We start from the raw sequence: 57,671 nt of genomic DNA, 5'->3' as shown, positions 1-57,671 counted from the left end.
GATCAGGGACGCCCACGACAAGCTGATCGAGAGCCCGCTGAAGAAGGGGCAGCAGTACCAGGGCAAGATCGACGGGTCCGGTCCGGTCGTCGACTTCACCGTCGGCCGCCAGGGCTGGTTCAACCACACCAGCCTCAACAGCTGAGCCACCGCAGCCCGTTGCCGTCCCGGCTCGGACCGGTCCGCGAATCGCCGCGGACCGGTCCGGCCGGGCGGTGCCTCACGCCTGCCGCGTCGGCAGCACGATCGCCTGGCGCAGGTTCACATGGCGGGCACGGCTCGTCGTGTAGGCGATCAGGTCCGCGATGTCGTCCGCCGCCAGACCGGTCAGCGCGTCGAACATCCCGCCCAGCTGGCCGGCCAGTTCCGCGTTGTCGATGTGGTCGCCCAGCTCGGTGTCCGTGAGCCCCGGCTCGATATTGGTGACACGGACATCGCGCGGGCCCAGCTCCGTGCGCAGCGACTGCGACAGGTAGGTCAGCGCGGCCTTCGTCGCGCCGTACACCGCGTAGTGGGGGAACGCGATGTGCGCGCCGATCGAGGAGATGTTCACCAGGTCCGCCGTCCGGCCCGCCTCCGCCACCGCGATCAGGTCCGGGGTGAACGCGCGGATGACCCGCAGCGCCCCGGCCACATTGGTGTCGAGCATGCGCTGCCACTCGTCGGCGCGGCCGTCGGTGACCGGGTTCGGCAGCATCACGCCCGCCGCGTTGACCACCAGGTCGACCTGACCGTATGCGCTGTGCACCTGCTCGGCGGCCGCGTCCACGGAGGCGGCGTCGGTGACATCGGCGGCGACCGCGAGGGCCTGACCGCCGGCCTTCTCGATGGTGGCGGCCAGCTCCGCCAGCCGCTCGGCCCGGCGGGCGAGCAGCGCCACCCGCACACCGTGCGCGGCGAGCAGCCGGGCGGTGGCCGCGCCCATACCGCTGGCGGCTCCGGTGACGACAGCGGTGCGGCCGGCGAGGGTCTCGTACGACATGGGGAACTCCTGAGCTGGTGGTGAGCGCCGCCGGGCGTCTCCCGGGGCGACCACCACACTGCGCCCGGCCACCGCACTTACCCAGGGCTGCCGTTTTCCTGGGTCCACCAGTACCAGGATGGGAGCGTCGACACCTCCTAGGATCAGCGCATGGACATATCCCTGACGGGGGAACTCGGCGATTTCCTGCGTTCCCGGCGCGCCCGCATCCGGCCCGAGGAGGTCGGGCTGCCGGGGCACGGCCGACGGCGGGTTCCGGGCCTGCGCCGCGAGGAGGTCGCCCAGCTCGCGGGCGTCAGCGTCGACTACTACATCCGCCTCGAACAGGGCCGCGGCCCCTCCGTCTCGGACGCCGTACTCGACGCCATCGGGCGCGTCCTGCGCCTCGACGACACCGAGCAGCAGTATCTGCGCACGGTGGCCAGGCCTGCCGCCCGCCGCACGGCCGCCGCCGTGCCCGCGCCCCAGAGGGTCCGCCCCGGACTGCGTCTCCTCCTGGACACCATGGAGAAGGCACCCGCGTTCGTGCTCGGCCGCCGGATGGACGTGCTCGCGTGGAACGCGCTGGGCGACGCCGTCGCCGGCTTCTCACAGATGCCGGCCGGGGAGCGCAATATGCCGCGTCAGGTGTTCCTCAACCCGCAGGCACGGGAGCTCTATCCGGACTGGCCCGCGGTGGCCGCCGAGACGGTCGCCTATCTGCGCCTGGACGCGGGGAACCATCCACGGGACAGACAACTGGCGACGCTGGTGGGCGAACTCTCGCTGGGCAGCGAGGACTTCCGCCGACTGTGGGCGGACCACCAGGTCAAGGAGAAGACGTACGGGGCGAAGCGGATGCGGCACCCCGTGGTGGGTGAACTCACCATGCCCTACGAGACGTTGACGGTGACGGGGGAGCCGGATCAGATGCTGGTGGTCTACACGCCGGAACCGGGATCACAGACGGCGGACCGCCTGGCCCTGCTGGCCAGCTGGGCGGCGAGCCCGGCGGTCTGAGGGGGCCGGTCTCGGGCGCTGGTGTGCCGACGGCGGTCCGGCCGCCGCCGACGGGGCGACGCGCCTCACCATGAACAACTCGCCGCGCCGTAGCAGGAGTTCCCGGCTGCGCTGTGACATTTGCCCGACCCTGCGTGCCTTTCCGTCACGTCTGTCACCTGCGCATACTCCAAGGCCCCGCGCCGTCAACCGTCGAGGGGCGAGGGCCGACCGGATGGGGGCTGAGGAGAAGGATGACGTCGGACACGGTCTCTGCGGCAGCAGCGGGCACCTGGCTGCTCGGTGATCTCAAGGTCAACCGGCTCGGCCTCGGTGCCATGCGCCTGACCGGCAGCGCCGCCTTCCACCAAGGCACCCCCAGCGACCGGGGCCGGGCGATCGGGGTGCTGCGCCGCGCGGTCGAACTCGGCATCAACCACATCGACACCGCGGACTTCTACTTCTCCCGGCTGCGCTCCGCCAACGAATTGATCAACTCGGCGCTGGCGCCCTACCCGGACGACCTCGTCATCGCCACCAAGGTCGGCCCGGCCAGGGACGCCTCCGGCGAGTGGACCACCCCCGCGCGGCCCGACCAGCTGCGCGGCCAGGTCGAGGCGAACCTGCGCCAGCTCGGCCGCGACCACCTCGACGTGGTCAACCTGCGCCTCATGGGCCAGGACTCCGTCAGCGAGCACTTGGGCGCCCTCGCCGAACTGCGCGATGCCGGACTCGTCCGCCACCTCGGCCTCTCCAACGCCCGCCCGGAACACCTCGCCGAAGCGCTGACGATCGCACCGGTGGTGTGCGTCCAGAACCGGTACGGCCTCGACGCGGCCGACGGTGCACCGATGCTGCACGCCTGCGCGGCCCGGGGCATCGCGTTCGTGCCCTTCTTCTCCATCGCCGGGGAGGGGCGCGAGGCGGGAGCCGTCCGTGCCGAGCACGACGAGGTGCGCGCCGTCGCCCGTGCCCACGGGGTGTCCCCGGCGCAGGTACGGCTGGCATGGATCCTGCGACAAGGCGCACATGTGCTGGCGATCCCGGGGACGGGCAACCCGGATCACCTCGTCGACAACGTGGCGGCCGGCGCACTGCGGCTGACGGAGGACGATCTCACCCTCCTCGGGGCGGTCGGCCGCACCGCACGCTGACTCAGGTCACCGGCCCCCGCCCCGGCACCACCATGACCTCGGTGCCGCCCGCCCGTACCGCTCGCACCTGCTCCGCCGCCAGCCCGTCGTCGACGATCAGCAGATCGAAGTCGGTCAGCGGGGCGAGGGCGTAGAGGCCGCCCTTGGTGAACTTGGTGTGGTCGGCGACCAGTACCCGGCGTCCTGCGCTCTCCATCATGGCCCGCTTGACCTGCACGGTCTCCGGTGAGGTGTGGTAGCAGCGGCCGTTGGTGACCGCCGTGGTGGACAGGAACAGCACATCGGCGCGGAAGGCCCGGACCGCGTCCGCGGTGTGCGGGCCCATGAAGGCGTCATATGCCGGGAAGTACGCACCGCCCGGCGTGATCAGGGCGATGCCGGGCTCCTTGGCGAGGGTGGTGAGGGCCGGCAGCGAGTTGGTGATCACCGTCAGCGGGGTGTGCCCGGTGAGCTGGTGCGCCAGCAGCAGACATGTCGTGCTGTCGTCGAGCAGCACCGTCTGCCCGGGGACCAGCAGTGTGGCGGCGGCCCTTGCGAGCTGCTGCTTGGTCTGCGCCATCGTGGCCATCCGCTCCGCGACACTGCCGTGGAACTGCGCCGACGGCAGCCCCGTCGCGCCGCCGCGCACCTTGCGCAGCCACCCCTGCGTCTGAAGGGCGTCCAGATCGCGGTGGGCGGTCATCAGGCTGATGCCGAACTCGTCGGCGAGGTCCGCGGTGCGCACGAACCCGCGGGCGATGACGGTGTCCCGCATACGGCGCCGCCGGTCCTCCTGCGCCTCGACCCGGTCCATCGCTCCGCTCCCTCCGGTCCCGGTTGTGCGTGCGGCGAGCCGGTGCGGCCCACACCGTTCACGGGCTCCGCCACGTGAAGACGCCGCGTTATGTTCGCACGGATTTCACATGGCGCGCGCGGCCGCGAGGGCCGCCACATGCGACTCCGGTACGACACAACATGGCAGGTCGCGGCCCCGATGCGAAGATTCCGGCGGCCATTGACGCCCGTTTCCGCCCGGCGGTTCCATCACTGCGTCCACCCTCCTGCCCCGCCGCCGCAGAAAGGGAGAATCAATGAAGAATTCTCCTCCGCGTTCGCTGATCACACGCCTGGGCATCCCGCCGACCCTCGCCTGGGGATACCTCGGACTCCTCCTCTTCATGATCGGAGACGGGGTCGAGTCCGGCTATCTCTCGCCCTACCTCCTCGACCAGGGCCTCTCCGAATCCCGGGTCGCGCTGCTGTTCACCGTCTACGGAGTCGCCGCCGGGATCGCCGCCTGGCTCTCCGGAGTGCTGTCCGACCTCTGGGGGCCGCGCCGCGTCATGTGGGCGGGCCTCGGCATCTGGGCCGTCTTCCAGCTGCTCTTCCTCCTCGCCGCCATCCCGCTGACCAGCTATCCGCTGATGATGCTGGCGTACGGGCTGCGCGGTCTGGGATATCCGCTGTTCGCCTACGGCTTCCTCGTCTGGATCGCCTCGGTGGCCCCGCGCGCCCGGCTCGGTACGGCCATGGGCTGGTTCTGGTTCGCCTTCACCGGCGGTCTGCCCACCCTCGGCTCGCTGGTCGCCGGCGGGCTCATCCCGCACATCGGCTCCTACGCCACCCTGTGGGCCGCGCTGGTGCTGGTGGCCGCGGGCGGGCTGCTCGCCCTGCTGCTGGTCCGTGACGACCGGGGGGTACGCCGGGCCCCCGGCGCGGGGGAGGGGCCGATGGCCACCCTGGTCGGCAGCATCACGATCCTGTGGCGCAACCCCCGGGTCGGGGTCGGCTCGGTGGTCCGGGTGATCAACACGGCCTCGCAGTTCGGCTTCTTCGTCATCCTGCCGATCCACTTCACCAGAACGGTCGGCTTCGGCCTCACCCAGTGGCTGCATCTGCTCAGCGCGATGTTCGCGACCAATATCTTCGCCAACCTGCTGTTCGGCGTGGTCGGCGACCGGCTCGGCTGGCGCCGCACCATCGCCTGGTTCGGCGGCGCCGGCTGCACGCTCAGCACGCTGCTGCTCTTCTACGTCCCCGACGCGGTGGGCGCGAACTTCCCGCTCGCTCTCCTGGTCGCCGCGTTCTACGGGGCTACGCTGGCAGGTTATGTACCGCTTTCGGCGTTGGTGCCCACCCTGGAGCCGAAGCACCGGGGCCAGGCCCTGGCCGCCCTCAACCTGGGCGCGGGGGCCAGTACCTTCGTCGGCCCCGCCGTCGTCGCCGTCTTCGTCGGACCGCTCGGCGTCGAAGGGGTTGTCTGGATCTTCGCGGGGATGTATGCGGTGAGCTGCCTGCTCGCCCACTTCCTGAAGCTGCCGGCCGCGCCCGGTACGGCGGACGGCGCCGAGGCCGGCGCCCGCCGCGGCGACGCCCCGGACGGCACCGCGTCCACCGCCGCCCCGTCACCGGCGTGAGAGGACCCCACTGATGTCCGTACTGACCATCGACGTCGGCACCACGGTGATCAAGTCCGTCGTCTTCGACGACCAGGGCACCGAGATCGCCGTCGCCCGCCGGGGCACCGAGGTCCTGCGCCCGCACCCCGGCTGGGCGGAACAGGACATGGACGCCGTCTGGAACGCCGTCGTCCACACCGTCCGCACGGTCCTCGACGGGCTGACCGACCCGGTCTGGCTGGTGTCCTTCACCGCCCAGGGCGACGGCGCCTGGCTCGTCGACGACCGCGGCCGCCCCACCGGGCCCGCCATCCTGTGGTCCGACGGCCGGGCCGGGGACCTGCTCACCCGCTGGCAGGGGGACGGCGTCCTGGAAGCGGCCTTCCGCCGCAACGGCTCGCTGACCTGCGCCGGGATGCCCAACGCCCTCTTCGCCTGGCTCGCCGCCCACGATCCGGACCGGCTGGCCCGCTCCGCCACCTCGCTCACCGCCGCCGGCTGGCTCTTCCTGCGCTTCACCGGTGTCCGGGCGAGCGATGAGTCCGACGCCTCCGCCCCGTTCCTCGACCACGCCACCGGCTCCTATGACCCCGCCATCATCGAGCTGTTCGGCCTGGGCGCCTGCGAACGGCTGCTGCCCACCGTCCTCGGGGAGTCGCAGCGGATCGCCGAAATCACCACCGGGGCCGCGGCGGAGCTGGGCCTCCCGGCGGGCCTGCCGGTCGTGATGTCCCCGTACGACATCGCCGCCACCGCCCGCGGCGTCGGCGTCGTCAACCCCGGCCAGGCGTGCAGCATCCTGGGCACCACGCTGTGCACCGAGATCGTCCGCACCGGGGTCGACACCGGCGGCGAACCGTCCGGCATCCATATCGCCTACCGGGGCCGGGAACGGGTGCTGCGCGCCTTCCCCACGCTCAACGGCGCCGAGGTGCTGGGCTGGGCGGCCCGGCTGCTGCATCTGCCCGGACCGCCGGAGCTGGCGCAGCTGGCCTTCGAATCGGAGCCGGGCGCCCGCGGGCTGATGTTCCTGCCCTATCTCTCCCCGGCCGGCGAGCGCGCCCCGTTCCTCGACACCGGCGCCCGCGGCTCCTTCTGGGGCCTGTCCCTGGAGCACACGCCCGCCGATCTGGCGCGCGCCGTCTTCGACGGGCTCTCGCTGGTGCTGCGGGACTCGCTGGCCGCCGCCCGTACGGACGTCAGCGAGCTGCGGCTGTGCGGCGGCGGCGCCAACAGTGACGCCTGGTGCGCCCTGATCGCCGATGCCACCGGGGTGCCCACCGCCCGCTCCGGCGACACCGAACTCGGCGCCAAGGGGGCCTTCCTCACCGGTCTGGTCCGCACCGGCGCCGAGACCAGCATGCACAGCGCCGCCGCCAAGTACGTCCGGATGCAGCGCAGTTGGGAGCCCGAGCCGGAGCGCGCGGAGTTCTACGCCGCGCTCTACGAAGACTTCCTCGGCTGGCGGACGCGCGCCCGGGAGGCGGGATGGCGCGGCGGCGCCGTCTGGCGGGGGAGCGCCGGCCGCCCCGCCGAGGCCCCCGGCCGGCCGACCGAAGCCACCGGCAGCCCCGCGACCACCCCTGGAGGACCCCGTGTCTGACCCGCGCCACCACGGCGCCGCCCCCACCCTCGACGGCATCTGGCTCGGCCTCGACCTCGGCACCCAGAGCGCGCGCTGTGTCGCCGTCGACGGCACCGGCCGGGTCCTGGCCACCGCCGCCCGCCCGCTGACCGGCCGGCGCGACGGCAACCGCCATGAGCAGGACCCCGAGGAATGGTGGCGCGCCCTCGGCGCCGCCTGCCGGGAGGCCCTGGCCGGCCTCGACACCCGCCGTATCCGCGGTCTGGCGGTCGACGGGACCTCCGGCACGATCCTGCTCGCCGACCACCGGGGCACCCCGCGCACCCCCGGCCTGATGTACGACGACGGGCGCGCCGCCGCACCGGCCGCCGCGGTCAACACCGCCGGGGAGAAGGTCTGGCAGGAGCTGGGCTACCGCAGCATGCAGCCGTCCTGGGCGCTGCCCAAGCTCATCGCGCTGCTGGAGGACGACCCCGGGCTCCGCACCGGCTCCCGGCTGCTGCACCAAGTCGACCTGATCACCTGGCGGCTGGCCGGCCGGCAGCTCGCGAGCGACGCCAGCCACGCCCTCAAGACCGGCTACCACCTCGTCGAGGAGCGCTGGCCGCACGAGGTGATGGCCGAACTGGGCGTTCCCGAGGGGATGTTGCCCGAGGTCGTCCGCCCCGGCAGCCTGCTCGGCACGGTCTGCGCCGCGGCCGCCGACGCCACCGGTATCCCCGAAGGGACCACCATCGTCGCGGGGATGACCGACGGCTGCGCCGCCCAGATCGGCGCCGGAGCGCTCGCGCCGGGCGCCTGGAACTCGGTGCTCGGCACCACCCTCGTCCTCAAGGGCAGCAGCCCGCACCTGGTCCGCGACCCGGCGGGCGTCGTCTACTGCCACCGCGGGCCCGGCGGGACCTGGCTGCCGGGCGGCGCCTCCAGCAGCGGCGCGGGCGTCCTTTCCCAGCGCTTCCCCGGCGCGGACCTGGACGCCCTCACCGCACAGGCCGCCGCCCTGGACCCGGACGCGGTCGCCTACCCCCTAGTCGCCGGCGGCGGCGAACGCTTCCCCTTCCGCGCCCCCGGAGCCGCACCCTTCCTCCTCGGCCACGCCCCCACCCGGGCCGCCGAGTTCCACGCCTGCCTCCTCGGCGTCGCCTGCCTGGAACGGCTCTGCTTCGACTACCTCGACCACCTCGGCGCGCCCGTCGACGGGCCGCTCACCCTCACCGGCGGCGGCGCCCGCAACGCCTACTGGTGCCAACTGCGCGCCGATGTCCTCGGCCGCCCCGTCCGGCTGCCCCAACAGGCCGAGGGCGCCGTCGGCATGGCCGTACTCGCCGCCACCTCCTCCGGCACGGGCCTCCAGGAAGCGGCCGCCGCCATGGTCCGCACCGCCCGGGAGATCGCCCCGAGGCCGGACCGCACCGCCCGCTACCTCCCCGTCCATCTCCGCTTCATCGACGAACTCACCCGCCGTGGCTGGCTCGACCGGACCGTGGCCGACCACGCCCGCAGGAGGGCAGCACCGTGACCGACTTCATCCTCGTACGCCACGGCGAAACCGTCTGGCACGCGGAGAACCGCTACGCCGGCCGCACCGACGTGCCGCTGACCGACCTCGGCCGCGAGCAGGCCGCCGCCCTCGCCACCTGGGCCGCCACCGCCGGACTGACCGCCATCTGGAGCTCACCGCTCTCCCGCGCCCGGCTCACCGCGGCCCCGGCCGCCGCGGCCTGCGGTCTGACCGCCCATGTCGACGAGCGGCTCTACGAGCTCGACTTCGGCCAGGGCGAGGGCCTGACCAGGGACGAGATGCGCCGGCGCTTCCCGGAGCGGCTGGCCGCCTTCCTCGCCGACCCGGTCGCACACCATCTGCCCGACGGCGAAGATCCGCGCCAAGCCGCCGAGCGGGCCGCCGACTGCCTCGCCGAGCTCGCCCGCGCACAGCCGCACGGCCGGATCCTGCTCGTCGCGCACTCCACGCTCGTCCGGGTCCTGCTCTGCCATCTGCTGGGCATCCCGCTCGCCGACTACCGCCGGGTCTTTCCCCGGCTGGACAACGGCGCCCGCACCGAGCTGCGCATCGAGAACGGACAGACCGCCCTGCTCAGCTTCAACGCCCCGGCCCCGGCCCGGACCGCCGCCCTCCGCTGAACCGCCCGCCCCGCACCCGTCCCCAGGAGCAGCCCCTCATGAGCACCACCGTCCTCGCCGCCGGCAACCACTTCATCCGCCCGGAGCTGTTCACCCGGGCCGTGCGGGCGGCCGCCGGGGACACCCCGCTGGACGTACGCGAGATCCAATTCGACTGGCCGCACACCCCGTTCGGGCCGGTGGCCGAGGTCATCGAGGCCTCCGGCAGCGAGGACGAGATGATCGAGGCTCTCCGGGGCGCCGAGATCTGTGTCACCGAGCACGGCCCGCTCACCGAGCGGATCCTCGCCCACTGCCCCGATCTGAAACTCTTCTGCACCAGCCGTGGCGGCCCGGTCAACGCCAATGTCGAAGCCGCCACCCGGCACGGCGTCGCGGTCTGTTACGCCCCCGGCCGGAACGCCACCGCCACCGCGGAACACACCCTCACCCTGCTGCTGGCCGCCGCCCGCGGTGTCGGCGACACCCACACCGACCTCCGCCGCGGCGTCTGGCGCGGCGACTACTACGACTACGACAACTGCGGCATCGAGATCGACGGCGCCACCGTCGGGCTGATCGGCTTCGGCGCCATCGGCAGCCGGGTCGCCAAGGTCCTCGCCGCCATGGGCGCCCACGTCCTCGTCCACGACCCTTACGTCCGCACCGAGGCGCTCGCCGGCCTCGCCGAACAGGTCTCCCTCGACGAGCTGCTGACCCGCTCCCGCATCGTCTCGCTGCACGCCCGGGTCACCGAGGAGACCACCGGCATGATCGGACGCCGGGAGATCGCCGCGATGCCCCGCGGCTCGGTCCTGGTCAACTGCGCCCGCGGCGCGCTCCTGGACTACGACGCGGTCTGCGACGCGCTGGACTCCGGGCAGCTGTCCGGCGCCGGCTTCGACGTCTTCCCCGAGGAGCCGCTGCCCGCCACCGCACGGCTGCTGACCGCCCCCGGTGTCGTCCTCACCCCGCATATCGCGGGCGGCAGCCAGGAGGTCGCGCACAAGGCGGCCCGGATCGTCGCCGCGGACGTCGGCCGCTATCTGCGCGGTGAGCCGCTGGTGCACTGCGCCAACCCCAGGGTGCTGCGGGCGGGTTGAGGCACCGGGGGTCGGGTTTCGGTCGCCGCCGCGGCGGCGGAGCGGCCCGATGGGGCCGGTAAGCGGGCGGCGCAGGGCAGCGAAGCGCAGGTCAGTGCGGGGGCGGCGGGTGCACGGGGTGGTCCGGGGGCCGCCGTCGTGACCTTGGCGCATTCAACCACTGCCTGTTGCAGTTGCGTTGACAGTGCACGGGGGTGGCCTCACGATGCAACGCGGCATCAGCGGCGGCTACCGCTGGTTACCGCAGGTGGCAGTGGTCAGCGTGTTCGCCCCCGGCAGAAGGAGCGCCCGTGGTCCCCCGGCCCCCGTTCCCCGGCACCCCCCTTTCCGGATCTACCGGCCCGGACGCTCCGCCCGCCGGCCCAGGGTCCGGCGGACCTTCCGGCTCCGGGCCCGCCGCTGCCGTCCGGACCGCCGGGGCCGCACACCCCGGGTCCGCCCCCGCCGGGTCCGCCCGCCCCGGGTCCGCCGGCCGCGATCTCGTCGTGGCGCTCTCGCCGTTCGAGGAACCGGGCGAGCGGATCGTCCTCGCGGCCGCCCGCGCGGGCGCGCTGGGCCTGCTGGACCTCGGCCGGGACCCCGGCCCGGCGCGCGCCGCGCTCGCCCGGCTCGGGGAGCTGTCCTACGGCGTGCGGATACCGGTGGGGTGCCCGCTGACGCCCGCCGATCTGCCCGAGGCGGTCGACACCGTGCTGCTCGCCGACCCACGGGCCTGGGCCGCCCCCGAGCCGGAAGCCGCCCCCGCGCACGGTCCGGCCCCCGGGAGACCGGCGGACTGGGCCGACGGTGGGCGGCGCCGCGTCTGGGCCGAGGTCACCACCCCCGAGGAGGCCGCCGCGGCGGGTGCCTCGGGGGTCACCGCGCTCGTCGCCCGCGGCCATGAATCGGGTGGCCGGGTGGGCGAACTCACCACCTGTGTCCTGCTCCAGCGCCTGCTGGCCGACCCGTCCGTGACCGTCCCCGTCCTCGCCGCCGGGGGCATCGGCCCGCACACCGCCGCCGCGGCCGTGGCCGGCGGGGCGGCCGGAGTGCTGCTCGACTCCCAGCTCGCGCTCACCACCGAGGGCGAGGAGCGGCTGCCCCGGGCGGTCGCCGCCGCGATCCGCGCCATGGACGGCAGCGAGACCACCCTCGTCGCGGGCCACCGGGTCCTCAGCCGCCCGGACCTCCGCCCGCGGGCGGCCGGCGACGAAGCCGGGGGTGCGGAGGGCGGGGGAGCGGAGGACGGGACCACCGGCCACGACCCTGACCCCGACCCCGCCCGGATCGCCGCCCGCCTCGGCGCCCGGGATCTGCGGACCCAGCTGCTCCCCATCGGCCAGGACGGTGCGTTCGCCGCCCGGCTCGCCGCCCGTCACCGCACCACCGGCGGCATCGTGCAGGCCGTACGGGCCGCCCTCACCGGCCATCTCGACGCCGCGGCGCGCCTCCGCCCGCTCGCCCCCCGCCCCGGCGCCCGCCATCTCCCCGTGGCCCAGGGGCCGATGACGCGGGTCAGCGACGAGGCCGCGTTCGCCGCGGCCGTGGCCGCCGAGGGCGGGCTGCCCTTTCTCGCGCTCGCCGTCATGGACGGCGCACAGGTGCGCCGGCTGCTGGCCGAGACCGCCGAGCGGCTGGGCGAACGGCCCTGGGGCGTCGGCCTGCTCGGCTTCGCCCCACCCGAACTGCGGCGCGAACAGCTCGCCGCGGTGGCCGAGTTCGGCCCCGAGTACGCCCTGATCGCCGGCGGCCGGCCCGCCCAGGCCGCGCCCCTCGAAGCGGCCGGGACCCGGACCTATCTCCATGTCCCGGCGCCCGGACTGCTGGAGCGCTACCTCGCCGAAGGCGCCCGGCGGTTCGTCTTCGAAGGGCAGGAGTGCGGTGGACACATCGGCCCCCGGGCCAGCTTCCCGCTGTGGGAGGAGCAGATCGAGCGGCTGACCGCGCACGCCCGTACGCGCGGCGGGACGGCCGAAGGGCTGGACGTGCTCTTCGCGGGCGGTATCCACGACGCCCGCTCGGCCGCCATGGCCGCGGCCGCCGCCGCCCCGCTCGCCGAACTGGGCGCCCGCATCGGCGTCCTGATGGGCACCGCCTATCTCTTCACGGAGGAGGCCGTGGCCACCGGCGCCGTCCTCCCCGGCTTCCAGGACACCGCCCTGGCCTGCGACCGGACCGTATTGCTGCGGACCGCGCCGGGGCATGCCACGCGCTGCGCGGACACCGCCTACACCGAGGACTTCTCGGCGGCTGACCGACGCCTGGCCGCTCACGGCACCGACCCCCGGGCCCGCTGGGAGGAACTGGAGCGGCGCAACCTCGGACGACTGCGGATCGCGAGCAAGGGCCTGCGGCACACCGACGGCGGGCCGCCCGCGCCCGTGGGAGAGCGCGACCAGCGCCGGGAGGGCCTGTACATGCTGGGCCAGGCCGCCACCGCCCGCCACGCCACCACCACCGTCGCCGCGCTGCACACCGCCGTGACCGACGGGGCGACCGCTCAACTCTTCGCGCGGGCACAGGAGTTCCGGCCACCGGTCGCGCAGCCGGAGCGGGACGCGGCGCCGCTGGACATCGCCATCGTCGGCATGGCCTGCTGCTATCCCGGCGCGCCCGACGCGGCCCGTTACTGGTCCAATGTCGTCACCGGAGTCGACTCCGTCACCGAGGTGCCTGCCGACCGCTGGGACGCCGCCACCTACCACGACCCGGACCCCGCGCGGGCGGGCGAGCGCACCCCGTCGCGCTGGGGCGGTTTCCTGCCCGCGCTCCCCTTCGACGCCCTCGCCCACGGCATCCCCCCGGCCTCCCTCACCGGCATCGAACCGGTGCAGCTGCTCGCCCTCGACGCCGCCGCCAAGGCCCTGGCGGACGCCGGATACGCCGGCCGCGACTTCGACCGGGCCCGTACCAGCGTCGTCTTCGGCGCCGAGGCGGGCACCGAACTGGCCGGCGCCTACGGACTGCGCGCCCTGCACCCGGCCTACCTCGGCGAGCTGCCGCCCGCCCTCGACGCCGAACTGCCCCGGCTGACCGAGGACTCCTTCCCCGGCGTACTCGCCAACGTGATCGCCGGACGCATCGCCGGCCGCCTCGACCTGGGCGGCGCCAACTGCACCGTGGACGCCGCCTGCGCCTCCTCGCTCGCCGCGCTCGACCTGGCCTGCCGCCAACTGCGCGACCACGACAGCGATATGGCGCTGTGCGGCGGCGCCGATCTGCACAACGGCATCAACGACTACCTGATGTTCGCCTCCGTGCAGGCGCTGTCCCCCACCGGCCGCTGCCGGCCCTTCGACGCGGCGGCCGACGGGATCGCGCTCGGTGAGGGCGTCGGCTGTCTGGTCCTCAAGCGCCTCGCGGACGCCGAACGGGACGGCGACCGGATCTACGCCGTCGTCAAAGCGGTCGGCACCTCCAGTGACGGGCGGTCCCTCGGGCTGACCGCACCACGGCCCGAGGGCCAGCGGCGGGCCCTGGAACGCGCCTACCACCGCGCCGGGATCAGCCCCGCGCAGGTCGGCCTCCTCGAAGCCCACGGCACCGGGACCGTCGTCGGTGACTCCACCGAACTCGCCGTCCTCACCGAGCTGTTCGAGGCCGCGGGCGCGGCACCCGGCAGCTGTACGCTCGGCTCGGTCAAATCGCAGATCGGGCACACCAAATGCGCCGCCGGCCTGGCCGGACTGATCAAGGCCGCCCGTGCCGTGCACACGGGAGTGCGGCCGCCGACCCTGCATCTGACCCGGCCGGCCGAGGCGGACACCGGCCCGTTCCGCTTCGACACCGGACGCGCCCGGCCCTGGCCGGTCCCCGTGGCACGCCGTATCGCGGGAGTGAGCGCCTTCGGCTTCGGCGGCACCAACTACCACGCCGTGCTCGCCGGTTACGACGGCGCCCCCGAACCCACCCACGCCCTCACGGACTGGCCCGCCGAGCTCTTCTGCTTCCGCGGCGCCGACCGGTCCGCCGCCGTACGCGCCATGGACCGGCTCACCGCCCGCCTGACGGCGAACGACCAGGCCGGACGCCCGTGGCCGCTACGTGACCTGGCCGCCGAAACCGCTGCGGCGGACGGGCCGGTCCAGGTCTGCGTGGTCGCCGAGGACCTCGACGATCTCGCCGCCAAGCTGGCCCCCGCCCGCCAGTTCACCGCCACCGACGGCGTCCACCCCCGCACCCGCGACACCGACCCCGGGCTGCTCGCCTTCCTCTTCCCCGGTCAGGGCAGCCAGCGCACCGGAATGCTCGACGAGTTGTTCCTCGCCTTCCCGGCGCTGCGCGGCCTCCTGGACGACGCCGACCCGGACTGTGTCGCGGCGATGTTCCCGCCCGCCGCCTTCACCCCCGAACAGCGGGCCGCCCAGCAGGCCGCCCTCACCGACACCCGGGTCGCCCAGCCGGCGCTCGGCCTCGCCTCCGCCGCCGCACACCGGCTGCTCACCACGCTCGGGGTGCGCCCCGACTGCACGGCGGGGCACTCCTACGGCGAGCTGACCGCCCTGTGGGCGGCGGGCGCCTACGACACCGAAGCGCTGCTCCGGCTCAGTGCGCGACGCGGCGAGGCGATCCTCTCGGCCGCCGGCGACGACCCCGGTGCGATGGCCGCCGTCGTGGCCGCACCGGACCGGGTACGGGAGCTGACCCGTGACACCGGTGTCGTCGTCGCCAACCACAACGCGCCCGAACAGAGCGTGATTTCCGGCCCCACGGACGCCGTGGAAGCCGCCGTGGCCGCGCTGCGCACGGCCGGCGCCGAGGCACGCCGGCTGCCGGTCGCCTGTGCGTTCCACAGTCCACAACTCGCCGCCGCCCGCGACATCCTCGCCGCCGAACTGTCCGCGACCGAGGTGACCGCGCCCGCCCTCCCGGTCTGGTCCGGCGCCACCGCGCGCCCCTATGCCCGCGAGGCGTCCGCGGTGCGGGACACCCTGGCGGGCCAGGTCGCCGCCCCGGTGCGGTTCGTGGACCAGATCGAGGACATGTACGCCGCCGGGGTCCGCACCTTCGTGGAGGCCGGTCCCGGCCGCGTGCTCACCGGTCTGGTCGGGCAGATCCTGGGCGAACGTCCGCACACCGCGCTCGCGCTGGACGTACCGGGCGAGTCCGGACTGGCCCGGCTGCCGCACGTCCTGGCCCGGCTCGCCGCGGCCGGGGTCCCGGTCGACCCGGAGACGCTGTTCCGCGGCCGTGCCCAACTCCTGCCCGACGCGGCGCCGCGCCGCCCGGGGTGGCTGGTGAACGGCCACACGGTGCGCACCGCGGACGGCGCCTGCCTGCCCGGCGGACTGCGCCCGGCCCGACGGGTGGACACCCGGCGGAGCGAGGAGGACGCGGTGCGGAGGGAGCCCGGGCAGCGCGCGGCGCTCGACGGCCGGGGCGCGGCTCCCGGCGGGGGCGCGGCTCCCGGTGACGCCGCCCGGCACGACGCCGTGCTGGAGTATCTGCGCACCACGCGGGAGCTGGTGGCATCCCAACGGGATGTGGTGTTGCGGTACTTGGGCGAAGCCCCCGCACCCGCCCAGCCGGCCGCATCCGCTGCCGTCCAGGAGTGGGCCGTACCGCCGCACACCGAAGCTGCCGGAGCCGGGGTGGGAGCCGAGGGCGGGGCCGCAGTCGCCGTCGGGCCCGCGACCGCTGCCGACACCACCGTCACCCAGCCGCCCGCCACCGGCCCACGGCTCCTCAGTCCCGCCGAACTCCTCGATGCCGTAAGGGAGATCATCCACCAGCGGACCGGATACCCCCACGAGATGCTCGACGCCGGGCTCGACCTGGAGGCGGACCTTTCGGTGGACTCCATCAAGCGCGTGGAGATCGTCGGCGCGCTGGCCGACCGGATCGGACTGCCGCAGGACGCGGACGGGGCCATGGAATCGGCCGTGGAACAGCTCGCCCGGGTCAAGACCATCAGCGGCATCGTCGACTGGATCGCCGCTGCCCGTCCGGAGCCCCCGCCGACGCCGGCCGAAGCCGTGCCCGGGCCGGTCGCTCCGGCCACACCGGCCGCCACGGTCGCTCGGGCCACACCGCCCACACCGGTCGAACCGGGCGATCCGGTCGCTCCGGTGCCGCCCGCCGTGTCCGCTCTCGCGCCCGCCACCGGAGACCCGCTCGCCCCGGAGGAGGCATCTGACCTCGGCCCGGTGCCGTTGCGCCCCACCCGCTCCCTGGTCCGGGTCACCCCGCTCGGCCCGCCCGCGGCCCGGCCGCCCGCCGAGGTGGTGGCGAGCGGAGACTTCGTCGTGGTGGAGGACGGTCAGGGCGTGGCGCTGGCCCTCACCGCCCTGCTGGAGAGCCATGGCGCACGGGTACGCACCGTCCCCGCCGAGCGGTTGGTCCGATGCACCGCCGAAGGGACCGGCGGAGTGGTGGACCTCAGCGCTCTGAGGGCGGGACGCGGCGCCGTACTGCCCGATCAGTTCGCGGCATGGCGCGCCGCCCTCACCGGTGGGGCCCGCCGCCTGGTGCTGGCCACCGCGGCCGGCGGCACCTTCGGCCAGGACGCCACCGCGGACGCCCCCGATCCGCTGCCCGGTGCCGGGCTGCGCGGCTTCGCCCGTACGGCCGCCCTCGAATACCCCGACGTCCTGATCCGCGCCGTGGACATCGACCCCAAGGACCGCCCCGAACGCATCGCGGCTCACCTCCTCGCCGAACTCTGCGCCCCCGGCGAACCGGTCGTCGTCGGCCGTACCAACGGCACCCGCACCACCCTGAGCACGGTCCCCGCCCCCCTGCCGGACGACCGGACCGGCCTTGGCCGGCCGTCGCTCGGCGCCGGTTCCGTGGTGCTGCTGACCGGCGGGGCGCGCGGCATCACCGCCCGTACGGCCCTCGCCCTGGCCCGCGCGCACGGGTGCCACATCGAACTCCTCGGCCGGACGCCCCTGCCGGAGACCCCCGAGGACCCGGCCCTCGCCCATGCCCATGAGCGCATCGCGCTGCGTGCCGCGCTGCTCGCCCAAGGGCTGAGCAGACCCGCCGAGATCGAGGCGGCCGCCGGCGCGGTCCTGGCCCGTCGCGAGATCACCGCCACCCTCGCCGCGCTGGCCCCGTTCGCCGCCTCGGTGCGGTACCACGCGGCCGATGTCACCGACGAGGCCGCCGTACACGCCGTGGTGCGGGACATCCGGGCCCGGCACGGCCGCCTCGACGGGATCGTGCACGGCGCCGGCACCCTGGCGGACAAGCTGCTGCGGGACAAGGACCCGGCCTCGTTCGCCCGGGTCTTCGCCACCAAGGTTGACGGCGCCCGCCATCTGCTGTCCGCCGCCGGTGACGACACCGGGTTCGTGGTCCTCTTCGGCAGTGTGGCCGGGGTCTTCGGCAACCGCGGCCAGGCTGACTACGCCGCCGCCAACGATGCCCTGGACACTCTCGCCACGGCCTGGTCGGCCCGCACGTCCCGGCGCGTCCTGGCCGTCGACTGGGGCCCGTGGGCGGCCGAGGGCGGCGGCATGGTCACCCCCGAACTGGCGCGCGCCTACGCCCGCCGCGGCATCCCGCTCCTGGACCCTGACGCCGCGGCCGCCGCCCTCCTGGACGAACTGGCCCACGGTACGGCGGCCCAGGTCGTGCTGGCGGCGGAGGCCGGCGGGGAGGGGGCGGGCGATGAGTGAGAGACCCGCCCGGCAGACCGGCCCCCGGCCCACGGACGCCGCGATCGTCGGCATGGGGGCGCTGTTCCCCGGCGCCGAGGACCTCGCCGCGTACTGGCGCAACCTGGTGGCCGGTACGGACTGCATCACCGAGGTGCCGCCCGGTCGCTGGGACCCGGAGATCTACTACGACCCACACGCCGCCCGGGGCCCCGCCCGCAGCGACCGCTTCTACTGCCGCCGGGGCGGCTTCCTGGCCGAGCCGGCCGCCTTTGACCCCACCCGCTTCGGCATCATGCCCGCCGCCGTCCGGGGCGCCGAGCCCGATCAGCTGCTCGCCCTGCGCACCATCACCGACGCCATCGCCGACGCGGGCGGTGAAGAACGGCTGCCCGCCGACCGCTCCCGTATCGGCGTCATCCTCGGCCGCGGCGGCTTCATGGGCGTCGCCACCGCCCGGCTCGACCAGCGGGTCCGTACGGCCCATCAGCTCGCCGTCACCCTGCGCGAACTCGCCCCGGAATTGGGCGAGTCGAGGATCGCGGCCGTACGGGAGGCATTCCAGACCGGCCTCGGCCCCGAACAGCCGGAGGCCTCGATCGGCCTGGTCCCCAGCTTCACCGCCGCCCGCACCGCCAACCGGCTGGACTTCCGCGGCCCCGCCTACACGCTCGACGCGGCCTGCGCCTCCTCCCTCCTGGCCGTGGCACAGGCCGTCGATCTGCTGGCCGCCGGCCGCTGTGACCTCATGGTCGCCGGAGCCGTGCACCACTGCCATATCGCCACGCTGTGGAGCGTCTTCACCCAGCTGCGGGCGCTCAGCCCCACCCAGCACATCCGTCCCTTCGACCGCCGGGCCGACGGCACCCTGCTGTCCGAGGGCACCGGTGTCGTCCTCCTCAAACGCCTGGCCGACGCCGAGCGCGACGGCGACCGGGTGTACGCGGTCATCCGCGGGACGGGAGTGGCGGGCGACGGCCGCGCCGCCGGCCTGATGAGCCCGCGGCCGGAAGGCCAGATCAGCGCGCTGGCGCAGGCCTGGGCCGGTGCCGGGCTCGACCCCGCACACCCCGCGGCGCTCGGCCTGCTGGAGGCCCACGGCACCGGGACCCCGGTCGGCGACGGCGTCGAACTCGACACCCTGGCCCGGGTGTTCGGCCCGCCCGGCGCCGGCCTTCCGCCGGTCGGCCTGGGCTCGGTGAAGTCGATGCTCGGCCACACCATGCAGGCCGCCGGGATCGCCGGACTGATCAAGGCGGCACTCGCCGTCCACCACCGGACGCTGCCGCCGACCCTGCATCTGGACGAGCCGCACGAGGGCCTGGCGCGGACCCGTATGCGTCCGGTCACCGAGGCCGAGCCGTGGGACGCCGGACGGACACCGCTGCGCGCGGCCGTCAACGCCTTCGGGTTCGGCGGCATCAACGCCCACGCCGTCCTGGAAGAGGCCCCGGGCCGACGGACCCCGGCAGCGCCGCCCCCGCACCGGACGCCTCCGCTGCGGGCGGTTGAGCGGACGGCCCAGCGGACGGCCCGGCTCCGCACGGCTGAGCCGGAGCGCGCCGTCCTGCTCGCCGCTGACACCCCCGCCCAATTGGCCGACGCCTTACGGGACATGGAGGAGGGCAACGGGGCGCCGACGCACACCGGCGCCCCCGTGCACGACGACGGCCCCTGCCGGCTCGCCCTCCTCGACCCCACCCCGCAGCGCCGCGCCCTCGCCGCCAAGATCCTCGCCCGGGGCCTGCCCTGGCGTGGCCGGGGCGAGGTGTGGTTCACCCCGTCCCCGTTCTTCGGCCCGTACGCCCGGCAGGAGGGGGCGCGGCTCGCCTTCCTCTTCCCGGGGCTGGAGGCGGAGCCGCCGCCCCGGGTGGACGACCTCGCCGACCGGCTGGCCCTGCCCCGGCCCGCGGTCTCCGGCGGCACCGGTCTGGTCGAACGCGCCGTGGACAGCCTCGCCGTCGGCCGGCTGCTCGCCCGCGCCCTGGACGAACTCGGCGTCACCCCCGACCTGTTGACCGGACACAGCCTCGGCGAATGGACCGCCATGGTGGTCGCCGGTATGTATCCGCCCCAGGCCGTGGACGCCTTCCTCGACTCGCTGCGGCCCGGTTCGCTCGCCGTACCCGATCTGGTCTACGCGGCCCTGGGCTGCGGCGCCCCGCAGGCGGCCGCCGCGCTCGCGGGCCTGGAGCGGATCGCGGTCAGCCATGACAACTGCCCGCACCAGTCGGTGATCTGCGGAGCGCCGGAGCCGCTGGCCGAGGCCGTCCGCAGACTCGCCGGCCAGGGCGTGCGGGCCCAGGAGATGCCCTTCCGCTCCGGCTTCCACACCCCGATGTGGGCGCCCTACCTCCATCAGACCGGCACCGCCTTCGACGCCCTGCCGCTACGGGACCAGCGGCTCCCCGTATGGTCGGCGACGACCGCCGCCCCCTTCCCGGACGGCCCTTCCGCGATCCGCCGGCTGGTACTGCGGCACCTCCTGGAACCGGTCCGCTTCCAGGAGCTGACCAGACGGCTCTACGAGACGGGCGTCCGCGCCTTCGTCCAGGCAGGCGCCGGCAGCCTTACCGGCTTCGTCTCCGACACCCTCCACGGCCAGGACCATCTCGCCGTCGCCGCAGCCGACTCCCGCCGCGACGGCCCCGCCCAACTCCGCAGACTGGCGGCGGCGTTGTGGACCGAGGGGCTGAACCCGCGGTGGGACCGGCTGACGGTCCCACCGCGCGGCTCCGGCATGGTGACGGCCGGTGCCGTGGGCCGGGCTCGGGACCGGGCCCCGGATGGCGAGAGCGGCCCCCCGGGGGCCCGGGGCGAGGCCTGCGCTTCGGGCCGGGCCGAGGATCGCGTTTCGGGCCGGGGCGAGGATCGTGCTTCGGGCCGGGGCGAGGACTGGGCTTCGGGCCGGGCCGAGGAGCACGCCTCGGACGGGGCCGGGTACCGCGCCTCGGACCGGGGCATGGACCGCGCTGTGGACGGCGCGACGGGCCGCGTCGCGGTCCCGGAGGGAGCCGGTGCGGCGATACGGCTCGACCTCGACTCGCCGCTGGTCCGCCTCGGCGGGGTGACGCCGGGTGTCCCGGTTCTCGCGCCTGCCGATCCGCCCCCACCCCCCACCCCCACCCCCGCCCCCTCCCCCGAAGGGGGAGGAGGGGGAGGGGGCGGGGGAGCGCTGCTCTACCCCCGGCCGCCCGTTGTGGAGCCCGTCAGGCAAGCCCTGGACGCGATCCTCGCCGAAACCCGGGCCGCCACCCGCGCCGTTGCCGCCGCGACCGCCGCCGCAGACGCCCGCAGCGCCGCCGCTGCCGCACCCCGCGAGGTCTCCGTCCCCGGCACCCTCGCTGCCGCACCCCGCACCGCCGCCGCACCCGAATCCGCCACCGCCCCGAGCACCCTTGCCACCCCCACCACCCCCGCCGCACCCCGAACGTCCGCCGCCCACACCACCACAGCCCAGCACACCACCGAACCCCCACCCCCAACAGCCCCCACCACACCCCGCACCTCACCCCCCACCCCCCACCGCACCCTCCGCCACCTCTCCCTGGAGACGCTGCCCTACGTCCGGGACCACTGCGTCTACCTTCAGCCCGAGGGCTGGCCCGAGCCCGCTGACCGGTTCCCCGTTGTTCCCATGACCACGCTGCTGGAGCTGGCCGCCGAGGCGGCTCGGGAGGTGAGCCCCGGGGGGCTCGTCACCGGCTACTCCGGCGTACGGGCCCTGCGCTGGCTGGCCGTTGCGCCGCCCGTCGACCTGGCCGTCAGTGCCACCCCCGAGGGGGACGGCCGGGTGCGGGTGAGTCTTGGGGACCACGCCGCCGTCACCGTCCACCTGGCGGCGCAGCACCCGGCTCCGCCGCCCCCCGACGCCGCGGGCCTGACGGACGAGCGGCCGGCGCCGGTGAGTGCGGAGGCGCTCTACCGGGACCGGTGGATGTTCCACGGGCCCGCGTTCGCCGGGGTCCATGAGGTCCGCACACTCGCCGCCGACGGCATCCGCGGCACGCTGCGCGCCCTGCCCGCGCCGGGTGCCCTGCTGGATGCCGCGGGGCAGCTCCTCGGCCACTGGATGCAGCTGAAACTGAGCGGTGACCGACTGGTCTTCCCCGCGTCCCTGGACCGCGTACGGCTCTACGGCCCGCCGCCCCGTGCGGGTGCGCTGCTGGCGGCCACCGCCCGGATCCGCGAGGTCAGGGCCGGTTCGGTGCGTGGTGAGGTGGAGCTGTGCGGCGCCGACGGCCGTGTGTGGGCGCGTCTGGAGGGCTGGACGTACCGGCGCTTCGGTGCCGATGAGCGGGTGTGGCCGATGAAGTTCACCCCGGAGGTGTGCGGTATCGGGGAACCCCGGCCGGGCGGCTGGTCCCTGGCCCGGCGCCGCTGGTCGGACCCGGCCTCGCAGGAGTTGGTCATGCGTCGCTATCTGGGCGCGGCCGAGCGTGCCCGCTACGAAGGGTGCGCGCCCCGGGCCCGCGTGCCCTGGCTGCTGGGGCGGATCGCGGCCAAGGACGCGGTGCGGGAACTGTTGTGGGAGTCGGGGGCCGGGCCCGTCTTCCCGGCCGAGATCCAGATCGGCACCGACGGGCACGGCCGCCCCTGCCCCGAGGGCCCGCTCGCCCACGGCCTCCATCTCACGCTCGCGCACAAGGGCCGGCTCGCCGTAGCCCTCGCCCACCGGTCGGGCCCGGTCGGCATCGACATCGAGCGCGTCACCGACGATCCGCAGGCCCTCGAACGGATCGCCCTCTCCCCGGCCGAACGCCGCCTGGCGGACGACCTCCACGCACGACATACGCCGGGGCACCCCGGCCGTGCCTACTGGCTCACCGCACTGTGGTGCGCCAAGCAGGCCGCGGCGAAGGCGGCCGGCCACGGCCCCGGCCGGCGGCCGCTGGAGTGGGCCGTGACGTCCGCACCGGGCGGCGCGCTCCGGGTGTTCTCCCCGGACGGCCGGCCCCACCTCGTCCACCTCGACTCCGTCGACGACCTGTCCGGACGCCATGTCGTCGCCTGGACCGGGCCGCGGCCCGAGGACCGTACGGGCACCGACACCCTCACTCCCACGGAGGCCACCCATGGCAGCTGACCCGCTCCCCGCGCGCACCCGGACGATCCTGGCCGAGATCACCGACATGCTGGTGAGCGTCGTCGGCGACGAAATCCTCCTCGTGGGCGAGATCACCTGCGCGACCACCTTCAATGACGATCTGGCCCTGGAGAGCATCGAGTTCGTCGCGCTGGCCGAACTGCTTCAGCAGCGCTACGGCCCCTCGGTGGACTTCCTCGGCCTGCTCGCGGAGAAGGACATCGACCAGATCCTGGCCATGACGGTCGGTGAACTCGCCGCTCATATCGACCGGGTCACCCTCGCCGACCAGGCCTGCGCGAGCTGACCGCGCCATGGCCCTCACACCCGCGGGCGGGCTGCGCCTGCACACCCAGCGGCTGCCGGGCCACGGCGGCCCCCGGCCCGGCGGCCCCACCGTCGTCTTTCTCCACGGGCTGGTGATGGACAACCTGTCCAGCTTCTACTGCACCCTCGCGGGCCCCGTCTCCCGCGCCGGACACGACGTACTCCTCTACGACCAGCGCGGGCACGGCCGCAGCGACCGCCCGCCCACCGGCTACGACCGGGCCACCTCGGTGGCCGATCTCATCGCCCTGCTCGGCTCCCTGGGCCTCGACCGCGGCCCGGTCCATCTCGTCGGCAACAGCTACGGCGGTGCGCTGGCGCTGCACACCGCCCTCGTCCGGCCCGACCTCGTTGCCTCCGTCGTCCTGATCGACGCCCATCTGACCGGGGACTGGATCGACGACATGACCGACACCCTCTCCGTCGCGGCCCTCGGCCTCGAACACCGCGCCCTGGCAGGGCAGTTGGCCGCCCTGGGGCGGCGCAAGGAAGCCCGGCTCACCGCCGCCGCCGATGCCCTGCTCAACCACACCACCCTCATCGAGGACATCGCGGCCGATGCGCCCTTCACTCCCGGCGACTTCACCCGACTGCGCTGCCCGGTCCTCGCCGTCTACGGGCAGCACTCCGAACTCCTCTCCGGCGCACGGCAGTTGGCGCTGAGTGCACCGGACTGTGAACTCTGTGTGCTGCCCGGGGTGGGGCACACCGTGCTCAACGAGGCCACCGAGGGGCTCTGTGACGCCCTGCTGGGCCGGCTCGGCGCGCCTGCCGGGGCGGTGGCCCGATGAGAGTGCTGTTCGTCGTCCCGCCGCTGGCCGGGCATGTCAACCCCACGCTCGCCGTCGCCGCCGAACTCACCGCGCGCGGCCACCAGGTCGCCTGGACCGGCCCCGCCGCGGCCCTGACCCCGATGCTCCCCACGGGCTCCCTGCTGTACGCGGCGGGAGACCGGGACGCGCCCGGCGGCCAGGAGCTGGGCGGCGCGCGATGGCGCGATCTGCGGGGCATCGCCGCCCTGCGCTTCCTCTGGGCGGAGGCCCTCATCCCGCTCGCCCGCGCGATGCTGCCCGGAGTGCACGCCGCCGTCGAAGCCTTCCGCCCCGACATCCTGGTCACCGACCAACAGGCCCTCGCCGGGCCGGTGGTGGCCCGCCGGCACGGCCTGCCCTGGGCGACCTCGGCGACCACCTCGGCGGAGATCGTCCGGCCGTTCGACGACTTCCCGAAGGTGGGGGAGTGGGTGAGCCGGCGCATCGCGGCACTGCTCGCCGAGTGCGGTGCGCCCGGCGGCTGGGACCCGCGCTTCTCTCCGCACCTCGTCCTGGTCTACTCCACCCCCGCACTCATCGGTGACGACCGCCCGGAGCGGGCCGCGGCGCACACCCAGGACGCCGTACCCGTCGGCGCCGCCGGGCGGTACCCGCCGCAGTACGCGTTCGTCGGCCCCGCCTTCGGCGCCCGCCCGGCCGGCGGCGACTTCCCGTGGCGCCGGCTCGACCCCGGCCGCGCCCGGGTGCTCGTCTCGCTGGGCACCCTCAACCGCGCGGCGGGCGCCCGCTTCTACCCCGCGGTCCTGCGCGCCGCGGACGCCCTCGCGGACCGGGCGCAGCTGATCCTGGCCGCCCCGGGCGACCTCGCCGGCGACATCCCGCCGCACATGCTGCACCAGGAGTACGTCCCCCAGCTCCAGCTGCTGCCGCACCTCGACGCGGTGCTGTGCCACGGCGGCCACAACACCGTGTGCGAGGCGCTCGCGTACGGGCTGCCGCTGGTGGTGGCACCCGTACGCGACGACCAGCCGATCGTCGCCCGCCAGGTGGCCGAGGCCGGGGCGGGGGTGCGGGTGCGCTTCGGCCGCGCGCGTGCGGACGAGCTGCACCAGGCCCTGTCCGCCGTGCTGGACGACCCGGCCCACCGCCGGGCGGCCCGCCGTATCCAGGCGTCCTTCGCCGCGGCGGGCGGCGCCGCCACCGCGGCCGACCGCCTGGAGAAACTGCGGCCCGGACCGCGCCCCGGCCCGTCCGCAACCGGCACCGCCCCGACCGACAACGAGAAGGGACCGTGAGCCACATGACGCGAGCGCACCGTTCGGGACACCGCACGCGATGGGCGGCGGCCGTCGCCGTGACGGCGCTGGGAGCGGGTACCGTACGCGCCCGCCGCAGGCTCGCCGCGCTGCCCGTGCTCGACCCCGCCGGACCGCACGGCACCGCCCGGCCCCCGCTGACCGGCTGGCAGCTGATCACCGCGCCCGGTGTCGTGGCCGACGAGGCGACGCTGCGCGCCGCCATCGCCCACGCCACCCGCGAAGGACTGCGCGTCGTGGACCTGATCCCGGCCCACCTCGACGCCGAGAGCGTCCTCGGTCTGCTCCGGCTCCTCGACCCGGCCGCCCACCGCACGGACCGGTGCGCGCCGGGCCACGGCGCGGGCCACGCCCTGCTGGTGGCCGACGACATCCACCGGCGGGCCGGGCTCGACACCGAGGCGCCGCCGCAGTCGGTGGCCGGCCTGATCCGCCTCCTGCGCACCCTCAAGGAGTACGCCCCGGACGCCACCGGCTGGGCCATCGCCCCCGGCCTGCGGTCCCCGCACCCCGACCCGACCCGGCGCGCCGAGGAGCTCCGTGCCCGGGGCCTGCCGCCGGCCCTGCTGTCCGCCGCCCAGCTGGCAGGACTGGCCCTGCTGGTGAAGTGCGCGCTCTCGGCGCCTCGTTGGGGCGCTGCGGCGGCCGCCCTGTACTGGCTTCAGCCCGCCGCCGTACTGAGCCCGGCCCGGGGCCTGCGCCCGGCCGGCCTGGCCCGCGCCACCGCGTCCCGTCCACTGCGCTCCCTGTCCGCCGCGCTGCGCACCCTGGCCTCCCCGCCCGCCGAGCAGCCCCGGACCGCCGCCCCGGCGCGCCATGCCGCGTACACCGCCGACCTCGCCGCCGGCACCGACCGGTTCTTCGAACCCCGTCGCGCCGACTGCCCCTGGTGCTCGGCTCCCGACCCCGTCGTACGGGTCCGGATGCCCGACCTGCTCCAGGGCAAGCCCGGCCGCTTCACTCTGGAGCAGTGCCGCCACTGCGGCCATGTCTTCCAGAACCCCCGGCTCACCCTGGACGGACTCGACTTCTACTACCGCGACTTCTACGAAGGCCTCGGTGGCGAGGGCGCCGCCCTGGTCCTCGGCCGGATGACCGCCACCTACCGCGACCGCGCCGAGCTGCTCCGGCCGTTCACCACCCCCAGGGCCTGGCTCGACGTCGGCACCGCCGCGGGGCACTTCTGCAACGCCGCCCGCGGCGTCTGGCCCGAGACCCGCTTCGACGGGCTGGACATGGGCGAAGGGGTCCACGAGGCCGAACGGCGGGGCTGGATCGACACCGGCTACCAGGGCCAGTTCCCCGATCTCGCCGACCGGCTCGCCGGCCGCTACGACACCGTGAGCATGCACCACTACCTCGAACACACCCGGGACCCGCTCGCCGAACTCGACGCGGCCGTCAAGGTGCTGGCCCCCGGCGGCCATCTGCTGATCGAACTCCCCGACCCCGAGTCCCGGATCGCCCGACTGCTCGGCCGCTACTGGCTGCCCTGGTTCCAGCCCCAGCACCAGCACCTGATGCCGGCAGGCAACCTCACACAGGCCCTGGAGGCCCGGGGCTTCACCGTCCTCGCCGAGCAGCACGGCCCCGCCCACCAGAACAACGCGGACTTCCTCGGCGCCGTCGCCCTCGCCGCGAACGGGCTCGCCCCCGACCCGCTCGCCCCCTGGGCCACCGTCCCCGCCACCCGCGCCCGCCGTGCCGCCCGACGTGCCGTACAGGCCATGGCCGTTCCCTGCTACGCCGCCGCGCTCGCCGTCGACAACCTGCGCACCGCGATCGCGCGGGCCACCGACGGCGGCAACGCCTACCGGCTGCTCGCCCGCAAAGAGCTGGGATGAACACGGTGGACCTGGCCCGCCGCGCGACCGCGGACCCCCTGGTGCGGCTGCTCGCCCACGGTTTCGCGACGGCGTACCACCGCCGGCCCGAAGCGGTGTGGCGGGCCCCGTACGCCTTCCGGCTCACCCCGCCCGCCGAGCCGCCCGGCACCGGTACGGCGCCCCGCGCCGGCTGGGTCGCGGCGGCCAACTGGTATGTCGGCGCGGCCGTCGCCCCGCGCGATGACGGCATGCTGCGCTGCGGCTCGCTCCACCAGCCGGCCGAGACCGCCGAACTCCCGCTCACCGGACCGGCCGGCCACGCCCCCGGCTGGGCCGCCCGCCCGTACGCCGCGCTGCGCACACTCGCCGCCGCCGGCCTCGGCCGCGGCGGCGCCGATCTCTACCTGAACGCCACCCTGCCGGACGCCGTGGGGCTGTCCGGCGCCGAGCCGCTGGAGTGCGCCGCCGCGCTGGCCGTCGCGTCCGTGCACGCCGACCGGGGCGGCTGCCCGCCGGCCCGCGCACAACTGGCGCGGCTGCTGGCCGCCGGAGTGCCCGGCGACGACGCGCTGCGCCGGGCCGTGCTCTTCGCCCGGCCCGGCCGGCTGCTGGCACCCGACGGCAGTTGCCGGCCGCTGCGCGCTCCGGACGGCGGCCCGCCGCCGAGCCTGCTGCTGGTGACGGCCCGCCGCTCCACCGGCGGTGCCACGGCCACCGCCACCGCGCTCGCCACCGCGGTCCACGACGCCCTGCGCGCCGGCGCCTGGTCCGCCTCGTGGCCCGGACAACGGCCGGGCCGCAGCGTGCTGCTGCTGATGCCGCCCGACCGGCGCGCGGCGGTCCGGGCCGCGGTGGCCGATGCCTGCCGCCGCTGCGACCTGCCCGTACCGCGCTTTCTGCGGATCGCGGTCGCGGACGCGGCCCGACGCGAGGACTGAACACCCCCCATCCGTCCCTCACCCCCCGGACAAGGAGCTGAGAACCTGATGAGACGCACAGCGATCCGTCTGCGCAGGGCGGTCGTGGCGACACTCGGCACGCTCGGCCTGCTCGCCGTCGCCTCCGCGGCGGACGCCCGGACCGTCCGGTCCGCGCTGCCGTCCTACGACCATGTCGTGATCGTGGTCTTCGAGAACAAGCAGTACGGCGAGATCATCGGCAACGCCCAGGCGCCCTACCTCAACCAACTCGCCCAGGACGGCGCCGAGCTGACCGGCATGAAGGCCCTCACCCACCCCAGCCAGCCGAACTACTTCAACCTCTTCTCCGGCGCCACCCAGGGCGTCACCGGCGACGGCTGCTACACCGCGCAGTCGATGTCCGCCCCCAACCTCGGCCAGGAGCTGATCGCGGCCGGCAAGACCTTCGCCAGCTACAACGAGGGACTGCCCGACGAGGGCTCCACCACCTGCTCCAGCGGCCGCTACGCGCAGAAGCACAACCCCTGGTTCGCCTTCAAGAACCTGCCGGTGACCACCGGCAAGACCTTCGCCCAGTTCCCCAAGGACGACTTCACGAAGCTGCCGACGCTGTCCTTCGTCATCCCGGACATGTGCAACGACATGCACGACTGCGCGGTCGGCAGCGGCGACACCTGGCTCAGGAACAACCTCGACTCCTACGCCCGGTGGGCCAAGGACCACAACAGCCTGCTGATGGTGACCTGGGACGAGGACAACTACCTCGGCTCCAACCGGATCGCGACCGTCTTCCACGGCGCCCATGTCAAGCGGGGCGCGGTGAGCGGCGACTACAACCACTTCAGCCTGCTGCGGACCTTCGAGGACATGTACGGCACCGGCCACGCGGGCAATGCCGCCACCGCCACCCCCGTCACCGGGGCGTTCGACACCGGCGGCACCGAACCGCCCGGTGACGACCTCGCGCTCACCACCCCCGGCCCGCAGACCTGCCGCTTCGGCCGGTCCTGCACCGTCCAGCTGACCGCCACCGGAGGCACACCCCCGCTCACCTACCGCGCCACCGGTCTGCCCCTGGGCCTGACCCTCGACGCCGCCGGCGGCCGTATCACCGGCAGGCCCTGGCAGACCGGCACCCTCCCGGTCACCGTCACCGCCACCGACGCCAGGGGCGCCACCGCCACCGCCGGCTTCCCGCTCACCGTCAACTGGTTCTGACCGACGACCGGGGTGCGGGGCGGCAGCCGCAAACGCCACCGGCCACCCCCGCAAGGAGGTGGCCGGTGCCGTCCCGCCCGCTGTGACCGCGGGCCCCGGGACGTCTGTCAGCGGCGCCGTACCAGCGGGAACGGCAGCGTCTCGCGGATCGACAGACCCGTCAGGAACATCACCAGCCGGTCCACGCCGATGCCCAGACCACCGGTCGGCGGCATCGCGTACTCCAGGGCCTGGAGGAAGTCCTCGTCCAGCTCCATCGCCTCCGGGTCACCGCCGGCCGCCAGCAGCGACTGCGCGGTGAGCCGCCGGCGCTGCTCGACCGGGTCGGTCAGCTCCGAGTAGGCGGTGCCCAGCTCGGTGCCGAACGCGACCAGGTCCCAGCGCTCGGCGAGCCGCGGGTCCTTCCGGTGCTGCCGGGTCAGCGGCGACACATCGGTCGGGAAGTCCTTGTAGAACGTGGGGAGTTGAGTCTTCTCCTCCACCAGACGCTCATACATCTCCAGCACGATGTCGCCGCGGCCCATCTCCGGCTTCACCGGCACCGCCGAGGCATGGCACAGCCGGCGCAGCCGGTCCGGCGCGGTGTCCGCGTCGACCTCCTCACCGAGCGCCTCGGAGATCGCGCCGTAGACGGTCTTGACCGGCCAGATCCCCGAGATGTCGTGCTCGACGAGCTTGCCGTTCCCGTCCGCCTTACGGGCGGTGGCGCTGCCGAACGCGGCGATCGCCGCACTCTGGATCAGCTCCCGGGTCAGGTCCAGCATCACGTCGTAGTCGGCGAATGCCTGGTACGCCTCCAGCATCGTGAACTCGGGGTTGTGCTTGTAGGAGATGCCCTCGTTCCGGAACGTCCGTCCCATCTCGAAGACCTTCTCCATACCGCCCACACACAGCCGCTTGAGATACAGCTCCGGTGCGATCCGCAGATACAGATCGAGGTCGTAGGCGTTGATATGGGTGTGGAACGGACGGGCGTTGGCGCCGCCGTGGATCTGCTGGAGCATCGGCGTCTCGACCTCCAGGTAGCCGCGGTCGATCAGCCCCTGGCGCAGCGCCTGCACGGCCGTGCTGCGCGCCCGCAGGTTGTCCCGCGCGTCCGTCGAGACCACCAGGTCCACATAGCGCTGGCGGACCTTGGCCTCCGGGTCGGACAGCCCGCGCCGCTTGTCGGGCAGCGGCCGCAGACACTTGGCCGTCAGCCGCCACCCGGTGACGAACACGGTGAGCTCACCGCGGTCACTGCTGCCGACCTCGCCCTCCGCCTCGACGTGGTCACCGAGGTCGATGTCCGAGCCGAAGCGGTCCAGCAGTTCCTTGCCGCTGCCGTCCCGGGTCAGTGCGATCTGGAGATCGCCCGACCAGTCGCGCAGCACCGCGAAGAGCACCCCGCCGTGGTCACGGGTGAGCAGCACCCGCCCGGCGACGCTGACGGACTTGCCGCTGCGCGTCCCGGGCGCGAGGTCCGGGTACTCGTCGCGGACCTCGCCCAGGGTGTGCGTACGCCGCACGCCGACCGGATACGGGTCGGTGCCGGCCTCCCGCAGCCGCTCCAGCTTGAGGCGGCGCACCCGCACCTGCTCGGGCAGCGCGGCCAGCTCCTGTGCGTGCTGCTCCTCATCGGTGGCCGGCGCCGCCTTGACCAGCCCGAGCTCGTCCAGCGAGGGCAGACCGGCGGTGCTCGCCGGGGCCAGCACCCGCTTCTTGTGGCCCTTGCCCCACAGCGCGCCCAGGCTCGGTACGTCGACGAAGCCCTCGGCGATACCCGAGCCCAGGGCGATCCGGGCCAGCGCACCGGCGTCCGCGTAGCACAGGAACCGCGGATACCACTCCGGGTTGTACTTCGCGTTGGAGCGGTAGAGGGCCTCCAGCTGCCACCACTTGGAGAAGAACAGCAGCAGCCGGCGCCAGACCTTCAGCACCGGGCCGGCCCCGATCCGGGCGCCCTCCTCGAAGGCGGAGCGGAACACCGCGAAGTTCAGCGAGATCCGGCGCACGCCCATCGCCCCGGCCTGGGCGCAGAGCTGGGCCACCATGAACTCCATGACGCCGTTGGGCGCGCTGCGGTCGCGGCGCATCACGTCCAGCGAGATGCCGTCCGTGCCCCAGGGGACGAACGACAGCAGCGCGATCATGTTGCCGTCACCGTCGAACGCCTCGGCCAGCAGGCACTCCCCGTCCGCGGGGTCGCCCAGCCGGTCCAGCGCCATCGAGAAGCCGCGCTCGGTCTCGGTGTCCCGCCAGGCGTCCGCCCGGTGGATGACCTCCTGCATCTCCTCGTCGGTCAGCGCGGAGTGGCGCCGGACGCGGAAGGTCGCACCGGTCCGCTCGACCCGGTTGACGGCCTGGCGGGTCACCCGCATCTCCCGGCCGGCCAGCTCGAAGTCCTTGACGTGCAGGATCGCCTCGTCGCCGAGCTGTAGCGCGTTCAGACCGCTGCGGGCGAACGCCTTGGCGCCGTCCTCGCTCGCGCCCATGACGGCCGGCTGCCAGCCGTACCGCCCGGCGACCTCCAGCCATGCCTCGATGGCCTGGGTCCATGCCTCACGGTCACCGACCGGGTCACCGCTGGCCAGGCAGACCCCGGCCTCGACGCGGTAGGTCACGGCGGCCTTGCCGCTGGGGGAGAAGACCACGGCCTTGTCGCGGCGGGTGGCGAAGTAGCCGAGCGAGTCCTGGCTGCCGTAGCGGTCCAGCAGCGCCCGGATGCGGTCCTCCTCGTCACCGTGCAGCGCGGCCTCCATCCGCTGCGAACGGAACAGCGTGGCGGCCGCGTTCAGCAGCGCCAGCGCACCGAGCAGACCGAGGACGGCACTGATCCAGTGCGGCGGATGACCCTCGACGATATGGCCGCCGACCAGCCCGCCGCAGACGCGGTTGGCCGTCCACAGCAGCCGGTTGGCGGCGCCGGCCTCCAGCGTGCCCGGGGCCAGCGACACCATTCCCCAGCCGATCAGCACCGCCGCCACGAGCCCGCCGACCAGCACCAGGATGGCGCGCAGGAACGCGCCGCGCCGGGTGATCGCGTAGAACTCGCGGTGCGAGACGAGCAGCAGCACCAGCGCCCCGGCACACAGCACCAGGGAGAATGAGAACTCCCAGAGCCGGTAGGCCAGGAACAGCGCGTCGGCCAGGATGACCAGCACCATGTAGGCCACCACGAACCACAGCGCCACCCGTTTCCGGGCGGTCATCGCCGCGCCCAGGAGGAAGAGGAACGCCGCATAGGCGAAGTTCGGCGCCACCGGGATGGTGAGGGTGTCCAGCCAGTAGATCACCGGCTGGAGTCCGCGCCGGAGAGGCCCGATCAGCGCCGTCAGGGCACAAAAGAGCCCCAATACGCTGAAGATGATGGCGAAGCCATTGGGGACCCGGCGCTGGAAGCGCCGCCACCCCGTGAGTTGTTCCTGGTCCTGCACGGTGCTCATTCCGTCACACTAGGCTCTGAAAGGGGTCAGCTGCTCGACGCGGGGGCGCTGTTTCGCCGCCACGGGGATCGCCGGTCGTGCCAGTCTCCGATCCCGGTGGTGTGGTCGTCTTTCCCTCGTACGGAGGACGGGGCGATCCCGGCGGAGTCACCCACGTGGACCTTGCCACAAACCCGCCCCAGGTCCGAGTCGGTGCAACTCCGGCTGATGGTGAAGTTCAGGTCATAGTCGCCGGAAAAGTAGCGCCCGCCGCCGGAATCCACCCCGTCGAGCTCCGCCCGCAGCCTGACCTCGGTGCCCGGTTTCCAGCGCTGTGCGGGCCGCCAGGTCACCTGGTCCTTGCCGTTGAGGTCCTTCGTCCAGTGCCAGGAACCGGTCGTCCGGTCGTCGGTGGTGACGCGCAGCCGGCGCTCCACCGCGGTCCGGTCGGTCACCGGGTGGTCGAAGGTGAGGGTGAGCAGCCGGTCGACGGCGACCACGGCGTCCTGGGTGCCGGGATCGAGCACCAGCGTGTTGAGCCTGGCCGGCCGCGCGGTGGTGAGCGACTCCCTGGCCGCACCGACGCCGCCCCGGTCGCTCTTGGTCCTCGCGACGACGGAGTACTTGGTGGCCGGGGCGATCTCGGCGCTGGAGGTCCAGAAGGTGCCCTCGCCCCCGAACCCGCCGGGCAGTCGTCGGCCCCTGGGGTCGGTGACCGTCACCTCGGTCAGCACACCGCCCTCCGCGGTCACCTTCAGCTTGTCGCCGGCCTGCACGGTCCTGGTGCCGCCGGCCGCCCCCAGTGTCACCTTTACCGGGTCGGCCACCGGCGCCGGCGCCGCGATGCCCGCGCAGGCGCTGAGCGTGCCCGCGCCGACGGCCGTGACCAGGGCGAGTGCGGGGCACCGCCGCCGGAACGTCCGGTGGCGGAAGGAAGGGGGCTGGCTCATCTCGGGGCTTTCCGTCGGCAGGGGGGAGGGCGGCGCTGTCGGCCGCTAAGACGACCGATCGCCACACTCCGTTGCAGGGAGTGATGTGATCCACGCCACGGTGGTGTGCCGTCCCGCCCGTGCCGCCGTTGTCCCCCGGCATCCCGTCGCCCTGTGACCCGCAGTGATCACCCGATCGGAGCACCCGGACAAGAACCGGACATACCCTGAAATACGCCAAACTGGCCACCCCTTGCCGTCCGTTCGGGCGGCGGTTGAGGAGGTGTGCGTCCCGTGGCGATTTCCATCTCGGTCGTCCTGCTGCTGGTGGTCCTGACCGTGATCTTCCTGCGCAGCGGCAAGCTCAAGTTCTCGCACGCCCTGGTGTGCGCGCTGCTCGGCTTCTATCTGGCGAGCAGCAGCCTCGCCCCGGACATCCACCAAGGGCTGTCCGGCGCCGCCGATGTGGTGAGCAGCCTGCGTCCGTAACGGGGCCGGCCGGCCGGCGCCGGGGTCGCGGCGCCGTCCGTTCACCCGGCGGAGAACACCCCGAGCGCATTGGGTACCGGCCGCTCCGCGCCCCCCGACGGATGGTTGCGGACCGTGGCCCCGTATGCGTCGCCGGTGACCAGGGTCGAGGACCCGCCGCCGTCCAGGTCCATCGCGTCCCGCGCGCCCAACTGCGCCATCAAATCCGCCAGTTCGCGCACCGTCAGGCCGGTCTGGCCCGGTGCCCCGTCCAGCGCCATGAGGTACAGCACCCGTCCGCCGGCCCCGGTCCCCGCGGACGTGCGCACCGCCACGGCGACGGTGTCCAGTCCGGCCAGCGGCGCACCGTCCCGCACGATCGGGAAGCCGCCCACCGCGCAGCGCAGCCGGCCGTGCCCCTGGCCGGCGAGGTACGAGCTGACGTTCACCGGCTCACCGAGGCGCAGCCCGCGCAGCTGCCGCGCCCCTTCCTCCCGGCCCACCAGCACCACACTGCCCACGGCCACCCCGCCGGCGCCCGGCACCTCCCCGATGGCCGTCACCCGGCCGTGCCGGACCGTCACCTCCGCGGTCTCCGTACTGCACGGCGCCGCCCGGTCGGTATCCGTCCCGCAGGTGGCGCGCACCCGGGACGCCGGACCCCACTGCGGGGTGTACGCGCCGATCCCGCCGACCGGCAGCGCGTACTGGTTCAGTCCGCGCAGCGGCAGCGCCCCCTGGCCGGTCCGCACCGCACCACGCAGTGTGAGCCGGTCCAGCCGGGCGCGGCGGTCATAGCCGACGCCGATCACGTCCTCGGTGGTCGCACCGGGCGGCATCGCCGGTCCGAACCGCTGCCCGTCGGGCACCGCGCCCTTCAGCTGCCGCCCCGAGGCCACCGCCGGGCCGACCGAGGCGCCGGTCGGCTGCACCCCCGGGTGCTGGGTCTCGGTGATGTTGAAGAAGTCGCCGTTGACGGCCCCCACCGCCCGGCGCTCCGCGGCCAGTTGGGAGACCGGTGACCGTGCGCCGACCGCCCCCGGGTACAGCAGATCCACGGTGACCCGCGGATCGGCCAGATCGACGGTCAGCAGATGCCCGTGCACGGTGCCGCGCGGCAGCGTCATCCGGAACTCGCCGTAGACCACACCGGGTGCCACCGGCACGGCACCGGAGCGGTGGAGATCCGCTCCCACGGCCGCGGCCGGCGCTCCGCCCGCCACCCCTCCGCCGGCCAGCACACCCCACGCCACCAGCACCGTCAGCATCGCGCGAACCCGACCGAATCGCCGCTTCACGATCCCCCCTGACCTCACGTCAACTGTCCCAGGCGCCGGAGACGCTCACTATGACCCGGAGGTGTCAGGAATCCGTAGACCGGCCGAACGGCCGTCGTGTCGCCGGACCGGGTCATCCGGTGTGTGCCAGGAGACGTCGTTGACCAGCTGGAGATAGCGCGCCCAGTCCCAGAACTCACCGGGGTCGGTGTGGTCGGTGCCGGGGACCTCGACATGGCCGATGATGTGTTCCCGGTCCTTGGGGATCCGGTAGCGGTCACAGATGGCGGCGGTGAGCAGGGCGGACTGCTCGTAGAGCGGGTCGGTGAACCATGTCGGGTCGTCGATCCAGCCCTCGTGCTCGATGCCGATGCTGCGGGTGTTGTAGTCCCAGTTCCCGGCGTGCCAGGCGACGTCCCGTTCGCGGACGCACTGGGCGAGATAGCCGTCGGCGGACCGTACGACATAGTGCGCGGCCGCCTTGTGCGCCGGGTCCTGGAACAGCTTGAGGGTGTCCCGGTAGGTCTCCTGGGTCACATGCACCACGACCCGCTCGACCGGATACTGCGCCGGGCGGTCGGCGGCGGTGAAGTTGCCCGGGCTGGCCGGGACCCAGTGGAGCGGGGGGTAGGCGCCGCCGGACGGTGTCCGCCGGCGCGTGGCGGCGGCGGTGGTGCCTGCCGTGAGGGGGGTGAGTGCGGCGGACGCGGCGAGCGCGGCCGCGCCGGTCAGCAGGCGCCGGCGGGCCGGGCGGCGGGGGGCGGGCTCCATGTGAACTCCTGACAAGGACCGAGGGGTGGTCGCGTACATGTCACGCACATGCGGTGCGTTCATGATGCGCAACAGGGCACGGCCTGCCAAGGGAATGGCCGTTCTGCCAATGGCTCGACCAAAGGCAGAACGGCGCAGGTCAGGAGGGGCGCGGGATACCTGATCGGACGTCACCCGGGTGCCACGCCGCCGGCGCTGACGGCCGCTCGCGGACGCGGCACCCGGGTGCGTGGACCCCGCCGGTCAGTGGCCGATCTCGACGTCCTCCAGAATGCCCAGGGCGTCCGGCACCAGCACCGCCGCCGAATAGTAGGCACTGACCAGGTAATTGATGACCGCCTGGTCATTGATCCCCATGAAGCGCACCGAGAGGCCGGGACGGTACTCGTCGGGGATGCCGGTCTGGTGCAGTCCGACCACGCCCTGGTTCTCCTCGCCGACCCGCAGCGCCAGGATCGAGCTGGTCTGGTCCGGGGTGACCGGGATCTTGTTGCAGGGCAGCAGCGGAATGCCCCGCCAGGCACGGACCGTGCTGCCCTCGACCTCCGCGGTGGTGGGATAGATGCCCCGGGCGTTCCACTCCCGCCCGATGGCCGCGATCGTCCGCGGATGCGCCAGCAGGAACTGCGTCTTACGGCGCCGGGAGATCAGCTCGTCCAGGTCGTCGGGGGTGGGCGGGCCGCTGCGGGTGTGGATGCGCTGCTTGAGGTCGGCGTTGTGCAGCAGCCCGAACTCGGGGTTGTTGACCATCTCGTGCTCCTGGCGCTCCCGCAGCGCCTCCACGGTCAGCCGCAGCTGCTGGTCCAGCTGGTTCATCGGGTCGTTGTAGAGGTCGGCGACTCGCGAATGCACCTTCAACACCGTCTGGGCCACGCTGAGTTCGTACTCCCGCGGCGCCAGTTCGTAGTCGGCGAAGGTGCCCGGCAGCATCGGCTCGCCGACATGGCCCGCGGCGAGTTCGATGGCCGCCTCACCGTGCTTGTTCTGCGCCGGCACCAGCGCCGCACCGACGTCCGCGAGGTGGGTGCGCAGTGACTCCGAGCGGCCCAGCACCTCCTCCAGGTCACTGCGGTACAGGGTCAGCGCGGTCACCCGGGTCACCGCCCGTACGGAGTGCTCCCACTCCGCGTCCGCGGTCAGCAGCGCCGCCGCACCGATCGCGTCACCGTCGGCCAGCACCCCCAGCACGGTCTCGTCGCCGTACTTGCCGGTGCCGATACGGTCGAGCTTGCCGTGGGCGATCAGCACGATCCGGTCGGTGGGCCCGCCCGCCCGGGCGAGCACATCACCGGGCGCGAACTCGCGCTGGACGAACCGGTCCGCCAGCGCCTCCAGCGCCGCGGAGTCGGCGAAGCCGCGCAGTGGTGCCAGCTCGCGCAACTCCGCCGGAATCACCCGGACTTCGGACCCGGTCGAGACGAACTCCACCCGACCGTCACCGAGGGTGTGGGTAAGCCGCCGGTTGACGCGGTACGCACCGCCGGAGACCTGCGTCCAGGGCAGGATGCGCAGCAGCCAGCGGGAGGAGATCCCCTGCATCTGCGGCACGGTCTTGGTCGTGGTCGCCAGCTTGCGCGCTGCCGCGGTGTCCAGGCTGGAGCGGGTCTGCTCGGGCGCGGACGCCTGCGGGCCGGATGTCGGGTCCACCGATGTGGTCATGAGGAAGGCTCACCTGTTCTTGTCTGTGCTGTGCGTAGATCGGTGCGGTGCGCGGAAATGCCCGCGCGCCAGGACGGCGGGAAATGCCGCTGCCGGGGCGCGGTCGCTTTTCCGCCGGAGGTCGTTCAGTGGCCGATCTGTACGTCGTCGAGAACACCCAGCGCATCGGGCACCAGAATGGCCGCCGAATAATAGGCGCTGACCAGATACTTGATGACCGCCCGGTCGTCCAGGCCCATATAACGCACCGAGAGGCCCGGCTCGTATTCATCGGGAATTCCGGTCTGATGCAGGCCGACGACACCCTGCTGTTCCTCGCCGGTGCGCAGCAGCAGCACCGAACTCGTCCGCTCCTTCGTCACCGGAATCTTGTTGCACGGGAAAATCGGCACCCCGCGCCAGGAGGGCAGCGAATGCCCCATGAAATCGACCGCGGTCGGATAGAGCCCGCGGGCGCTGCACTCCCGCCCGATGGCGGCGATCGTCAGGGGATGGGCGAGCAGGAAGCCCGGGTCCTTCCAGACGGTCGCGAGCAGATCGTCGAGGTCGTCGGGGGTGGGCGGGCCGGTGCGGGTGTGGATGCGCTGCTTGAGGTCGGCGTTGTGCAGCAGCCCGAACTCGGGGTTGTTGATCATCTCGTGTTCCTGGCGCTCCCGCAGCGCCTGGATGGTCAGCTTGAGCTGCTCCTCCACCTGGTTCATCGGATCGCTGTAGAGGTCGCCGACCCGGCTGTGGGTGCGCAGCACGGTCTGCGCGACGCTGAGTTCGTACTCCCGGGGCGTGACGTCGTAGTCGACGAAGGTGCCGGGGAGGGACGGCTCGCCCTGGTGCCCCGAGGCGACGGAGACCGCCGATTCCCCGCTCGCGTTCGTCGGCTGCGCGGTGCCCTGGCCGGCCGCGGCCAGATGCTCGCGCAGCCCGGGGGAGCGGTCGATGATCTCCTGTGCGGCCTGCCGGGACAGCGTCATGACGGTCACCCGGGTCACCGCCCGATAGCTGAACTGCCAGGTCCCCTCGGGGTCGGTGAGCGGCTCGTCGCCGAGGTGATCCCCGCCGGCCAGCGCTTCGAGCACCGTGTCCTCGCCGTATTTGCCGGTGCCGATACGGTCCACCCGGCCGTGCACCAGCAACACCAGCCGGTCGCCCGGCCCGCCGGCCTCACCGATGAGTTCACCCGGCGCGTATTCCTGCTGGGTGAAGCGGTCGCCGAGCGCCGCCAGCACCTCGGTATCGGTGAACTCCCGCAGGGCGGGCAGCTCGCGCAGCTCTTCGGGGATGATGGCCACATCGCTGCCACTGGTGTCGAAATCGATACGCCCGTCGCCGAGGGTGTAGGTCAGCCGGCGGTTCACGCGATAGGTGCCACCGGAAACCTGCACCCAGGGCAGCAGCCGCAGCAGCCATCGGGAAGTGATGCCCTGCATCTGTGGTGCGGTTTTGGTGGTGGTCGCCAAATTCCGCGCCGCGGTGGTACTCAGGCTGGAATTCTGGGCCTCTTCCGTGGTGCCGTGCAGCGATTCATCGGCAATGGTCACAGTGCCACCTGTCTCCTCGAACGGTGCGATGCGGCCCGCCCCGAAACCCCGTTTCAAGGCAGTTCCGCGGCATCCCGCCGAACCGAAGGTAGTGGTGCTGTTTTTATCAGCACAATCGCTCGATTGGGTGGCATGGAATTCCCGCTCCCTGGAAAGGTTTAGCGGGCTCAATTCCGGGGAGAGTGTGCCGGGGCGCAGGAATGGAGGGGGTCGTCCAGGACGCCTTGGAGCGCGGCGTGTGCCGCTCCGAGCAGCGGTCCGTCGGCGCCCAGCCGGGACACCGTCACCCTCGGCCCGCCGGCCCGCCCGGCCTCCGCCGTGACGGCCGTCCGCAGCGTCAACTCCCGCTCCAGGGACGGCAGTACCCAGGGCGCCAGCCCGGCCAGCGCGCCCCCGAGGACCACCGCCTGCGGATCGAGCAGATTCACCGCCCCGGCGAGCGCGATGCCCAGCGCCGTCCCCGCCTCGTGCAGGGCGCGGACGACGGCGGCGTCCCCGTCGGCGGCCCGGCGCGCCAGCAGACCGATACGGGCACCTGGCCCCGGATGTGCCGCCGCCCGCTCGGGGGTGAGCCCGCCCGCCCGCAGCACGGCCGGTTCCCCCGCGTACTGCTCCAGACAGCCACGGCCGCCACAGTCGCACGGCGGGCCCTCCGGATACACCGGCACATGACCCAGCTCCCCCGCGAAGCCCCGGGCGCCCCGCAGGAGTTGGCCGTCCACGACGACCGCGGCACCGATCCCGGCCTCCGCCGACACATGCACGAAGTCCGGAGGCGGGGCGGGCCGGCCGGCGCCGCCGCCCAGCCGGAGTTCGGCCAGCGCACCGAGGTTGGCCTCGTTCTCGACGGTGAGCGGGACGGCGAACGAGCCGCCCTCCGGGGCCGTCACCCCGGCCAGCCCCGGTGCCAGATCGGCCGCCCGCCAGCCGAGGTTGGGGGCGTGCACCACGGTCGTCGCGTCGCGGGCCACCAGACCGGGCACCGCGACCGTCAGCCCCGCCGGCCGCAGGCCCTCGGCGGCCATCTCCGCGGTCACCTCGGCGAGCAGACCGGACAGCTGGCGCAGCACCGGCCCGGGAGCGCGGTGCCGGTTCGCGGCGTCGGCCGCGACCCTGGCCCGGACCCGCCCGCGCAGATCGACCGCGCACACCGCCAGGTGGTCGACGCCTATCTCGGCCCCTATACCGGCCGGGCCACGGTCGCTGACCGCGAGTTCACTGCCCGGCCTGCCCCGGCCGCCGGTCGCCGCCCGCCCCGTCTCGACCAGCAGCCCGGCCCGCAACAGCTCGTCGACGAGCGGCGCCACCCCCGCCCGGGTCAGCCCGATCCGTGCCGCGACCGCCGGCCGGGAGACCGGGCCCTGCGCGGCCACGGTCCGCAGCACCCGGGCCAGATTGCGCCGCCGGATGCCGTGCTGGGTGTCGCCGCCGGGCGGGGTCACGGGGCCTCCAAAGGGTGCGAACGGGAGCCGGTCCACGGCTGCGGGGGTGCGGTCACGGCCGCAGCAGCGGCGTGCCGTCGGCGAGCGTCGCCGACAGCCGCTCCCAGGCGGCGTCGTCCCGCGGCAGCGCCTCGTACTGCGCCCCGCGTGCCGTCCCCCAGCGGCGCGCCACCGCCGCCGGATCCTCCTCCAGCAGCAGCCCGGCCGCCTGCGCCGCCGCCCCGAGCGCCACCAGCTCCTGCGCCTCGGGCACCACCACCGGACGGCCCGACAGCCGGCGCACGGTCTCCCGCCAGGCCCGGCCCCGGGCGCCGCCGCCGATCAGCAGCAGCGGCGCATCGGGCGCGGCGTCCGCGTCCAGGACCCGGTCCAGGGCCTCCAGCAGAGTGAACACCGCGCCGTCGTAGGCCGCCTGAAGCAGCTGACCGGCCGTGGTGTCGTGCCGAAGCCCGTGCACCAGCCCCGAGGCGCCGGGCAGATTCGGGGTGCGCTCACCGTCCAGGTACGGCAGCATCACCACCCCGCCGCCTTCCTCCACGGCCTCCCGGTCGCGGCCCAGCAGCGCCGCCACCCGGTCCACGGCGAGGGTGCAGTTCAGGGTGCAGGCCAGCGGCAGCCAGTCGCCGCGGGCGTCGGCGAAGCCCGCCACGGTGCCGGACGGATCGGCGGGCCGGTGGGTGGAGACCGCATACACCGTCCCCGAGGTGCCCAGACTCATCACCGGCAGGCCGGGGCGCAGGCCCAGGCCGAGCGCGGCCGCCATGTTGTCGCCCGTGCCGGCGGCCACCAACGCGCCCTTGGGCAGCGGGAGATGACCGGCGTGTACGGTCCCGGCGGCCTCGCCCGGCAGGGCCACCCGCGGCAGCAGCGCGGGGTCCAGCCCGACGTGCGCCAGGATCTCCGCGTCATAGGACCCGGTGGACGACGCCCACCAGCCGGTCCCGGACGCATCGCCGCGATCGGTGACGGCCTCGCCCGTCAGCCGCTCGGTGAGGTAGTCGTGCGGCAGCCGCACCGCGGCGGTGGCGGCGGTCGCGGCCGGCTCGTGCTCGCGCAGCCAGGCCCACTTGGCCACCGTGAACGCCGGGCCGGGCACGCTCCCGACCCGGTCCGCCCAGGCCTTCGCACCGCCCCGCTCCGCGATCAGCCGCTCGCTCTGCGGCGCCGGCCGGACGTCGTTCCACAGCAGGGCCGGACGCACCGGCTCGCCGGCCGCGTCCAGTGTGACCAGCCCGTGCTGCTGCCCGCCGACGGACACCGCCGAGGCCTGCCGCACCGCGTCGCCGCACTGAGCCAGCGCCTCACCCAGCGCCTGCCACCACTGCCGTGGGTCGCTCTCCTTGCCGGCGCCGCCGCCGACCGTGTGCGGTGCCTGGCCCCGGGCGAGGACCTCACCGGTCACCGCGTCCACGACCAGCGCCTTGGTGGACTGGGTGGAGCTGTCCACCCCGACGACCAGCGGTCCCGCAGCCTGTGCGGCCATCGTGCACTCTCCCTCGGAGGCCCGTCATCCATGGTCTCGGTCCAGGGGGTTCCCCGGTGTGCTGTCGCATATTAGTTTGGCCGCGGCAGAATTTGTAAAGTGCCTTGACGAAATGATCGAGGGAGTCGCGATGAGCCGTCAGCCCACGCCCGCGGACAAGTTCAGCTTCGGACTGTGGACCGTCGGCTGGCAGGGCCGGGACCCCTTCGGGGACGCCACCCGCCGCGCCCTGGACCCGGTGGAATCGGTGCACCGCCTCGCCGACCTCGGCGCCTACGGCGTCACCTTCCACGACGACGATCTGATCCCGTTCGGCGCCGGCGGCATCGAGCGCGAGGCGGCCGTCAAACGTTTCCGGCAGGCACTGGACGCCACCGGCCTGATCGTCCCGATGGCCACCACCAACCTCTTCACCCACCCCGTCTTCAAGGACGGCGCCTTCACCGCCAACGACCGCGACATCCGCCGCTACGCCCTGCGCAAGACACTCCGCAACATCGACCTCGCCGCCGAGCTCGGCGCCCGCACCTATGTCGCATGGGGCGGCCGGGAAGGCGCGGAATCCGGCGCGGCCAAGGACGTACGGACCGCCCTGGACCGGCTGAAGGAGGCCTTCGACCTCCTCGGCCAGTACGTCACCGAGCAGGGCTACGACCTGAAATTCGCCCTCGAACCCAAGCCCAACGAGCCGCGCGGCGACATCCTCCTCCCCACCGTCGGGCACGCCCTCGCCTTCATCGAGCGGCTGGAACACCCCGAGCGCTTCGGCGTCAACCCCGAGGTCGGCCACGAGCAGATGGCCGGGCTGAACTTTCCGCACGGCATCGCCCAGGCGCTGTGGGCGGACAAGCTCTTCCACATCGACCTCAACGGTCAGAGCGGAATGAAGTACGACCAGGACCTCCGTTTCGGAGCGGGGGATCTGCGTGCCGCTTTCTGGCTCGTCGACCTGCTGGAGACCGCCGGCTACGACGGGCCGCGGCACTTCGACTTCAAACCGCCGCGCACCGAGGACCTGGACGGCGTCTGGACCTCGGCGGCCGGATGTATGCGCAACTATCTGCTCCTCAAGGAGCGCGCGGCGGCCTTCCGGTCCGACCCGGCCGTCCAGGACGCGCTGCGGGCCGCGCGCCTGGACCAGCTGGGCCGCCCCACCGCCGAGGACGGCCTGGCCGGCCTGCTCGCCGATGCCACCGCCTACGAGACCTTCGACGTCGAGGCGGCGGCCGCCCGTGGGATGGCCTTCGAGCACCTGGACCAGCTGGCGTTGGAGCATCTGCTCGGGGCGGTCTGAGGGCCGGCGGGTCCGGGCCGGCTCACCCGAGCAGGCCGCGCAGAAAGGCTATTTCGGCGGCCCGCTGCTCACCGCCGCCGCTCTCATGGGCGTTGAACCGCCACACCTTCAGTTCCTTCTCGCCCGCGTAGTGATGGAAGGCGGCGAAACCGGTGGACGGTGGGGTCACCTCGTCGCGCAGTGCGGTGCCGAAGAGCGCCGGGGCGGTGGCGCGGGCGGCGAAGTTCAGGCCGTCGAAGTGGTCCAGGGTGTGCAGCGCGGTGTCGATCCGGTCCCGCGCCCCCGCGAAGTAGCGGGTGAGTTCGCCGTACGGGCCGACGTCCGTGACCTCCACCGCGCGGCGGATGTGCGTCAGGAACGGCGCATCGATCAAGGCCCCCGCCAGGCCGGGGACCAGGCCGCTCACCGCCAGGGCCGCGGCGCCGCCCTGGCTGTGGCCGGCGACCACGACCCGGTCGGCGTCCACCGCGTCATGGCCGCGCGCCGCCTCCACGGCCCGTACCGCGTCGGTGAACAGCCGCCGGTAGTAGTAGCCGTGCGGATCGAGCAGCCCCTGGGTCAGCTTGCCGGGTACACCCGGATTGTCGGAGCCGACCGGATCGGCGGTGTCACCGGGCCGGTTGGGGCCGCTCTGTCCCCGGGTGTCCATGACCAGCGTGGCGTAGCCCGCGGACGGCCACAGCAGCCAGTCGTGCGGCAGCAGTCGCCCGCCCCCGTACCCGAGGAACTGCACGACGCACGGCAGCGGTCCGGCGGCCGCGCGCGGGAGCAGGAACCAGCCGCGGATGGGATGCCCGCCGAATCCCGCGAACGTCACGTCATGGGTGTGCAGCAGGGCGAGCCCCGCATCGACCTCGGTGAAGCACGCGTCGAGGGCATGCGTGCGGGCCTCGACGAGGGTGCGCCGCCAGAACGCGTCAAAGCCGGCCGGCTCCGGACGCGGCGGGCAGTAGGTGTGCAGCGCGTCCAGGGGAAGGTCGGTGAACACGGAGAACCTCCGGGCCGTAGGCTGGCTTGCTGTCTGTCGCCAACGGTGCCCAGGGTCCGGACAATTCAGACGTGAATTGTTCCAGGTTGGTCACCGAGTACCGCAAAACCGAGTAAAGAAGCGATCATTTCCGCCATGAGCTTTCCTCCGCCCCCGCCGAATCAGCCGAACCAGCCGCCCAACGCCACTCCGGGCGGCTTCGGCCCGCCGGCCGGTGGCTACGGGCCGGGCGGTCAGGGTCAGGGCGGATACGGCCCGGGTGGCTACGGCACGCCCCCCGGCGGCCAGGCCCCCGGCGGCTACGGCCCGCCCGCGGGCGGCTATGGCCCGCCCGGACCGGGCGGCCCCGGCGGCTGGCAGCAGCCCCCCGGCCCGCCCGACGGTGGCGGCAACGGCAAGACCATCGCGGCGATCATCGGCGGTGGCGTGATCGTGCTGGCCGCCGTCATCACCATCTTCGTGGTGGCCAACAGCGATGACAGCGGCAACCACCGTGCCCAGCCGTCCGGTTCGAGCACCAGCGCCACCCCGTCCGAGAGCGCGTCCCCGACGCCCTACGACGACCCCACGCCCACCGCGACGCCCACCGGCAGTGACTTCGAGAAGTCCCTGCCGACGCCCTCCAACGGCAAGATCCCCTTCTATCTGCTGAAGGTCGGCGACTGCTACGACCGCCCCGCGGACGGCGGCGGCAACAACGACGAAGCCTCCTGCAACGGCCCGCACGACGCCGAGGTCGTCGCCATGCACCGTCTGGATTCCGGGCTCACCACCGAATCGGGCATCCAGAACAAGGCGGCCTCGCTGTGCCGCAACGAGCTGGAGCGCAAGGCGGCCCAGCAGCCCTCCGGCACCGCCGAGGGCACCTACGTCCAGTACCCCAGCCTCAGCGGCTACCGGCTCGGCATCAAGACCATCAGCTGTAGCCTGACCGGCAACCGCTCCCTCACCAAGAAGCTCACCAAACCGCTGTCCTGACCCACCGCCGAGGGCAGCGGACCACCACAGAGTGGGGGCGGACCACCACGGAGCGAGGCGGACCACCACGGGGCGGGGGCGGAGCCCGGACGACCCGGCGTTCCGCCCCCGCCCCGTCGGCGTGCGCACCGCGGCAGCTCGTGCCCGAGGGCTCAGCCGCCGCTCAGCGATCCACCCGCTTGCCCGCGGCGCCGGTGTCCGCGACCTCGCCGACCTCGGCGGCCGCCGGATCCAGCACCCGCGCCAGAAACGTCCTGGTCCGCTCGTGCTGCGGGGCCCCCACCACCTGCTCCGGGGTGCCCTGCTCGACGATCACGCCGCCGTCCATGAACACCACCCGGTCGGCGACCTCCCGGGCGAAGCTCATCTCATGGGTGACGACGAGCATCGTCATCCCTTCCTGCGCCAGCCCCCGCATCACCGCCAGCACATCACCGACCAGCTCCGGGTCCAGCGCCGAGGTCGGCTCGTCGAAGAGCATCAGCTCCGGGTCCATCGACAGCGCACGGGCGATGGCCACCCGCTGCTGCTGCCCGCCCGACAGCTGGGCCGGATAGGCGGCCGCCTTGTCGCTCAGCCCGACCCGTTCGAGGTTGGCACGGGCGACCTGCTCCGCCTCCGTGCGGTCGCGGCGCAGCACCCGCCGCTGGGAGATGGTGAGATTCTCCAGCGCGGTCAGATGCGGAAAGAGGTTGAAGGACTGGAAGACCATCCCGATCCGCCGGCGGACCCGGTCGATGTCCACGTCCGGGTCGGTGACCTCGGTGCCGGCCACCACCACCCGGCCCGCGCTCGGCTCCTCCAGCAGATTCACACAGCGCAGCAGGGTCGATTTCCCGGAGCCCGAGGGCCCGATGACACACACCACCTCACCGCGCGCCACCGAGAAGTCGATCCCGCGCAGCACCTCCAGCTCCCCGAAGGCCTTGCGCAGGCCCTGTACGTCGATGGCCTTCGCGTCCACCGTCTCCGGTGCCGCCTGCTCGGTCGTCACGCCGCTCACCTGGCCTTCGCCGTACGGGCCTCCAGCCGACGGACCAGCTGGCCGAGGGGGAGGGTGATCACGAGATAGAGCAGCCCGGCGATCAGGATCGGGGTCAGGCTCTTGTGCTCATTGAGCGCGTCCCGGCCGAAGTTGGCCAGTTCGAACTGGGTGAGGGAAAGACCCAGCAGATACACCAGCGAGGAGTCCTTGGTGAGCAGAATCAGTTCATTGGTCAGCGGCGGCAGCACGATACGGAACGCCTGCGGAATCACGATCGAGGCCATCGCCCGCCCCTGCGACATTCCCAGTGAACGCGCCGCCTCCGTCTGCCCCTTGGGAACGGCCTGAATGCCGGCCCGGATGGTCTCCGCCATATAGGCCGCACCCACCAGCCCGAGCGACAGCATCACGGTGACGTTCATATCGAGCGCGACCTCGAAGGCCAGCGGCACCCCGAAGCCGAGCGCGATGAACACCAGCAGACAGGGGATACCGCGGAAGAACTCGATATAGGTGACCGCGATCCAGCGGTAGGGCGGCACCGACGAGAGCCGCATCAGCGCCAGCACCAGCCCCAGCGCCAGACCGAAACCGAATCCGAGCAGGGTGTAGAGGACGGTGTTCACCAGCGCCGTGGTGATGATCTCCGGGAAGAGCGCCTTCGCGACCTCGACATCGAAGAACGCCATCCGCAGCTGGTGCCAGTCGGCGATCAGCGCGAAGACCACCACGGCGGCGACCAGCACGCCGTACTGCACGCCGCGGGTGATCCGCGCGCGCTGTCTTTTGGACACAGACATAACGGCCGGCCTCAGCTCTGCGGGGTGGTGCCGAACCACTTCTTGTAGATCCGGTCGTAACTCCCGTCGGATTTCGCCTTCTTCAGCGCCGCGTTGATCTTCTTGCGCAGCGCGTCATTGCCGGTGCGTACGCCGATGCCGTAGTGCTCACCCGTGTTGAATTCCGCGGTGACCTTGGTGTCCGGGTTCTGCTTCACATAGTCGAAGAGCACCCCGTTGTCATTGATGCCGGCATCCACCTGGCCGGACTTCACCGCGGTCAGCAGCAGCCCCAGATCCTCGAACTCCACCAGCTCGACGCCCTTGCCGTGGTCCTTGGCGTAGATCCCGCCGGTGGTGGCCTTCTGATAGCCGAGCTTCTTGCCCTTGAGATCCTCGATCTTCTTGAAGGGCTTGCCCTTCTTCGTCAACAGCGCCTGGGTGGCATTGAAATACGGGTCGGAGAAATCCATGACCTTGTCCCGCGCGGCCGTGATCGTCATGCCGGCGGCGGCCAGATCGCATTTGCGGATGGTGAAGTCCTGGCCGGTCTCAATGCCTTCGAAGGGCGTGTTGACGATCTCCTGCTTGACGCCGAGATCCTTGGCGACCAGATCCACCAGATCCACATCGAACCCGACGACCTTGCCGTCCTTCTTCACCTGGAACGGTGCGTACGGCAGGTGGGTGCAGGTCTTCAGGGTCCCGGAGGAGACCAGTTCCAGGCCGCCGGACCCCTTCTTCCCGTCGGACTTGGTGCTGCTGCACCCCGCCAGGACGACGACGGCCGTGGCAACGGCTATGACAGGCAACGCGGAGCGAGCGGACACTGGTCCTCCAGAGCGGATACAGATCATCCAAGCCGTGCATGCTGCGATGTGGCTGCATCCTGCCATCGGCCCGGGGCTCTGTCGCCGCCCCGTCGGTTGCGTCTGTGTAACGCCTTCGGCCCGCGTCCGGAGCCGCGAGCGCCGCCGGTCCCGTTCCCGGTGCCCGTCAGCGGCCGAGCCCGGCCGCCAGCTCCGCGATCGCCTCCGGTCCCACCCGGCAGCAGCCCCCGATGAGCCGGGCACCGTCCGCGGCCCACGCGGCGACCCGGTCCGCGCTGAACTCCGGGCTGCCGCACCACGCCCGGGCCGCCGCGTCCCAGCGCTCCCCGCTGTTGGGATAGACCACCACCGGCTTGCCGGTGACCTGCGCCGCCAGCGGCACCGCCCGGTCCGCGTCGTCCGGCGCGCAGCAGTTCACCCCCACCGCGATCACCTCGTCCGCCTCCGCCGCCACCGCGAACGCCTCCGCCAGCGGCTGCCCGGCCCGGGTCCGGTCCCCGGCGACGCTGTACGACAGATAGGCCGGGACACCCAGCCCGCGCACCGCCCGCAGCAGCGCCCGGGCCTCCTCGGCGTCCGGCACCGTCTCCAGCGCCAGCACATCGGGCCGGGCCGCCGCCAGCACCTCCAGCCGCGGCCGGTGGAACCGCTCCAGCTCCGCCACCGAGAGCCCGTAGCGGCCGCGGTATTCGGAGCCGTCGGCCAGCATCGCGCCGTACGGGCCGGCCGAGGCGGCCACATACAGCGGCCCGGTGACCCCGGCGGCCGTGGCCCGTCCGGCCGCCTCACGGGCCAGCTCCACACTCCGGGCCAGCAGCTCCGCCGCCTGCTCGGCACCGATGCCGCGCCGCGCGAACCCCTCGAACGTCGCCTGATAACTGGAGGTGATCGCGACCTGCGCCCCGGCCTCGTAGTACGCCAGATGTGCTCGGATGACGGCCGCGGGCTCCTCGGCCAGCAGCCGTGCCGACCACAGGGCGTCGCTGAGGTCGTGCCCGGCGGCCTCCAGCTGGTTCGACAGCCCGCCGTCGAGGACGACCGGCCCCGCGGCGAGGGCGTCGGCGAGCGGCGGGAACGTGCTGACCATGGTGCGGAGCCTCTCGGTGCTGCGGGACGCGCGGGTACCCACGCCTCACCCAAGATCGTAGTGCCGGGCGGATGTGCCCTGCGCCGGCCGGCGCCTTCGCGTACGCCGTCGGCCGGCGTCTTCGCGCAGGGGCGTGCGCCGGCCGGGACCGCGCGGCCGGCGCACGGCGCGGCACGCGGCTCAGCGCAGCGACGAGAACACGAACGAGAAGCGCGCCGGAGCCGGCTCCAGCCGGTGCTGCGGCAGCACCCCCGGCCCGCACGACTGGCTGCCGATGCCGTGCAGCGCGTGGTCGAGATGGACCCACAGATCCTCGCCCGGCCGCAGATCCGTGGTGTGGCGGGCCGCGGTCAGCTCCTCGTCCGGCCACCGGCGGGCGGTGAAGAAGAAGTCCGGGGCACCCTCGATCCGCAGGCCCGAGCCGTCCGTACGGGTCAGCTCCGCCCAGCGCACGCCGGGCCGCGCCCCGTTCTCCTGCGGCCGGACATACGGCGTCTGGAGCGCGTCCACCGGCATCGACCAGCGGCCGACCCGGGCGGCGGTCCGGGTGTCCGGATAGCCCTCGCCGGGCCCGCCACCGAACCACGTGGCGAGACCCAGGCTGCCGCAGACCCGCATCCGCACCCCCAGCCGCGGCAGCGGAACCGGCCAGTCGCCCTCCGGGCCGACGCTCAACTCCAGGCGCAGCAGATCGGGTTGTGCCGTCCAGCGGTAGACCGTGCGCAGCGCCAGTGGCGTGCCGGCCGGGGCGACCCGGGTGCGCACCACCAAGGAGCCCGGGCCGGTCTCGACGGCATCGACGCGGTGCCGCATCCGGTGCAGACCGAGCCGCCGCCACTCGGTGGCCGGCCGCGGCCCCGGCTGCCAGGGCGCGGCCTCGTCGTTGTCGGTCGGCGCCCGCCACACGTCCAGCCGGGGCCCGCCGAGCCGTACGCCGCCCAGATAGCCGAGGGTTCCCGTGGCGGCGTCGAACGTCCCCGGACCGAGGACGATCACATTGCCCTCGCCGTGGCGCGGGGTGGCGGTGGCCGCCGGGGGAGTGGCGGCGGGGCGCGGCGCGGCCGGGAGCTGGCCCCAGGCGACCTCGTGCCCGGCGGGCGCCCATGCGGTGTCCTGGTCCAGTACGGCCTGGACCGTCCAGATCGCCTCGCCCTCGTCGCCCGGTGCGCACGGCGGCGCCGGCAGCTCCACCACGGCCGACGCGCCGGGCGCCAACGGCGGCACCGCCAGCCGGCCGTTTCCGCGCGGCTCGCCCTCCACCTCGTGGAGATAGCGGAAGACGAGGTGGTCCAGGCCGGCGAAGTCATACCGATTGGTGATCCGGACCGCGCCCGCCGTGCCGTCGTCGCTCGCGGCCTCGATCCGCACCGGTTCGATGACCTTCTTGAACTCCAGCAGGCCGGGGGAGGGGACCCGGTCGGGCAGGACCAGCCCGTCGCAGACGAAGTTCCCGTCGTGCAGCTCCTCGCCGAAGTCGCCGCCGTAGGCGTGGAAGACCTCACCGTCGGCCGTTCGCTGCCGCAGCCCGTGGTCGATCCACTCCCAGACGAAACCGCCCTGGCAGCGCTCATGGCGCTCGAACAGCCGCTGGTACTCGCTCAGTCCGCCGGGACCGTTGCCCATGGCGTGGGCGTACTCACACAGCAGGAAGGGAAGCGCCCGCCGCCGGGCGTCCAGCTCCGGGTCGGGCAGCGGGGCCTCCTGACGGCGCCCGATGCGCTCCACCTCGGCATGGTCGGCGTACATCCGGGAGTAGACATCGGTGTCGGCGCAGCTGGGGTCGCCCTCGTAGTGCAGCGGCCGGGACGGGTCGCGCTCGCGCATCCAGGCGGCCATCGCGGACAGCCCGCGCCCCGTGCCGCACTCGTTGCCCAGCGACCACAGCACGATGCAGGGGTGGTTCTTGTCCCGCTCGACCATCCGCCGGGCCCGGTCGAGCAGCGCAGGCTCCCAGCGCGCATCGTCGACCGGATTGTCCCGCCAGCCCTGCTGGGCGAAACCGTGCGTCTCCAGATCGCACTCGTCGACCACCCACAGGCCCAGCTCGTCGCACAGATCCAGAAAGGCGGGGTGCGGCGGATAGTGGCTGGTGCGCACCGCATTGATGTTGTGCTGCTTCATCAGCAGAAGATCACGGCGCATCGTCTCCGGCCCGAGGGTGCGTCCGGAACGCGGATGGAACTCATGGCGGTTGACGCCGCGCAGCAGGATCCGCCGGCCGTTGACCGTCAGCAGTCCGCCCTCGACGCTGACCGTACGGAAGCCGATCCGCAGCGGGATCCGCTCGCCCGGGGTGACCAGTTCCCCGTCGTAGAGGTGCGGTTCCTCGGCCGTCCAGGGACGCACCGGCACCGTGGCGCTCTCCCCGGTCGCCAGATCGAGACAGAGCGCGGGGACGGTCACCCGGCCGGCCGGTTCGCACTCCACCCGCAGGGTGCCGTGGCCCGTGACGTGATCGAATCCGGCGTGTACGAAGTGGTCGGCGACCGAGCCCTCGGGACGGCGGTGGAGCGAGACGTTCCGGAAGATGCCGGGGAGCCACCACTGGTCCTGGTCCTCCAGATAACTGCCCGACGACCACTGGTGGACCCGCACCGCCAGCACATTGCCGCGCGGCCGCAGCAGCTGCCCGACCTCGAACTCGTGCGGCAGCCGGCTGCCCTTGAAGTGCCCCAGCTCCACCCCGTTGAGCCAGACCCGGGCGCAGGACTCCACCCCGCCGAAGTGCAGCACCGCGGGCCCGTCGCCCCATCCGCCGGGCAGATCGAAACTGCGCCGGTGATCACCCGTCGGGTTCTCGTCCGGGACCCGCGGCGGATCGACCGGGAAGGGGTAGGCGGTGTTGGTGTAGACGGGCGCCCCGCCGAGCTGCGGCCGGCCCCCGCCCCCGTACGAGCCCTCGGCGGCGAAGCGTCCCTGGAGCGGCCAGTGGCCGGGCACCCGCAGCTCCTGCCACTGCGTGTCGTCGAAGTCCGGCCGGGTGAACGAGTCGTCCTCGGCGGTGGCGCGGGCCGAGAGCCGGAACCGCCAGGTGCCGTGCAGCGAGATCCGGGCGGCGTCCGAGCTCGCGTACCAGGCGCGGGGCGGCAGTACCCCGCTTCCCGGCGAGCGGTCCTCGTAGTACGGCGGGCTGCCGGGGCGGGGCGGCGCGCCATCCGTCTCGTCGGGGGTCCGTGCGGGCGGTGCGGACGAGGTGGGGTGCGGCGCGTGCGGCGAAGTGCCGGTCACTGGTCCTCCTGCTGCGGGCGAGGTGCCGGGCGGTGGGGGATCGGTTCAGCGAAGCATGAGCGGCGGCACGGCGCAGGCGGATGGGGGGAATTGGGCAGGGGCGGCCGATGGCCGCCCCGCCGCGCCTCTTCCCTCCTCACCCCTCCACGGACAACCCCTCCACCGACAACCCATCCGCCGACACCCCCGCCAGCGCGCCCGCCGGGTCGTCCGTGGCCGGACCAGCGGGCACCCACCGCCCGCCCTCCCGGCGATACGGCCACCAGCGGCCGTCCCGCCCGTAGCGCAACTGGGCCGCCCCGCCCACCACCGTCCAGCGGTTACGGGTGACCCGCAGCCGCGGCCGGGTCTCCTCGTCCTCCCACGCGGCCGCCAGCCGGCTGGTGGCCCGCGCCAGCGCCTCGGGCTCCGGTGTCCAGTCCTCCTCCAGGACCGCGAGCCCCGCCGCGCCACCCAGCTCCCAGGCCCGTACGGCCGACGCCAGACCCCGTGCATCGCGCCCCGAACCGGCCGCCAGCCGCGCCGATATGGCCGCCCCGGGGAGGGCCGCCGCCAGCCGCACCGCATCCTGGGCAGGCGTCAGGGCGGGCGGCGGCGGACCGTCCGGATGCCGCGGGGACAGCGCATCCGCCAGCAGCCGCTGGGCGCGCGCCGCCGCGTCCCCGATCAGGAACTCCAGCGCGGCCACGTCCACCCCGGCCGCGGGCGGGGTGCCGCCACCGAGCACCGGCGGGGTGCCCGGCGCGGCGACCGGCGGCGGGGGTGCGGGCAGTGGCGGCAGAATGTCGCGCGCCGCGTACGCCTCGACCGCCGGCACCCCCGCACCGGAAGGCTCCACCACGCCCGCGCCCGCCGGTCCCTCCGCCCGCGACGCACTGCGCGCCTGCAACTCGTCCAGCAGCTCCCGCTCACCCCGGCCGCGCATCAGCAGCAGCACGAACGGATCCTGGTCCAGCAGCCGCGCCAACTGGTAGCACAGCGCGGTCGAATGCGCGCAGTGGTCCCATGCCCCGCAGCTGCACTCCGGCTCCAGGTCACCGATGCCCGGCAGGAGTTCGATCCCGGCCGCGGCGGCATCCTCGACGAGCACCGGCGGCATGTCACGGTCCAGCAGCGCCGCGATGTGCCCGGCCCGGTCCGCGACCAGGTCCAGGAAGCGGTCCCAGTCCGCCGCGCTCAACTGCTGGAGCAGGACATCGGAACGGTGCCGCGTATGGTCCGGGTCCTGCACCACTGCGGTGATCCGGCCGGGACGCACCGACACCGCACCGACCGCACCGGCCCGCGCATGCCGCCGCCCCAGCTTCACCTGCGCGCCGTCCAGTGCGGTGTCCTCCAGCGCCTTGAGCCACGCCTGCCCCCACCAGCTCCGGGCAAAGGCCCGCCCAGGCGCCGCGGGCAACGCCTCGAACGTCCGCTCAACGGCGGCGGAAGCCCCCTCGTCCAGATACATCCGTCCCTCATCTCCCGCTATGTTCATCGCTCGTTCCCCCGCAGGGCGACCAGATCCGCCAGCTCGGCGTCGGTGAGTTCGGTCAGCGCGGCCTCGCCGGACCCCAGCACCGCATCGGCCAACTGCTGCTTACGGGCGAGCATGTCGGCGATCCGGTCCTCGATCGTGCCCTCCGTGATGATCCGGTGGACCTGCACCGGCTGGGTCTGCCCGATGCGGTAGGCGCGGTCGGTGGCCTGCGCCTCGACGGCCGGATTCCACCAGCGGTCGAAGTGCACGACATGCGCCGCCCTGGTGAGGTTGAGACCGGTACCCGCCGCCTTCAACGACAGCAGGAACACCGGCGGCGCCCCCTCCTGGAAGCGCCGCACCATCTCCTCCCGGCGGGCCACCGGCGTCCCGCCGTGCAACAACTGCGTCGGCACCCCGCGCGCCGCCAGATGCCCCTCCAGCAGCCGCGCCATCTGCACGTACTGGGTGAACACCAGCACGCTCGCGCCCTCGGCGAGGATGCTGTCCAGCAACTCGTCCAGCAGCTCGACCTTTCCCGAACGCCCCACGATCCGCACCGCTTCCGCCGCACGGCCGTCCGCCGCCGGGCCGCTCTCCTTCAAGTACTGCGCGGGGTGGTTGCAGATCTGCTTGAGCGAGGTGAGCAGCTTGACCACCAGCCCGCGGCGGGCGAACCCGTCCGTCCCGGCGATCTCGTCGAGCCCCTCGCGCACCACGGCCTCGTACAGCCCGGCCTGTTCCTTGGTCAGCGCCACCGCACGGTCGGTCTCCGTCTTGGGCGGCAGCTCCGGCGCGATCCCCGGATCGGACTTACGGCGGCGCAGCAGGAACGGCCGCACCAGCCGGGCCAGCCGCTCGGCCGCCGCCCCCGCCTCCGGGCCCGCCGCCGCACCGCCCTCGATGGCCCGCGCATACTGCGTACGGAACCGGCCCAGCGGCCCCAGCAGGCCCGGCGTCGTCCAGTCCAGGATCGCCCACAGCTCCGACAGATTGTTCTCCACCGGGGTACCGGTCAGTGCCACCCGGGCCTTGGCGGGCAGGGTCCGCAGCGCCTTGGCGGTCGCGGAGAACGGGTTCTTGATGTGCTGGGCCTCATCGGCGACGACCAGCCCCCAGCCCACCTCCGCCAGCTTCCCGGCATCGAGCTGCATCGTCCCGTACGTGGTCAGCACGAACTCACCGTCCGCCAGCTCCGCCAGACTGCGCCGCCCGGCATGGAAGCGGCGTACCGGTGTGCCCGGTGCGAACTTCTCGATCTCCCGCTGCCAGTTGCCCATGAGGGAGGCCGGACAGACGACAAGGGTGGGGCCGGCCGACTCGGGAGCGGTCTGCCGGTGCAGATGCAGGGAGATGAGCGTGATCGTCTTGCCCAGCCCCATGTCGTCGGCGAGGCAGGCGCCCAGCCCCAGCGAGGTCATCCGGTGCAGCCAGCCGAGCCCACGCATCTGGTAGTCGCGCAGCGTCGCGGTGAGTGCCGCCGGCTGCCGGAGGGGCGCGGCGTCGCCCTCCGGGTCGGCGATCCGGTCGCGCAGCCGGGCCAGCCAGCCGGAGGCGGCCACCGCCACCCGGCCGCCGTCCCCGTCCTCGGCACTGCCGGTGAGCGCGGCGCCGAGCGCGTCGAGCGGAGTGATCTTCCGTTCCTGCCGGTCCCGGGCGGCCCGCACCGCCGCCGGATCGATCAGCACCCACTGACCGTTCAGCCGCACCAGCGGCCGCCCCGCCTCGGCGAGCCGGTCCAGCTCCGCCTTGTCGACCTCCTGGCCCCCCACCGCGAACCGCCAGCTGAACGACAACAGAGCATCCGCCGACAACAACGAAGGAAGCCCCGTCCCCCGTCCCCCCTCCCCGTCACCGTCGCCCTCACCGGGCGGCCCCACGACGGCACGGGCGGTCAGCGTGCGTGCCAGCTCCTTCGGCCAGTGCACCGCCACCCCCGCGGCGGCCAGCGCACCGGCGGCCGGCCCGAGCAGCTCGGCGATCTCCTCGTCGGCGAGCTCCAGCACATCGGGCACCGCCGCGGACAGCAACGGAGTGAGCGGCGCCCAGGCGGCCGCCGCTCGCCGCAACGTCAGCAGCGCGTCCATCCGCGCCCCCGCCCCGAAAGCCTGCCCGGCAGCCGAAGCCCCCGCCCACACCTCCGCGGCATCCGCGACCAGCGCCGGATCGCTGAGACCGTGCAACTGGACCACGGCCCTGAACGTGCAGGGCACCCCGTCGGGACCCTCCTCGGCCTCCCCGGATACACCGCCGCGCACCAGTCGGCTTGGACGCACACCCGCCTCGCCGGCCTGCTCCCCGCCCTGCACCTCCACCCGCAGTGAGATCCGTACACCCGCGTCATGCCCCGCGGCGACCTCCGCCGCCCAGGCGCGCTGTTCGGGGATGTGCTGCGGGGCGGTCACCGCGAAGGCCGGCGCCCCGGTGGCCAAAGCGGCGCCGGGGGAGCGCGGCAGCCCGTCCGCCACCGCGTCGAGGAAGGCCCGCACATGCCGTTCGGGCTCCGGCAGCTCCAACGGGTCGGTGTCCGGGAGCGGGCTCGCGTGCGCGTACGGCGGCATGGCGGCGGCGAGATCACGCAGCCGCGCCAGGTCCGCCGGATCGAGCGGGCCCAGCCGCCAGGCGTCGTACCCGGCCGGACTGACCCCCGGCAGTATCCGCCCGCGGGCCGCGAGCTGGAGCGCCAATACGGACGCGGCCCCCCAGAAGGCGGCGGCCGGATGGGCGTCCCCGCCGGCCCGCGCACGGGTGAGCACCGGCACCGCCTCGGCCACCGTCAGCACCAGGGCCGGAACCTCGCACAAGGAGACCCCGCCGTCGTCATCCGGCAGCGCAACGCCGAGCGACGCGTCCCCCACGCTTTCACCATCAGGCCGCCAGAACGCGATCCGCCCGGCCCGCGGCGGGTCCGACGGCAGAAAGACCGCTGCGCAGTGCGCGAGCGCGGAGAGCTGAGCGGGGGTGGCCGCGGGGAGGGATGTCACGGGTTTGCGAACTCCTCAAATTTGACTAGTCGCTCCTGGAGCGCCCGAGAGTACAGGACGACATGCCCCCGGCAGGAACCTGCGGCGCGAAATCGGCGTTCAATGGAGTACACAGAGCGCGGCATACGCCGCGGAAGGGGCGTGAAGATGTCCACTCAAGCGAAGGTCGCGGTCGGCGGCGTCGCGGTGGGAGTGATCCTGCTGTGGCTGCTGCCCTTCTGGGCGGCCCTCTTGGTCATGGTCGGAATCCCGGCCGTCGCGTATCTGACCCTCGACTCCTCCCAACGCCGCCGCCTACGCCGCGTCAGCCGCAAACAACTCGGCCGCTGAGGGGGTTGCCGGTGGCTGGGCGCCGTTCGCCTACGGCGGGTGGGTGGTGGGTCGGAGGGGACGCCCGGTACCCCGTCCTCGGCGCGGGCGGCCCTGGTCCCAGAGGTTGGGAGCCCCGGTGTTCGCTCCGGTCCTGCGGGCGGGGCACCGGACATCCCCTCCGACCACCGTCCGTGCGCGGCTGACCCGCCGTGCGGATGACCGTTACGGCGATGCAGCGGCACCTCTTGGCAGGCATCTGGTCCCCGCAGGCCGGGCGCGGGCCTTCGTGGGTGCTGTTACGGACGGTGCCACCGTCCGGCAGTCGGCAACGGGGGACGGTCGGAGGGGATGTACCGGGGCCCGCCCGCAGGACCGGAGCAAACACCGGGGTGCTCAATCCCACGTAGCCGCGTCGCCCGCGCCGAGGAC

General features: G+C 73.7%; 38 protein-coding genes (1 of these 38 running past the window's edge). 20 read left to right on the top strand and 18 right to left on the bottom strand.

Translation table 11 applies throughout. The features are described from left to right. Positions 1 to 145 carry the 3' portion of a hypothetical protein gene (locus TU31_RS31080; RefSeq protein WP_042160797.1) on the top strand. It extends 578 nt beyond the left edge of the window, so the window shows 145 of its 723 coding nt (coding positions 579-723); the start codon falls outside the window, past its left edge; its stop codon occupies positions 143 to 145. A 75-nt stretch (positions 146 to 220) separates the two neighbouring features. Here the strand turns inward: TU31_RS31080 and TU31_RS31075 are convergent, their stop codons facing one another. After that, the gene (locus TU31_RS31075) at positions 221 to 982 is read right to left on the bottom strand and encodes an SDR family oxidoreductase (RefSeq protein WP_042160795.1); all 762 of its coding nucleotides are present in this window, start codon (positions 980 to 982) and stop codon (positions 221 to 223) included. A 150-nt stretch (positions 983 to 1,132) separates the two neighbouring features. Between TU31_RS31075 and TU31_RS31070 the strand changes: the two genes are divergently transcribed. Next, entirely contained in the window at positions 1,133 to 1,981 is an 849-nt protein-coding gene (locus TU31_RS31070; protein WP_245698918.1) for a helix-turn-helix transcriptional regulator, read from the top strand. A gap of 233 nt (positions 1,982 to 2,214) precedes the next feature. Then, complete coding sequence (locus TU31_RS31065; protein WP_042160792.1) at positions 2,215 to 3,114, top strand: oxidoreductase; 900 nt, start codon at positions 2,215 to 2,217, stop codon at positions 3,112 to 3,114. A 1-nt stretch (position 3,115) separates the two neighbouring features. Here TU31_RS31065 and TU31_RS31060 read toward each other — a convergent pair whose 3' ends face one another. After that, positions 3,116 to 3,907 carry a DeoR/GlpR family DNA-binding transcription regulator gene (locus TU31_RS31060; RefSeq protein WP_042160790.1) on the bottom strand — a complete coding sequence of 264 codons (792 nt, stop codon included), beginning with the start codon at positions 3,905 to 3,907 and terminating at the stop codon, positions 3,116 to 3,118. Between the two features lie 277 nt (positions 3,908 to 4,184). Here TU31_RS31060 and TU31_RS31055 point away from each other — a divergent pair, with 277 nt between their 5' ends. From TU31_RS31055 to TU31_RS30990, 13 genes are all read left to right on the top strand, one after another. After that, positions 4,185 to 5,510, top strand: a complete 1,326-nt coding sequence (locus tag TU31_RS31055; RefSeq protein ID WP_042160788.1) for an MFS transporter — start codon at positions 4,185 to 4,187, stop codon at positions 5,508 to 5,510. A 13-nt stretch (positions 5,511 to 5,523) separates the two neighbouring features. Further along, positions 5,524 to 7,095: an FGGY-family carbohydrate kinase gene (locus TU31_RS31050; RefSeq protein ID WP_042160786.1), complete on the top strand. Its 1,572-nt coding sequence runs from the start codon at positions 5,524 to 5,526 to the stop codon at positions 7,093 to 7,095. After that, positions 7,088 to 8,596, top strand: coding sequence for an FGGY-family carbohydrate kinase (locus TU31_RS31045; RefSeq protein WP_078886070.1), 1,509 nt, complete (start codon positions 7,088 to 7,090; stop codon positions 8,594 to 8,596). Before TU31_RS31050 ends, TU31_RS31045 begins: the two co-directional genes overlap by 8 nt. After that, entirely contained in the window at positions 8,593 to 9,219 is a 627-nt protein-coding gene (locus TU31_RS31040; protein WP_042160784.1) for a histidine phosphatase family protein, read from the top strand. The genes TU31_RS31045 and TU31_RS31040 overlap by 4 nt, the downstream gene beginning before the upstream one ends. 38 nt (positions 9,220 to 9,257) lie before the next feature. Then, a complete protein-coding gene (locus TU31_RS31035) occupies positions 9,258 to 10,301 on the top strand; it encodes a 2-hydroxyacid dehydrogenase (protein ID WP_042160781.1) in 1,044 nt (347 codons plus the stop codon). A gap of 485 nt (positions 10,302 to 10,786) precedes the next feature. Then, positions 10,787 to 17,902 (top strand): type I polyketide synthase, encoded by a 7,116-nt coding sequence (locus tag TU31_RS31030; RefSeq protein ID WP_042160780.1) that lies wholly within the window; start codon positions 10,787 to 10,789, stop codon positions 17,900 to 17,902. Further along, positions 17,895 to 22,967 (top strand): type I polyketide synthase, encoded by a 5,073-nt coding sequence (locus TU31_RS40355; protein ID WP_052719124.1) that lies wholly within the window; start codon positions 17,895 to 17,897, stop codon positions 22,965 to 22,967. Before TU31_RS31030 ends, TU31_RS40355 begins: the two co-directional genes overlap by 8 nt. Continuing rightward, on the top strand, positions 22,957 to 23,274 hold the full coding sequence (locus TU31_RS31015) for a hypothetical protein (protein WP_042160778.1): 318 nt from the start codon (positions 22,957 to 22,959) through the stop codon (positions 23,272 to 23,274). Before TU31_RS40355 ends, TU31_RS31015 begins: the two co-directional genes overlap by 11 nt. Before the next feature lie 7 nt (positions 23,275 to 23,281). Next, the gene (locus TU31_RS31010) at positions 23,282 to 24,085 is read left to right on the top strand and encodes an alpha/beta fold hydrolase (protein WP_042160775.1); all 804 of its coding nucleotides are present in this window, start codon (positions 23,282 to 23,284) and stop codon (positions 24,083 to 24,085) included. A 2-nt stretch (positions 24,086 to 24,087) separates the two neighbouring features. Then, positions 24,088 to 25,362: a glycosyltransferase gene (locus tag TU31_RS31005; RefSeq protein ID WP_052719123.1), complete on the top strand. Its 1,275-nt coding sequence runs from the start codon at positions 24,088 to 24,090 to the stop codon at positions 25,360 to 25,362. A gap of 5 nt (positions 25,363 to 25,367) precedes the next feature. Next, the gene (locus TU31_RS40350) at positions 25,368 to 27,227 is read left to right on the top strand and encodes a class I SAM-dependent methyltransferase (protein WP_275451873.1); all 1,860 of its coding nucleotides are present in this window, start codon (positions 25,368 to 25,370) and stop codon (positions 27,225 to 27,227) included. Beyond that, complete coding sequence (locus TU31_RS30995; protein WP_042160769.1) at positions 27,224 to 28,147, top strand: hypothetical protein; 924 nt, start codon at positions 27,224 to 27,226, stop codon at positions 28,145 to 28,147. The genes TU31_RS40350 and TU31_RS30995 overlap by 4 nt, the downstream gene beginning before the upstream one ends. A gap of 48 nt (positions 28,148 to 28,195) precedes the next feature. Then, a complete protein-coding gene (locus TU31_RS30990) occupies positions 28,196 to 29,347 on the top strand; it encodes an alkaline phosphatase family protein (RefSeq protein ID WP_042160767.1) in 1,152 nt (383 codons plus the stop codon). A 107-nt stretch (positions 29,348 to 29,454) separates the two neighbouring features. On the opposite strand, the gene lysX is transcribed toward TU31_RS30990, so the two are convergent. Both lysX and TU31_RS30980 read right to left on the bottom strand, forming a co-directional pair. After that, positions 29,455 to 32,772: a bifunctional lysylphosphatidylglycerol synthetase/lysine--tRNA ligase LysX gene (gene lysX, locus TU31_RS30985; RefSeq protein WP_042160765.1), complete on the bottom strand. Its 3,318-nt coding sequence runs from the start codon at positions 32,770 to 32,772 to the stop codon at positions 29,455 to 29,457. A 26-nt stretch (positions 32,773 to 32,798) separates the two neighbouring features. Continuing rightward, positions 32,799 to 33,701, bottom strand: coding sequence for an Ig-like domain-containing protein (locus TU31_RS30980; protein WP_042160763.1), 903 nt, complete (start codon positions 33,699 to 33,701; stop codon positions 32,799 to 32,801). 273 nt (positions 33,702 to 33,974) lie between these two features. On the opposite strand from TU31_RS30980, the gene TU31_RS30975 reads away from it, so the two are divergent. Further along, complete coding sequence (locus TU31_RS30975) at positions 33,975 to 34,169, top strand: hypothetical protein (protein WP_018088533.1); 195 nt, start codon at positions 33,975 to 33,977, stop codon at positions 34,167 to 34,169. A gap of 41 nt (positions 34,170 to 34,210) precedes the next feature. Here the strand turns inward: TU31_RS30975 and TU31_RS30970 are convergent, their stop codons facing one another. From TU31_RS30970 to xylB, 6 genes are all read right to left on the bottom strand, one after another. Beyond that, positions 34,211 to 35,416, bottom strand: a complete 1,206-nt coding sequence (locus TU31_RS30970) for a phosphodiester glycosidase family protein (protein ID WP_042160760.1) — start codon at positions 35,414 to 35,416, stop codon at positions 34,211 to 34,213. Positions 35,417 to 35,494: 78 nt separating this feature from the next. Further along, the gene (locus TU31_RS30965) at positions 35,495 to 36,196 is read right to left on the bottom strand and encodes an N-acetylmuramoyl-L-alanine amidase (protein ID WP_078886069.1); all 702 of its coding nucleotides are present in this window, start codon (positions 36,194 to 36,196) and stop codon (positions 35,495 to 35,497) included. Positions 36,197 to 36,439: 243 nt separating this feature from the next. After that, complete coding sequence (locus TU31_RS30960; protein ID WP_042160758.1) at positions 36,440 to 37,855, bottom strand: family 2B encapsulin nanocompartment shell protein; 1,416 nt, start codon at positions 37,853 to 37,855, stop codon at positions 36,440 to 36,442. 125 nt (positions 37,856 to 37,980) lie between these two features. Continuing rightward, complete coding sequence (locus TU31_RS30955) at positions 37,981 to 39,390, bottom strand: family 2B encapsulin nanocompartment shell protein (RefSeq protein WP_042160756.1); 1,410 nt, start codon at positions 39,388 to 39,390, stop codon at positions 37,981 to 37,983. A 167-nt stretch (positions 39,391 to 39,557) separates the two neighbouring features. Beyond that, on the bottom strand, positions 39,558 to 40,832 hold the full coding sequence (locus TU31_RS30950; protein WP_042160754.1) for an ROK family transcriptional regulator: 1,275 nt from the start codon (positions 40,830 to 40,832) through the stop codon (positions 39,558 to 39,560). 52 nt (positions 40,833 to 40,884) lie between these two features. Then, positions 40,885 to 42,315, bottom strand: coding sequence for a xylulokinase (gene xylB, locus TU31_RS30945; protein ID WP_042160751.1), 1,431 nt, complete (start codon positions 42,313 to 42,315; stop codon positions 40,885 to 40,887). Positions 42,316 to 42,445: 130 nt separating this feature from the next. On the opposite strand from xylB, the gene xylA reads away from it, so the two are divergent. After that, positions 42,446 to 43,609 carry a xylose isomerase gene (gene xylA / locus TU31_RS30940; RefSeq protein WP_042160749.1) on the top strand — a complete coding sequence of 388 codons (1,164 nt, stop codon included), beginning with the start codon at positions 42,446 to 42,448 and terminating at the stop codon, positions 43,607 to 43,609. Between the two features lie 22 nt (positions 43,610 to 43,631). On the opposite strand, the gene TU31_RS30935 is transcribed toward xylA, so the two are convergent. Continuing rightward, positions 43,632 to 44,597, bottom strand: a complete 966-nt coding sequence (locus TU31_RS30935) for an acetylxylan esterase (RefSeq protein WP_042160747.1) — start codon at positions 44,595 to 44,597, stop codon at positions 43,632 to 43,634. Positions 44,598 to 44,732: 135 nt separating this feature from the next. Here TU31_RS30935 and TU31_RS30930 point away from each other — a divergent pair, with 135 nt between their 5' ends. Further along, entirely contained in the window at positions 44,733 to 45,575 is an 843-nt protein-coding gene (locus TU31_RS30930) for a hypothetical protein (RefSeq protein WP_042160745.1), read from the top strand. 163 nt (positions 45,576 to 45,738) lie between these two features. Here the strand turns inward: TU31_RS30930 and TU31_RS30925 are convergent, their stop codons facing one another. From TU31_RS30925 to TU31_RS30895, 7 genes are all read right to left on the bottom strand, one after another. Then, positions 45,739 to 46,569 (bottom strand): amino acid ABC transporter ATP-binding protein, encoded by an 831-nt coding sequence (locus tag TU31_RS30925; protein WP_042161399.1) that lies wholly within the window; start codon positions 46,567 to 46,569, stop codon positions 45,739 to 45,741. Between the two features lie 5 nt (positions 46,570 to 46,574). Further along, the gene (locus TU31_RS30920) at positions 46,575 to 47,360 is read right to left on the bottom strand and encodes an amino acid ABC transporter permease (RefSeq protein ID WP_042160743.1); all 786 of its coding nucleotides are present in this window, start codon (positions 47,358 to 47,360) and stop codon (positions 46,575 to 46,577) included. Between the two features lie 11 nt (positions 47,361 to 47,371). Beyond that, positions 47,372 to 48,169 (bottom strand): basic amino acid ABC transporter substrate-binding protein, encoded by a 798-nt coding sequence (locus TU31_RS30915; protein ID WP_181018708.1) that lies wholly within the window; start codon positions 48,167 to 48,169, stop codon positions 47,372 to 47,374. 166 nt (positions 48,170 to 48,335) lie between these two features. After that, the gene (gene mmuM, locus TU31_RS30910) at positions 48,336 to 49,256 is read right to left on the bottom strand and encodes a homocysteine S-methyltransferase (protein WP_042161397.1); all 921 of its coding nucleotides are present in this window, start codon (positions 49,254 to 49,256) and stop codon (positions 48,336 to 48,338) included. A 180-nt stretch (positions 49,257 to 49,436) separates the two neighbouring features. After that, the gene (locus tag TU31_RS30905) at positions 49,437 to 52,484 is read right to left on the bottom strand and encodes a glycoside hydrolase family 2 TIM barrel-domain containing protein (protein WP_042160738.1); all 3,048 of its coding nucleotides are present in this window, start codon (positions 52,482 to 52,484) and stop codon (positions 49,437 to 49,439) included. A 136-nt stretch (positions 52,485 to 52,620) separates the two neighbouring features. Next, positions 52,621 to 53,964, bottom strand: a complete 1,344-nt coding sequence (locus TU31_RS30900; protein WP_245698916.1) for an SWIM zinc finger family protein — start codon at positions 53,962 to 53,964, stop codon at positions 52,621 to 52,623. Continuing rightward, positions 53,961 to 56,930 carry an SCO1167/SCO6262 family helicase gene (locus TU31_RS30895; RefSeq protein WP_042160737.1) on the bottom strand — a complete coding sequence of 990 codons (2,970 nt, stop codon included), beginning with the start codon at positions 56,928 to 56,930 and terminating at the stop codon, positions 53,961 to 53,963. The genes TU31_RS30900 and TU31_RS30895 overlap by 4 nt, the downstream gene beginning before the upstream one ends. 147 nt (positions 56,931 to 57,077) lie before the next feature. On the opposite strand from TU31_RS30895, the gene TU31_RS30890 reads away from it, so the two are divergent. Continuing rightward, positions 57,078 to 57,260: a tail-anchor membrane protein gene (locus TU31_RS30890; protein WP_042161392.1), complete on the top strand. Its 183-nt coding sequence runs from the start codon at positions 57,078 to 57,080 to the stop codon at positions 57,258 to 57,260. Positions 57,261 to 57,671 lie beyond the last annotated feature (411 nt).

It is taken from the genome of Streptomyces lydicamycinicus (assembly GCF_000829715.2).
In the GTDB taxonomy this organism is placed as follows: Bacteria; Actinomycetota; Actinomycetes; order Streptomycetales; family Streptomycetaceae; genus Streptomyces; species Streptomyces lydicamycinicus.
This window is presented reverse-complemented; position numbering and strand designations above follow the sequence as displayed.

What these genes read in the sequence shown, in the direction of transcription:
- TU31_RS30980 (WP_042160763.1), bottom strand. Translation starts at nt 33,701, where the DNA reads ATGAGCCAGCCCCCTTCCTTCCGCCACCGGACGTTCCGGCGGCGGTGC.
- lysX (WP_042160765.1), bottom strand. Translation starts at nt 32,772, where the DNA reads ATGAGCACCGTGCAGGACCAGGAACAACTCACGGGGTGGCGGCGCTTC.
- TU31_RS30990 (WP_042160767.1), top strand. Translation starts at nt 28,196, where the DNA reads ATGAGACGCACAGCGATCCGTCTGCGCAGGGCGGTCGTGGCGACACTC.
- TU31_RS40355 (WP_052719124.1), top strand. Translation starts at nt 17,895, where the DNA reads ATGAGTGAGAGACCCGCCCGGCAGACCGGCCCCCGGCCCACGGACGCC.
- TU31_RS30890 (WP_042161392.1), top strand. Translation starts at nt 57,078, where the DNA reads ATGTCCACTCAAGCGAAGGTCGCGGTCGGCGGCGTCGCGGTGGGAGTG.
- TU31_RS30930 (WP_042160745.1), top strand. Translation starts at nt 44,733, where the DNA reads ATGAGCTTTCCTCCGCCCCCGCCGAATCAGCCGAACCAGCCGCCCAAC.
- TU31_RS31075 (WP_042160795.1), bottom strand. Translation starts at nt 982, where the DNA reads ATGTCGTACGAGACCCTCGCCGGCCGCACCGCTGTCGTCACCGGAGCC.
- TU31_RS40350 (WP_275451873.1), top strand. Translation starts at nt 25,368, where the DNA reads ATGACGCGAGCGCACCGTTCGGGACACCGCACGCGATGGGCGGCGGCC.
- xylB (WP_042160751.1), bottom strand. Translation starts at nt 42,315, where the DNA reads ATGGCCGCACAGGCTGCGGGACCGCTGGTCGTCGGGGTGGACAGCTCC.
- TU31_RS30920 (WP_042160743.1), bottom strand. Translation starts at nt 47,360, where the DNA reads ATGTCTGTGTCCAAAAGACAGCGCGCGCGGATCACCCGCGGCGTGCAG.
- TU31_RS31070 (WP_245698918.1), top strand. Translation starts at nt 1,133, where the DNA reads ATGGACATATCCCTGACGGGGGAACTCGGCGATTTCCTGCGTTCCCGG.
- TU31_RS30965 (WP_078886069.1), bottom strand. Translation starts at nt 36,196, where the DNA reads ATGGAGCCCGCCCCCCGCCGCCCGGCCCGCCGGCGCCTGCTGACCGGC.
- TU31_RS31015 (WP_042160778.1), top strand. Translation starts at nt 22,957, where the DNA reads ATGGCAGCTGACCCGCTCCCCGCGCGCACCCGGACGATCCTGGCCGAG.
- TU31_RS30960 (WP_042160758.1), bottom strand. Translation starts at nt 37,855, where the DNA reads ATGACCACATCGGTGGACCCGACATCCGGCCCGCAGGCGTCCGCGCCC.
- TU31_RS31035 (WP_042160781.1), top strand. Translation starts at nt 9,258, where the DNA reads ATGAGCACCACCGTCCTCGCCGCCGGCAACCACTTCATCCGCCCGGAG.
- TU31_RS30970 (WP_042160760.1), bottom strand. Translation starts at nt 35,416, where the DNA reads ATGCTGACGGTGCTGGTGGCGTGGGGTGTGCTGGCCGGCGGAGGGGTG.
- TU31_RS31065 (WP_042160792.1), top strand. Translation starts at nt 2,215, where the DNA reads ATGACGTCGGACACGGTCTCTGCGGCAGCAGCGGGCACCTGGCTGCTC.
- xylA (WP_042160749.1), top strand. Translation starts at nt 42,446, where the DNA reads ATGAGCCGTCAGCCCACGCCCGCGGACAAGTTCAGCTTCGGACTGTGG.
- TU31_RS31060 (WP_042160790.1), bottom strand. Translation starts at nt 3,907, where the DNA reads ATGGACCGGGTCGAGGCGCAGGAGGACCGGCGGCGCCGTATGCGGGAC.
- TU31_RS31055 (WP_042160788.1), top strand. Translation starts at nt 4,185, where the DNA reads ATGAAGAATTCTCCTCCGCGTTCGCTGATCACACGCCTGGGCATCCCG.
- TU31_RS30900 (WP_245698916.1), bottom strand. Translation starts at nt 53,964, where the DNA reads ATGAACATAGCGGGAGATGAGGGACGGATGTATCTGGACGAGGGGGCT.
- TU31_RS31050 (WP_042160786.1), top strand. Translation starts at nt 5,524, where the DNA reads ATGTCCGTACTGACCATCGACGTCGGCACCACGGTGATCAAGTCCGTC.
- TU31_RS31010 (WP_042160775.1), top strand. Translation starts at nt 23,282, where the DNA reads ATGGCCCTCACACCCGCGGGCGGGCTGCGCCTGCACACCCAGCGGCTG.
- TU31_RS30995 (WP_042160769.1), top strand. Translation starts at nt 27,224, where the DNA reads ATGAACACGGTGGACCTGGCCCGCCGCGCGACCGCGGACCCCCTGGTG.
- mmuM (WP_042161397.1), bottom strand. Translation starts at nt 49,256, where the DNA reads ATGGTCAGCACGTTCCCGCCGCTCGCCGACGCCCTCGCCGCGGGGCCG.